This is a genomic window from Pelagibacterium xiamenense (genome assembly GCF_021166475.1).
Lineage (GTDB): Bacteria > Pseudomonadota > Alphaproteobacteria > Rhizobiales > Devosiaceae > Pelagibacterium > Pelagibacterium xiamenense.
On sequence record NZ_JAJOYS010000001.1, the window covers coordinates 672529 to 729894 of the forward strand.

Here is a 57366-nt window from a genome sequence, read left to right on the forward strand (position 1 = left end):
TGCCGCGCCGAAGCACAGGCCGGCCGCCAGGGCAGCGGCAAGCGTTTTGAACCCAACCATTTTCCGTCCCGCAAAGGGCGTTTGCACCAATGTGGAGGTTCGGCCCGCAATGGTTAAGTTTGCGTATAATTAGGTGAAAAAGCGCTAGGTTTCTTCGTGACTTAGCCGGGGTGTGAGGAGGGTTGCGAGGTCGATATCGGCGCGTTCGGTCAAGGAGACATAGGTGAAGGTCATCGTCTCGCGTGCTGTGACCATCGGACCGGGAAAAGGTAGATACATCAATTCCTTGGAGGCAAATGCGGGTGAGGCGGTGCCCAATTGCCAATGGCTTTCGATGCGCGCGTCGACGAGGTGCTGGGTGAGCCCGTCGCCGCCTTCGCGATGAAACGGGATGCCGGCGAGGCGCAGATAGCTCGTCTTGTCCTCGGCGGCGCGAAAGCCATCAAGGAAAGCCGTGCTGAGAACCTTGAGTTCCTCGGCGTTTCCGCCCTCGCCGTGCGGGTGCGAGTGAAGGTGTTCGGCGGCGCCGTGAGGGTGATTATGGCCATGACCGTGATGGCGCAGGGCGACGTCGTCATGGGTGTGGCCACGCTGAGCATCATGACGGCCACGCTGAGCATCGTGGGGGCTATGATGACCACCATGGGCGCCATGATGGTGATGATGAACGCCATCATGCATGGCTCAAACCTCCGGTCCGCGGGGGATCGAGACGGGTTTGTCGATAATCGACTTGTGGCTGCCGAGTTTTCCCGCCGAAACCATCGATCCGAGCACGTCGACGATGACGCGCGTCGCCAATAGCGCTGTTATATCAGAGGTGTCGTAGGGCGGGGATACTTCTACGACTTCAAGCCCGCATATCCCCTCCGCCGCGACGCGCCCCACGAGTTCGAGGGCCTCGCGCGGCAGGAAGCCGCCGGGCTCGGGCCAGCCGGTGCCGGGCACGAAGCCGCAATCGACCGAGTCGATATCGAAGGAGATATAGACCGCGTCCGCATCCTTCCAGGCGAGTTCGAGCGCGCGGGTGGCGGTTTCTTCAAGCCCCAGTTCCTCGACGTCACGCATGGTGAAGATGTTGGAATTACGCTTGCGCGCCTCCTGCACACCCTCGCGCGGAACCTGCCAGCCGCCGATGCCGACCTGGACGAGGTTGACCGCCGGAACGTTGGCGAGGTCGGTTGCGTGGAACCAGGGCGTGGTGTGCATCCGCTCGTCGAGGTCTTTTTCCTGCATGTCGATATGCCGGTCGAAATGGACGATGCCGATGCGTTTGGAGGTGCATTGCGCAATGCCGCGCACGCAGGGGAAGCCGATCGAATGGTCGCCGCCGATCATGATGGGCAGCGCGCCCGACGAGACGACATGGGAAACCGCGCGGGTGATCTGATCGAAGGTCTTTTCGATATTGGCAGGGATGGTGAAGACGTCGCCGACGTCGCACAGCGTCATCTGCTCGCGCAGGTCGATGCCCATCTCGTAATTGTAGGGGGTATAGAGCGCGGAGATTTTCCGCACCCCCTGCGGGCCGAAGCGCGTGCCGGGGCGATAGGTGGTGCCGCCGTCGAAGGGAATGCCGATGACCGCCGCATCGAAATTGCCCACCTGCGTGACGTCTTCGATATAGGGCGCCTTAAGGAAGGTGTTTATCCCCGCGTAGTGCGGAAGCTCGCCGCGCGCGAATGTGGGGATGTTCTTGTCGGTGAGGCTGTCGGAGCCGGTGAGGCCCATACGGAGCGCCCAGGCGCGCTCTTTCCGCCACGCATCCTGCGGGATCTCCCCTTCGGCGAGCGCCGCCTTCCAGCCGCGCATCTGCAGCTTGTCGAAATCCGGGTGGTGGAACGCCTGGCGTGCGGGCGCGTCGAGGGATGGGCGGGTGCCGATGCGGGGCCCGTGCTGACGAGGGGACGAAAAAAGATCACGCATGGGCGGGTATCTCCTCTGAGGTGGCAATGAGCTCGTTTATGGTTTCGGGTGGTTGCACATGCCGCTTTCTCTCGAGCGGCAGGTCGTAGGTGATGGTGGCGCCATAGGCCGAAGGGTCGTGCGGGTCGTGACGGATCTTGTCGAAGACCAGGACGCGGGTCCCGAGCTTGAAGGCTTCGCCGATGTCGTGGGTGACCATGAAGACGGTCATCTTCATCTCGTCCCAGAGCTTCAAAAGCAATTCGTGCATGTCGGCGCGGATGCCGGGGTCGAGGGCGCCGAAGGGCTCGTCGAGCAGCAGCACCTTGGGCTTCATCATAAGCGCCTGCGCGATGGCGAGCCGCTGTTGCATGCCGCCCGAAAGCTGCGCGGGGCAGCGCTTGCGGGCGTGGGCGAGCCCGATCTGTTCGAGAAGGCTATCGACGGTGGCGCGCGCCGCGCGGCGTTTGGCGCCGAAGAATCGGCCCGTCAGCGGCGCGGCGGCGAATTCGGCGCACAGGATGAGATTGTCTTCGACGCTCAGGTGCGGGAACACCGAATAGCGCTGGAAAACGATGCCGCGATCCGGCGTCGGCTCGGGCGGGAGGTTCTCGCCGTCGAGAAGGATTTGTCCCCGCGTGGGGCGCTCCTGGGAAAGGAGCAGCCGCAGGAACGTCGATTTCCCGCAGCCCGAGGCGCCGACGATGGTGCAGAAATCCCCCGGCGCGACCGAAAGGTTCACCCGTTCGAGGATGGGGGTTCCCCCGTAGGCCATGCCGAGGTTGCGGACGTCGAGCGCGCTCACAGGCTGTCTCCTTCCAGGTGGCTCCACCAGAAGGCCGAACGCGACCACCACAGCAGCAGCCGGTCGAGGAGATAGGCGAGGATGGTGATCCAGATGACATAGGAGAGGATGACGTCCATCGCGAGATAGCGCCGGACGAGGAAGATGCGGTAGCCCAGCCCGGAGGTCGAGGCGATCGCTTCCGCGGAGATGAGGAAGATCCAGCCCGGCACGAGGGCGAGGCGCAAAGCCGCGATCAGTTTGGGCATCATCTGGGGGAGGACGACGCGGGTGACGATCTGCCAGGTGGAGGCCCCGAGCGTCTGGACCTTCACCATCTGCTCGCGGGGAATATCGATGACCGCCTGGGCCATGGATCGGATCATGACCGGCGCGGTGCCGAGCGTAATGAGCGCGATCTTGGACGTTTCCCCCAACCCCAGCGCGATGAAGAGGATCGGCAGGATGGTGATCGGCGGAATGAGCGAGACCGCGGCGATGAAGGGCGCAAGGGCGGAGCGGATATGCGGGAGAAAGCCGATGGCGATGCCGAGGACGAGCGCGAAGGCGAGCGCGACGCCGAGGCCAAGTCCGAGGCGGGTGAGGCTGTCGAACGTATCGACCCAGAGCGTGATGTCGCCCGTGCGGACGTCGCGCTCGGTGGCGAGGCGGAAAAAGGCCGCGCCAATGGATTCGAGAGACGGAAGGAGGCGGTCCGACGGGTTATCGAGGCGGCGGACATGGCTTGCAGCGGTGTAGGCGACGACAAGCGCGACGAAGGGCAGCGCGCCGAGGAACACCGCGAGGCGGCGGCTGGGCGCGCGGTTGATGAGACGAAGGGGGTGATGTCGCGGCGGGGGACCGTGTTCCACCCCCGCGACAGGCTTTGCGCCGTTCTCGATCGTGCTCATTTGCCGGCTTCCACGGGCGGGGCGCTAAAGCGCCCCGTCTGCAGCCATCTGCATATATGTCGGGTCGAACCGGAGCTTGACGTAGTTCTCGTCGCCATAGACCGAGCCGTCCGGAAATTGGACGCCGATGAATTCGGGGCTCGGCGCGCCTTCGCCCAGAATGCCGTGGTTGAACAGGAAGGTGGCGACGAACTCCATTGTCGCGGGCAGGTCACCGCTCTCTGTGAAGGCGACGGCGTCGGCGGGGGTGAAGAACATCTCGGTCGAGGCGAGCTGGGCCTCATAGCCGGCAAGGTCGGTGCCCGAGGCGGCGGCCATTGCGCTGAGGGCGTCTTCGTCCCCTGCCGCCATGAGGCTCATGACCTCATACCACGCGCCCACGAGCGCCTTGCCGAAATCGGGATTGGCTTCGAGTACCTCGGTGTTGACCACCATCATGTCGATGATCTCGCCGGGGATGTCGGCGCTGTCGAAAACGAGCGTCGTGCCGTCCATCGCAAGGATTTCGCTCAGGAGCGGGTTCCAGGTGACGAGGGCTGTGACGTCGGAGGTGGCCGCCGCGGCGACCATATCGGCGTCCGAGGTGTTGACCACGGTGATGTCCTGCTCGGAAAGCCCGACCGTTTCGAGCCCGCGCGTGAGGAGGTAGTGGGAGACCGAAAGCTCGACGAGGTTGACCGTTTGCCCGGCGATCTCTTCGAGGCTCGTCCCCTCTTTGAGGATCACGCCGTCATTGCCGTTCGAATAATCCCCGACGATCAGCGCGGTGGTGTCGACGCCACTGCCCGAGGGGATCGAGAGCGCGTCCATATTGGTCATTGAGCAACCGTCGAAGGCGCCGGCGGTGTATTGGTTGATGGATTCGATATAGTCGTTGATCTGCACGATATCGACGGAAATGCCGTACATGTCGGCCCACTTGTCCATGATGCCGCTCTCTTCGAGATAGCCCCATGGCATCCAGCCCACATAGATCGACCAGCAGACGGAGAACTCGGTTTTTTCCTGCGCGAAGGCAGGCGTTGCGGCGAGGGGGAGTGTGGCGGCGGAGGCCAAAGCGAGGCTCGTTAGGAGTCTGGTAACCATGAAGATGCGCCCTTCCTGTGCGTTGGACCGGGATGTCCGGCCGTTTCCAACTCTTTTTCAGAAGGTTCTTGCGCACAGCCCCGGGAGAGGTTTGCGCGCGCAAACCTTGTGCAGGTGTCTCCCGGGATTTTGTCCCGCCGTGTCACCGGCCTTAATCGGGCCGGCTTGCACCTCTCGGACCAGCATCTCCATTAAGGAAACCGGAACCCTAGGCGCGCTCTGCACGGAAAATGACGATGCAATGGGCGTGCCAGATGGGGTGCCGGAGGAGCGGGTAGGGGATTCGTGTTGTTTGGGAAAGGGTTAGCCGTTGAGGGTGACGGCGCCGGTGCGGCGCGAGGGCGGAGGAGGGTTGCCTATGGAATGGGCAATGTCGACGCATATGGGCAAACGTTAGGCGCCTGCCGCGCTGCAGTCGATGCCGACGCCGCGCCCGCCGACGCCTCCCATTATTCACGAGCGCGCGTCTGTCCGCATTGACGGCCCGAAATCGCTATGGTAACGTTCCCAAAATATCAATGGGAGGATGCGGGCGTTCAGGCGTCCGCCGTTTCGATGTCCAAGAGCCGCAACAGGCAGCCGACAATTATCGACATCGCCGAAGCCGCCGGGGTCTCCAAGAGTACCGTCGCGCGGGCCTTGTCCGATTCGCCGCATATCGGGGAGAAGACCCGCGAACGCGTGCTCAGCGCCGTCCGCGCCCTGGGCTATGAACGCAACCACCTGGCCCAATCGCTGCGCTCGGGGCGGACCGGCATGCTCGGTCTGGTCATTCCCGACATTGCGAACCCTTTCTGGGCTGAAGTGGCGCGCGGCGCGCAGGACGAAGCGGCGCGCAGCGGGGCTTCGCTCCTGGTCTTTAGCTCCGACTGGGACCCCGCGCGCGAAGCCTCGCATCTGCGCGCCCTGCGCCAGGCGCGCGTCGATGGCGCCATCGTCAATCCGGTGGCGGACAATGTCGACGGGCTGGGCCGGTTCGGTCTGCCGGTCGTCCTGATCGGCTCGAGCGCGGAGCGGTTTCCCGAGCTTTCGAGCGTGGGCAGCGATATTGCCCAGGGCGTGGCGTTGGGGCTTAACCATCTGGCGATGCTGGGACATCACCGGCCGGCGCTGCTTTTGGGGTCGCCGCGTTTGGCGCGGGTGCGGTTCCTGCGCGTGGTGCACGACCATTGCATCGCGCACGATGTCGACCCTTCGACGCTCTTGATGGAAGAGGGCGAATACACCGTCGAATCCGGGCGCGCCGCGATGCTGCGGCTGCTCGAGCGGGGCGGCGACGCGGTGCGCTGTGTGTTCGCGGCGAACGATCTGATGGCGCTCGGTGCGCTCCTGGCGGTGCGCGAGGCGGGTCTGAAATGTCCCGACGATGTCTCGATCCTCGGGTTCGACGGCATACCGGCCGGCGCGTTCTCCGATCCGGGGCTGACGACCGTGGCCAAGCCCGCGCGCGGGATCGGCGCGGAAGGGATGAAGCTACTGGTCGAGGCGATCGAGGGCGATGTGGAGCACCGCCGTGTGTTGCTGCCCTGCGCGCTCGAAGTGCGCGGGTCGCTGGCGGAGGATGCCGGAGCCGGGCCGGCGCGTCTGGCGGCGGTGGGGAGAGGATAAGCGATGAGCTTGGACGAAAAATCCGTGGCGGCTGTTGCGTCTCGGTTTGGGAACGTTCCCAAAGACGCCCCGGGGGCAGAGTTCGACGAGCGCGCCGTGCGGCGGATGCAGCGCGGCGTAAAGGTCCGCACCTGGTTGCCCTATTACCTCATGCTCGCCCCGGGCGTCCTCTACTTCCTCGTCTTTCACTACTATCCGATCTATCTCGCCAAGCTCGCCTTCGAGGATTTCCGCATCTTCGGCGACAACCTCTGGGTCGGGCTCAAGCATTTCGGCGTGCTCTTCGGGTCGCCCGTCTTCTATCAGGTGCTGGCCAATACGCTGATCATCTCGGGGATGAAGATCCTCTTCGTCTTCCCCGTGCCGATCGTCGTCGCGCTCTTTATCAACGAGGTGCGCAACTCCAACCTGCGGCGGTTCATCCAGTCGGCGATCTACCTGCCGCACTTTCTCTCCTGGGTGGTGATCGCGGGCATCTTTATCGCCGCGCTGTCACCCTCGAGCGGCGTCGTCAACGAGATCACCGGCTGGTTCGGGCTCGCGCCCAAGGGGTTCATGACCGATTCCGGGTCGATCCGCTGGGTCGTCGTCTTTTCCGAGATGTGGCGGTCGGCGGGCTGGGATTCGCTTTTGTATTTCGCCGCCATCATGGCCATCGATCCGCAGCTTTACGACGCGGCGGAAATGGACGGCGCCAATCGCTGGCACAAGATCTGGCACGTGACGCTGCCCGGGATCGCGCCGACGATCGCGACGCTCTTCATCCTCAATGTCGGGCTCTTCATGAACGCCGGGTTCGACCAGATCATCAACCTTTCCAACGACGCCATCCGCGACCAGATCGATATCATCGATACCTACGTCTACCGCATCGGTCTCCAGTCCGGGCAATTCTCGCTCGCGACGGCGGCGGGGCTCTTCAAGGGCGTGATCGGCATGGCGCTGATCGTCGCCGCGCACACGATCTCGAAACGCCTGACCGGCAAGGGGGTTTGGTGATGCGGACCAATACGACACGGTTCGAGCGGATCGAGCAGACGATCATCGTCTCGGCGCTGCTCCTGATGGTGGTGGTGACCGTGCAGCCGGTGCTGCACCTTCTGGCGATTTCGCTCTCCGACCCCGCCGAAGTGCCGGGGATGAGCGGGCTTGCGGTCCTGCCCGACGGGTTCTCGCTGGACGTCTGGCGGCTGCTGATCACGCATCCCAACGTCCTGCGCGGGCTTTTGAATTCGGTCTTCATCACGGTTTCCGGGACGATCCTCAACGTCGTCTTCACCGCGCTGATGGCCTGGGCGCTCTCGCGGCCGCGATTGCCCGGGCGGCGGGTGCTGATCGTCTTCGTTCTGGTGACGATCGTCTTCGAGCCGGGGCTCATTCCCGACTATTTCGTCGTGCGCGAATTGGGGCTCCTCAATTCCTACTGGTCGGTGATCCTCTTTAAAATGGTCAACGCCTGGTACCTGATCATCCTTATCCGCTTCTTCGAGGAGGTGCCCGGCGAGCTTCTGGAGGCCGCCGAGCTCGATGGCGCGAACGCGTTCCAGACGCTCTGGCGCGTGGTGCTGCCGCTGACGCGGCCGGCACTGGCGACGATCACGCTCTTTTACCTCGTCTACCACTGGAACGATTTCCTCCGGCCCATGATCTATCTGAACGATCAGGCCATGCAGCCGCTGCAGGTGGTGCTGCGCCAGTTCGTCGTCGAGGGCGACAAGGCCGGGATGGTCGGGGTGCAGGCAATGAACACCTACGAGGGCGCCAGCCAGATCAACGTCCGCGCGCTCGAGGCGGGGATGATCATGCTCACCATCGCGCCGATCCTCGCGGTCTATCCGCTGATTTTGAGGTTCTTCACCAAGGGCACCATGAGCGGTGCCCTCAAGGGATAATCCAAGCACGAAAACGGAGGAGTTTAACCAAAATGCTTGCGAAAACACTCATGGCGTCGGTCGCCGTGCTCGCGCTGGGCGCGGGTACGGCGCTGGCCCAGCCGGTGACCATCCGCGTGGTCTCCAAGGATCTGGTGACCACCAACCCGGACGACATCGCCCATATCGAACGCATCGAGGAGGCGATGGCGGCGCAGGGGACCGAGATCGACATCGAGATCGTCGATCTGCCGAGCGCGGGGTACCAGGACAAGCTCGCCCTGATGCTGCTTTCGGGAGATATCCCGGACCTCATTTACTTCCAGGGGGGCGACGAGCAGTTTGCCAATCAGGGCCTCTTCGAGGACTGGCGGCCGTGGATCGAGGATACGGAGTACCTCAAGGATGCGCTCTGGCCGCACAATGGCGACCGACTCGATAACTATCCTTACCTGCTCTACGTCTTCCCTGCCCGCACCAAATCTCCGGTGATGCGCGAGGATTGGCTTGCGCAAACCGGGCTCGAACGGCCGCAGACGCTCGAGGAATGGACGGAGATGATGCGGGTGCTCGCGGCGTCCGATTACGACGGCAATGGCGAGGAGGATACCTACGGCATCATCGCGCCCGACAACACCGCAGAACTCGATGCGGTCTTCAACCAGGCCTTCGGCGTTGCAACGACCTGGATGCAGAATGCGGACGGCGAATGGATCCATTCGCGGGTCTCGGACGCCGAGCGCGACAAGCTCGCTTACTACCAGATGCTCTTTGCCGAGGGCCTGCTCGATCCCGAATTCATCACCTCGAACTGGGAAGTGAAGGAAGACAAGTTCTATACCGGCAAGGTCGGCATCGTCATGGGCACGGCCGGCACCGTCGTCGACATCTACCGCACCAAAATGCAGCAGGTGAACGACGGGGCCGAACTCGTGCTGCTCGATCCGCCCGCCGGTGTCGGCCAGGGGCTCGAGGCTGTCGACGTTTCCAAGGAATCGCGCGGCTTTGCGCTTTCGGCGCTTTCGGAGAACAAGGAAGAAGTCGTCGCGCTCATGGACTTCCTCGCCAGCCCCGAGGGGCAGATGTTCGAGCGTATGGGGTTCGAGGGTGAGCACTACACCGACAATGGCGGCACCTACGAGATCACCGAGGCGATGGGCACATGGTATCCGCGCTTCATGATCGCACAGCCGGGCGCCTGGCAGCCGCCGGTGGATCTGCTCTCGCCGGTCGCGCAGGCCTCGCTTGAACAGGGCGCGCATTATTTCACGCCCGACAACGCCTTCGTCTGGCCCGCCGAATACGCCGCCGATGTCGACGCGGCGGAAAATTACTACCGCACCAGCGTCTACCGCTTCGTCTCGGGCGAATGGTCGATGGACCAGTGGGACCAGTACGTCCAGGGCTGGTACGACGCAGGCGGCCAGCGATTGACCGAACACGCAAGGACCGTGCTTCCATGACGACAACGGCAAAATCGGACCCGTCCTTTTCCGGGCGGGTCCGGGGCCTCCTCCATGGCGTCGCTTTCGGCGACGCCATGGGGGCGCCCGTCGAAAAGCTCTCGCCGGGCGAGATCGAGACGCTCTATGGGCGAGTAACCTCGCTCGACAACAAGTGGCATCGCACCAGCCGCGATCCGGCGGCGGGCAAGGGGCGCGTGCGCGGCAACGGGATCGTCACCGACGATACGCTCATGACGCTTTGCCTGATGGCGGTCTACAATGAAACCGGGCGGCATCTCGATGCCTGGGACATGGCCGACGGCATGGTTCGCCAGATCGCATGGGTGCCGCGCTATGTGCCCGAGCTTCAGCGCGAATGTGCGCTGCTCGAGCGGCTGTTCTATCCCGAAAAATGGATTTTCCAACGCCATCAATTGGCCTCCTGCGATCCCCGCCAGGGCGGGATCGGCAACATGGTCAATTGCGGGGCGGCGATGTACATCGCGCCGGTGGGCGTGGTGAACGCCTGCGATCCGCAAGGGGCCTACGACGAGGCCATTGCCTTTGCGGGCGGACACCAGCAGAGCTACGGGCTCGAAGCCGCGGGCGTTCTGGCGGCGGCAATCGCTGCGGCGTTTGTGCCGGGAACGAGTGTGGCACAAATCGTTGCGACCGCGCACGCGCTCGCCAAGGACGGAACGCGCAAGGCGATCGCCGAGATCGCCGAAGCCGCCGAAAAACTGCGCGACAGGGGTGCGGGTTATCCCGAGATCGTCGAGACCTTCCACGCGCGGATTGCCAAATTCTCTCCGCTTGGGGACGATCTCGACCACACCGCGGCAAAGGCGGGCAAGGCGACGCCGAATTACCAGCCCTCCCGGTTCCTCTCGATCGAGGAACTGCCGTTGGCGCTCGGCTTCTGCATCACCGCCGAGGGTGATTTCCGCAAGGCAATCGAGGACGGCATCAATTCCGGACGCGATACCGATTCCATTGGCGTGATGGCCGGGGCGATCCTCGGCGCCATGCATGGAGACGCGGTAGTCGACAAGGCCGAAGCCGAACAGCTCGACAGCGTCAACAAATTCGACCTTGCCGAGGAGGCAAGGCGCTTCGCGCGCACCGCCGAAGCGATTTTCGATGCCGACCGCCGCCGGCGCGGTGCCATCGACAGCCATCGCGCGGCGCTTGCGGGCGCCGGCGTGCCGGCACAATAACCTGGAACATATCGGACCTTTCATGCTCCCCACCTCCGACATTCTCTTCCGCATCTATTCGGGCTTTATCGGCAAGGCCATCGGCGTGCGCCTCGGTGCGCCGGTCGAGCCGACGATCTGGTCCTATGAGCGCATCCGCGACACCTATGGCGAAGTGACGGGCTATCTGCGCGATTTCACGAATTTTGCCGCCGACGACGACACCAACGGCCCGGTCTATTTCATCCGCGCGATGCGGGATTATCAGTTGCGGCCGACCGCGAACGAGGTCGCCAGGACCTGGCTCAACTATGCCGCCGAGGGTCATGGCATGTACTGGTGGGGCGGGTATGGGCGCTCGACCGAGCACACGGCCTATCTCAATCTGCGCGCCGGTATCGAGGCGCCACAGTCGGGATCGATTGCACAGAATGGCGCGGCGGTTGCCGAGCAGATCGGCGGGCAGATCTTCATCGACAGCTGGGGCTGGGTGAACCCCGGCAATCCCCAGCGTGCCGCCGAGATGTCCGCGACCGCGGCGAGCGTGGCGCACGATGGGGAAGGGCTCAACGGCGCGCGGTTCGTCGCGGCGATGATCGCGGCGGCGTTCGAGGCCCGGTCTGTGGACGCGCTGTTCGAGGCCGGGCTTGCGGCCATTCCGGCGAATTCGACCTATGCCGCCGTCGTCAACGCCGTGCGCGCGCAGCGCATGACCACGCCGGAAGATTGGCGCGCGTGCCGCGATATGCTGACGCGCGATTGGGGCTACGACCGCTATCCCGGCGTTTGCCATATCATCCCCAACGCGGGCGTTCTGGCGCTTGCGATCGCCTATGGCGAGGGGGATTTGTGCCGCACCGTCGAAATCGCGACGATGTGCGGGTGGGATACCGACTGCAATGCGGGCAATGCCGGTGCGATCATCGGGACGTTTCAGGGCGTCACCGCTGCCTGGGACAAGTACCGCAAGCCCATCAACGATATGCTGGTGACATCCGGGGTGACCGGCGCGCTCAATATCGTCGACATCCCCACCTTTGCGCGCGAATTGACGACGCTTGCGTTGCAGCTCGATGGCCGCGATGCGCCCGCCGAATGGGTGCTCGACATGACCCGTCGCGGCGTGCGTTTCGACTTCGCACTGCCCGGATCGACGCACGGCTTCAGGACGGCGGGGACCAACCAGCTCGAACTGGGCTGGACCGATATCGAAACGCTGGGGGGGACCAAAGGCGCGCTCGAAATTCTCATAGACCGGTTCGAACGGGGACAGAGCGGCAACGTTTTCTGGAAGCCGTTCTACCGGAAGGCCGATTTCGACGACGAACGCTACCGCCCGATGTTCTCGCCGCTCGTGGCGGCCGGGCAGACCGTGGCGTTCGACCTTTTCCTCGAGCCCTGGGAGGGCGACGGGCATTTGCGGGTCGTGCCCTATGTGCGGCGGACGATGAGCAAAACCATCGAGGAGGTTGGCGCCTGGACGCAACCGGAGGCCGGAAAGTGGACATCGGTATCCTTCACAGTGCCTGAGGCCGATGGCGAGGCGGTCGACGAGATCGGTGTGCGGATCGAATATTTCGGGCGGATGAAATTTCTCGGCAAGCTGCACCTCGCCGATTTCGAGGTGTCCGGCGCCGGGCATACGCGGATCGATCCGGCCAATGAAGTCGAGGAATGGGAGGCGATCTCGCGGTTCACGTGGAACCGGGGATACTGGAAGCTCGAAGACGGCCGGATCACCGGGCTGACGGCGGCCGATGCCGACATCTGGACCGGGCATCTTTACGCCCGGGATTTGACCATGCGGGCCGATATCCGGCCCGAGGCCGGGACCTCGCATCTTGTGACGGTGCGCGCGCAGGGAACGGGCAGATTTTACGCTGTGGGCTTTGAGAACGGCAGGGCGGTGATCCTCAAGGAGGATTTCGGAACGACTGTGCTGGCGGAGGTGGACTTCCCTGTCGAGCGCGGCCGCAGCTACGCGGTTGAAGCCACAGTGCAAGGCGATGCGATCCGCTTTGCGGTCGATGGAAAACCGCTGCTCGACGCACGCGACGACAGCTTCGCCTTCGGCCAGTGCGGCATCCGCATGGGTGCGCCCGGCCGGATTTCGGTTGGCGTTATCGAAATAAACGAGCTCTAGGGAGGAGCACGCCATGTCGCAGATCACGCTCAATGGCGTTTTTAAGCGCTACGGCCAGGTGCCGGTTTTGAACGACATCTCGCTCGAAATCGGAGAGGGCGAATTCATCGTGCTCGTGGGACCCTCGGGCTGCGGGAAATCGACGTTGTTGCGCATGATCGCGGGGCTCGAGGATATCACCGCCGGCGCCGTCGCCATCGGCGGCAAGGTGGTGAACGCCATGCCGGCGAAACAGCGCGATCTCGCTATGGTCTTCCAGTCCTACGCGCTTTATCCGCACATGAAGGTCGCCGACAATATGAGCTTTGCCCTGAAGCTCTCGGGGCAACCCAAGGCGGAGATCGAAAAGCGCGTCAAAGAGGCGGCGACGATCCTGGGGCTCGAAAATCTTCTCGAGAGGTTGCCGCGCGAACTTTCGGGAGGGCAGCGCCAGCGCGTCGCGATGGGGCGCGCCATCGTGCGCAACCCGACGGCGTTCCTGTTTGACGAGCCGCTCTCGAACCTCGATGCGAAACTCCGGGTGAAGATGCGCGGGGAGATCAAAAAGCTCCATCAGCGGTTGGGCAAGACCATGATCTACGTCACCCACGACCAGACCGAGGCCATGACGCTCGCGGACCGGATCGTCGTGCTCAACGATGGCGAAATCGCGCAGCTGGGGACGCCGATGGAGGTTTACGGCAATCCCGCCAACACGTTCGTGGCCGGGTTCATCGGGTCGCCCGAGATCAATCTTTTGCCTGCGACCGTACTGGGGAGCGGTGCGGCTGAAGTGAAGCTCGCGGACGGCACGCGGGTGCCGCTCGGCGCGCCGGCCGGTCTGGTCGAGGGCACGCGGGTGACGTACGGGATCAGGCCGCAGCATTTTGCGCTCGATGAGACCGGCATGCCTGCCGAGATCGTCTTGGTCGAGCCGACCGGCGAGGATCAGGAATTGATGATCCGGCTCGGCACGCAGGAGGTTTCGATGGTGGTGCACAACCACGCGCCGTTCGCGCCGGGCGACAGGATTGCCGTGCGGCCCGAGGCGGACAAGGCGGTGCTGTTCGACGCCGGAACCGGCGCGCGGCTGCATTGATGACGGCCGCCGCGACACCGCGCGCATTCGATCCCGAGGCTCGGGGTCCGCTGTCGGGGGTGAAGGTCATAGACCTCTCACGGCTCGTGGCGGGCAACATGCTTTCGCTGCAGTTGGGGGATTTCGGCGCCGACGTGATCAAGATCGAACCGCCCGCGGGCGATCCCTTGCGGGCGTGGAAGGATGGTGGATCGTCGTTCTACTGGAAGGTCTACGGGCGCAACAAGCGTTCGGTGGTGCTCGACCTGCGACGTCCCCCCGCGATGGAGGCGCTCTGGGCGCTGATCGAGACAGCCGATGTGCTGATCGAGAACTATCGGCCCGGCACGCTCGAAAAGATGGGGCTGGCGCCCGAGGCGCTGCATGCGCGCAATCCGGGGTTGATTGTGGTGCGGGTTTCGGGGTTCGGCCAGACGGGGCCTTATGCGCACCTCCCGGGGTTCGGAACGATCGTCGAGGCGATGAGCGGGTATGCTTACCGTACCGGCTTTCCCGACCGCGAGCCGATCCTGCCGCCCCTGGCACTCGCCGACATGATCGCGGGGATCTATGGCGCATCGGCGACCGCGACGGCGCTTCTGGCGCGCGAGACGGGACGGGCGAACGGGCAGGTGATCGATCTTTCGCTGCTCGAACCGATCTTTTCGGTACTCGGGCCGGAGGCAGCGATTTTCCGGCATACCGGACAGGTCAAGGAGCGGATCGGATCGGCGTCCAATACCTCGTGTCCGCGCAATGTCTATGTGTGCGCCGACGGGAAATATCTCGCGCTCTCGGGCTCGACCCAGAGCGTGGCGGAGCGGATATTCCGGGTGATCGGGCGCCCGGACATGATCGACGATCCGCGCTTTGCGACAAACTCGGACCGGATCAAACATCGCGACCTGGTGGATGCAGCGATTGGCGGGTGGTTCGCCAGCCATGAGAGCGCCGAGGCACTGGAGATCATGCGCGCGGCGGGGGCAACGGTGGGGCCGATCTATTCGATTGCCGACGCATATGAGGACGATCACTTCCGCGGGCGCGAGGTGTTTGTCGATCTCGAGGACGCTCAATTCGGCGCGATGCCGATGCACAATATCGTGCCGCGCCTGTCCCAGACGCCGGGCGGTTTCTATCGGCCTGCGCCGGAGCTCGGAGCGGATGGCGAGGCGGTTCTGGCCGAAGCGGGACTGGGTGCGCAAGCGATTGCCGCTGCGTTGGAGAACAAGCGATGAGGCTGCGATCGCTGCTCTATGTGCCGGCGGACAATGACCGGTTCATCGCCAGGGCGCATGAGCGCGGGGCGGACGCGGTGATCCTGGACCTCGAGGACGCCGTGAAGCCCGAAGCCAAGGACAAGGCGCGGGCGGGGCTCGGCGATGCGGTCGCGCAGGTGGGCCAGGCCGGAGCGCGGGTGTTCGTGCGGATCAACGGCGATCTCGACACCGCGCGGCTGGACGCCGAGGCCGCGCACCGGGCCGGGGCGTTCGGGCTCTACGTCGCCAAGGCGGATGCGGCCAAGCTCGATGCGCTCGATGCGTTTCTGACCGAAATCGGCGGCGAACACGATCCGCTGTGCTTCGTGCCGCTCATCGAGGATCCCGCGGGGCTCCTGAACGCTGCCGGGATCGCGCGGCAGAAACGGGTGATCGCGCTTACGGCGGGCGGCGAGGACATCGCTGCGGCGCTCGGCGCGGAGCCGGACGCCGAAACGCTCAAGCTGCCCAAGCTGCTGATCCACTATGCCGCCAAGGCGCATGGACTGCTCTCGTTCGGGCTGTTCCGCTCGACGGCGGCCTACGGCGATCTCGATGCGCTCGAAGCGGCGGCGCGCGAGGCGCGGCGGCACGGGTTCGACGGGGCGAGCTGCGTGCACCCCTCGGCGGTCGAAATCCTCAACCGTGCCTTCGCGCCGAGTGCCGGTGAGATCGCGTGGGCCAAGCGGGTGCTGGCCGCCGCGGATACGGCCGCGGGCGGCGCTTTCGCGCTCGACGGACAGATGATCGACGCTCCGGTGATCCAGCGGGCGCGGGCGATACTGGAGCAGGGCGGAGAGGCTTAGCGTTTCGGCGCCGGCGCGGTCGATTCGCGCAGCACGAGCTCCACGGGCCAAAGCTCGTTGATGTCCTCAGGCGGCCGGCCGGCGAGAATTTCGAGCGCCAGCTCGGCGATGCGTATGCCAGCGGCGCGCATGGACGAGCGTGTGGTGGAGATCGCCGGGACCATCGCAGAGGCGTTGAGGTAGGGGAACTCGTCGTCATGCGCGATGAGCGACACGTCGCGGCCCAGCTCGAGCCCGTGCGAGCGTACGGCGCGGAAGATACCGAGAGCTGTCATCATCGAGCCCGCGAGGAAGGCGGTCGGCGGGTCGGGCAGATCGAGGAGCGCATTGGCGAAGCGGAAGCCCTGCTCGTCCGAAAAGATGCCGTAGCACATCAGTTCAGGGTCGCATGCGATATCGAAATCGGCGAGAGCCTCACGGTAGCCGGCGTCCCGGTGCGCGACGTAGGATCGTCCCTTGGGGCCGCTGATATTGGCGATACGCCTGTGCCCGAGGCTGAGCAGTTCGGAGGTCGCCTGGCGGAACGCGCTTTCGTTGTCGATGTCGAGCCAGGCGTGCGGCGCGGCACCCTCGGACCGGCCGTGGACGATGAAGGGCATATCCAGATCGTGCAGCAGATCGATACGCGGGTCGTCGGGCGTGGGGGAGTGCAGCACCATCGCATCGACCTTCTGGGAAGCCGCGAGACGCTTGTAGACGCCATCCTCGTCGTGATCGGCTTCGAGCGGGCTCACGACGATATCGACCTCTTCGGGCGCGAGCCTTTGGCCCATGCCGATCAGGAATTCGCTCGCGTGCAGCTCGCCGCTCTTTTCAAGCACGAACCCGATTGCACCCGCGCGGCCGGTGGCCAGCCGCAGGGCGCTGGCGTTGGGGCGGTAGCCCGACCGCAAGGCGGCCTCGACGACCCGCGCGCGGGTTTCCTCGCTGACTTCGGGATAGCCGTTGAGCGCGCGGCTGACTGTGGTTTGCGAGAGGCCGAGCTGCGCTGCAAGGTCTTTGAGTTTTACCATGTGTTTCGCCGGACGGCAGGCCCCGGAATTGCCTGCCAAAGAGTCATTTTTACAATTTTCGCGACTGCCATAGCATTATTTCTTTTCCAGATACACCGGCCCGAAGCCATGTAATCGGTCTCATTTCATACCGGGTGGTGTGAGCGATACCCACGTGTTGCGAAAAACGAACGTGATTTCAGAGGTATACGGGAAAAGATGACGGCGCGCTAATCGGGCTGTCCATCAAGTATAGAGGGGCCGTTCAAGTTGTATTGACAGGCCCTTGGCCTTCTGCCAGTTTCGCTTCAAAGCGCTTTGGAAACCCGTTTGATGAAGCTCGGGGCCGAAAGCCGCTTTGCAAGGGAGGAAATGGCGTCGGCGCATAGTGCGATTCCGGCGAACGGTCTTCCTTTGTATTTGATGATACCTGGGAGGACTTTATGAAAACTTCTGCAATACTTGCCGGGCTGTTGTCGAGCGTCACGCTTTTCGTGGGCGCCGCCAGCGCTGCCAACCTGTCGATGGTCTCCGGCGACACCGGCAACGGGCTGGAATTCCTACGCGGCCAACTCGACCGTTTCGAGGCGGAGACCGGTCATACCGTCACCATCGTGCCGATGCCCTCTTCGACGACGGACCAGTTCGGCCAGTACCGGCTCTGGCTCGCCGCGGGCAATTCCGACATCGACGTCTACCAGACCGACGTGATCTGGGCGCCGCAGCTCGCCGACCAGTTCCTCGATTTGACGGAAGCCGCCGCCGATGTCGTCGACGAGCACTTCCCCGCCATCATCGAATCCCAGACCGTCGACGGGCGCCTCGTCGCGTTGCCGGCCTTTACCGACGCGCCGGCGCTTTACTACCGCACCGACCTTCTCGAGAAATACGGCAAGGAGGTTCCCACGACCTGGGCAGAGCTCGAAGCGACCGCCGCCGAGATCATGGAAGGCGAGCGTGCCGAGGGCAACGAGGACATGTGGGGTTTCGTCTTCCAGGGCAACGCATATGAGGGTTTGACCTGCGACGCGCTCGAATGGGTGATGTCGAATGGCGGCGGGCAGATCGTCGAGCCCGATGGCACGATCTCGATCAATAACCCCCAGGCCGCCGCCGCCATCGACAGGGCTGCCGGCTGGGTCGGTACAATCGCGCCCGACGGCGTGCTGGCCTATATGGAAGAAGAAAGCCGCGGCGTCTGGCAGCTCGGCAACGCGGTCTTCATGCGCAACTGGCCCTACGCCTATGCGCTCGGCAACGGCGCGGATTCCGCGATTGCGGGGAATTTCGATGTGGCCCCTCTCCCCATGGGCGACGGCGAGGGCGCACGCTCGGCGGCGACGCTGGGCGGCTGGAACGTCGCGGTCTCGAAATATTCGCAGAACCCCGACGCCGCAATAGAGCTGGCGCTGTTCCTGTCCTCCGCCGAGGTGCAGAAGGAACGCGCGATCAACCAGTCCAACCTTCCCACTATCCAGGCGCTTTACGACGACTCCGATATTGCCGCGGCCCAGCCGATCATCCCGCGCTGGAAAGAGGTCTTCGAAAACTCGGTTCCCCGGCCTTCGGCGCCGACCAAGACCGACTACAACGAGGTCTCGTCGCTCTTCTGGGGTGCCGTGCACGAAACGCTTTCGGGCAACGGCTCGGCGGCCGAAAATCTCGAAATCCTCGAGATCGACCTCGAGGATCTGCGGGGCGACGGCTGGTAGTTCGCTGAAGGACCGAATGCTTATGTTTCGGCTTGTGCCGAATACCCCCGCCCCCAGCCCCTCCCCACAAAGGGGAGGGGGCGGAAGCGAAACCAGGGCGTTCGGTCCGATCTTGAAATGGTGCCTATCGGTGCGCGCAGGTCGCGCGCGCACCGCTACTCCAAATTGCAGAGGAACCAATCGACATGAGCGTTGACGGCACCGTTGCCGCCCCGGCGGCGACGCCGGCCAGGCCGATCAAGAACGAGCTTCTGGCCCAGCGCGTGCGCTCGGCACGCATCTTTCTCGTCCCGATGATCGTCGCACTGCTGATCGTGGCCGGTTGGCCGCTCTTGCGGTCGATCTATTTTTCCTTCACCGACGCCTCGCTCACCAACCTCTACGACCATGAGTGGGTCGGCTTCGCCAACTATCTCAACTGGCGCACGCTCGAGAGCGGCCGCACGATCTTCCGCGGCACGCTGGTCGACCCCGGCTGGTGGAACGCGGTTTGGAACACTGTGCGGTTCGCGGTGATCTCCGTGTCCCTCGAAGCTGTGTTCGGGATGATCGTTGCGCTGGTTTTGAATGCCGAGTTCAGGGGGCGGGGCATCGTCCGCGCGGCGATCCTGATCCCGTGGGCGATCCCCACCATCGTTTCGGCCCGCATGTGGGGCTGGATGCTCAACGACCAGTTCGGCATTCTGAACGATCTGTTTTTGAGGCTCGGGCTCATCTCCGAAAAGATCGCCTGGACGGCCAATGCCGAGACCGCGATGACGGCGGTGCTGATCGTCGATATCTGGAAGACGACGCCGTTCATGGCGCTGCTGATCCTTGCCGGGTTGCAGATGATCCCCAAGGATATCTACGAGGCCGCCGATATCGACGGCGTGCATCCGGTCAAGCAGTTCTTCCGCATTACGCTGCCGCTGGTCCGCCCGGCGCTGATGGTCGCGATCATCTTCCGGATTCTCGATGCCATGCGGATCTTCGATTTGATCTATGTGCTGACGCCCAATTCGTCGGCGACCGAGACTATGTCGATCGTCAGCCGCGAAAACCTCATCGAATTCGACAATTTCGCATATGGCTCGGCGCAATCGACGCTTCTGTTCCTCATCATCGCTGCCATGACGATCCTTTATATCTGGCTTGGCCGCGTGCGGCTTGACGGAGGAGACCGCTAATGGCGTGGGCAATCGTCAAACGCACGAGCTTTTACGCGCTCGTTGTCGCCATCGTCGTGATCGCGGTGTTCCCGTTCTACTATGCGATCCTGACGAGCTTCAAATCGGGGACCGATCTGTTCCGGATCACCTATTGGCCCACCTCCCTTTCGCTGGGCAACTACACCTCGGTGCTGACGCAGGGCAGCTTCATCCAGAACCTCTGGAATTCGCTTGTCGTCTCGACCCTCGTCGTGTGTCTGGCGCTCCTGATGGCGGTGACCGCGTCCTACGCGCTCTCGCGCGTGCGGTTCCGGGGGAGAGGGCTTTTGCTCCTCACAATTCTTTCGGTCTCAATGTTCCCGCAGATCGCCGTGCTCGCCGGCCTGTTTGAAGTTGTCCGCTTTTTCGGCCTCTTCAACACGATCTGGGCGCTGATCTTTTCCTATACGATCTTCACCTTGCCGTTCACCGTCTGGGTGCTGACGACCTTCATGCGGGATCTCCCCATCGAAATCGAGGAGGCTGCGATCGTCGACGGGGCAACGCCCTGGGTGATCATCACCAAGGTCTTCATGCCCCTGATGTGGCCGGCGCTCGTGACGACGGGACTGCTGGCATTCATTGCAGCGTGGAACGAATTTCTCTTCGCGCTGACATTCACCTCATCGAACGCCACCCGCACCGTCCCGGTCGCCATCGCCCTTTTGTCGGGCGGCAGCCAGTACGAAATCCCGTGGGGCAACATCATGGCGGCCTCGGTCATCGTCACCGTGCCGCTTGTCGTCCTCGTCCTCATCTTCCAGCGCAAGATCATCTCGGGTCTTACCGCTGGCGGCGTCAAAGGTTAGTATCCAATGGCCAATCTCGAACTTAGAAACATCCGCAAATCGTTCGGCGCCGTCGAGGTGATCCGGGGCGTCGACCTCACTGTCAATTCCGGGGAATTCATGGTCTTCGTCGGACCCTCGGGCTGCGGGAAATCGACACTTCTGCGGCTCATTGCCGGGCTTGAAAACATCACCTCGGGCGAATTGCTCTTCGACGGGGAGGTGGTCAACGGGCTGACGCCCTCCAAGCGCGGTATCGCCATGGTATTCCAGTCGTACGCGCTTTATCCGCACATGACGGTCTACGACAACATGGCCTTCGGCATGCAGCTCGCGAAGGGGACGAAAGAGCAGATCCGCGAGCGGGTTCTGAAGGCCGCGCAACTGCTGCAGATCGAGCCCTATCTCGACCGCTTGCCCAAGCAATTGTCGGGCGGCCAGCGCCAGCGTGTGGCGATCGGCCGGGCTATCGTGCGCGACCCCAAAGTGTTCCTGTTCGACGAGCCGCTCTCGAACCTCGACGCCGCGCTGCGTGTCGCGACCCGGCTCGAGATCGCCAAGCTCCACCACGATATGGCAAAGACGACGATGATCTATGTGACCCACGATCAGGTCGAGGCCATGACGCTGGCGGACCGGATTTGCGTGCTGCGCGACGGGGTGATCGAGCAGGTGGGCACGCCCCTCGAGCTTTACGAGAACCCGCAATCGCTCTTCGTTGCAGGGTTCATCGGCAGTCCCAAGATGAACTTCCTCAACGGGGAGTTTGCCGACGCCTTCCGGGCGACGACGCTCGGGGTCAGGTCCGAGCACATCCGGATAACCTCCGATGGGCGCTGGTCGGGCGAGGTGGTGCACACCGAGAATCTGGGGTCGGATTCCTACATCTATGTCGAGATCGGCTCGGACGAGCCGCTGATCGTGCGTCAGGAAGGCACGAGCCGGCATCCGGTGGGGGAGAGGATTTCCGTCTCGCCTGTCGAGAGCCAGATCCACCGGTTCGACCGGGACGGGCGGCCGATGCGGGTGTGACTTCGGCTTACCCCGGCGCGAACTGCCCGAGCACCGCGAGGAAGGCATCGCCGTAGCGGTCGAGCTTGGCCTGCCCGACGCCGGGCAGGTTCATCATCGCGTCGCGCGATTGAGGGCGCTCGACGGCCATCACCTTGAGCGTCGAATCGTGGAAGATGACGTAGGGCGGTACGCCTTGCTCGCGGGCGAGCCGGGTGCGTTCGGAGCGCAGGGCTTCGAAAACGGGCTGGTGTTCCCCCGAGAGATCCACCGGGCCGCGCGAACGCTTGAGGGATTCGGTGGTCTGGCGCGCCGCGTCCTTGCGGAACGTGATCTGACGCTCGTTCCTGAAGACCGCGCGGGCCTCCGCGTCGAGATAAAGCGCGCCGTGTCCGGCATGATCGGTGTGGATCAGTCCCATCGCCATCAACTGGCGCAGCACGGAGTGCCAGGTCCTGGCGTTGATGTCGCGGCCCGCGCCGAAGACGGGCTGCTCGTCATGGCGGAAGCGGGTGACCTTGTTCGTGGTTTTGCCGGTCAACACGTCGACGATGTGCCCGGCGCCGAACCGCTGGCCGGTGCGATAGATGGCGGCGAGAGCCTTGATCGCGGCGTCGGTGCCGTCCCACGTTTCGACCGGAGCAAGGCAGGTATCGCAGTTGCCGCAATTGCCGGCGTGGTCCTCACCGAAATGCGCAAGGATCGCCTTGCGGCGGCAATCGGCGGTTTCGCAGACCCCGAGCAGTGCGTTGAGTTTGCGGCGCTCGATGGTTTTGACCGCGTCGGGCGCGTTGCCCTCCTCGATCATGCGGCGGCGCTGGACGACGTCGGCCATCCCATAGCACATCCACGCATCGGATGGCTGGCCGTCGCGGCCCGCGCGGCCGGTTTCCTGATAATAGGCTTCGATGGTCGCGGGCAGATCGAGATGGGCGACATAGCGCACATCCGGCTTGTCGATCCCCATGCCGAAGGCGACGGTGGCGACGAGGCACAACCCGTCCTCCTTGAGGAACGCATCCTGATTGGCCATGCGGATGTCGGGCGCGAGCCCGGCGTGATAGGGCAACGCGCGGATACCCTGGGCATTGAGCCATTCGGCGGTCGCCTCGACCTTGGCGCGCGAAAGGCAGTAGACAATGCCGCTTGCGCCCTCGTGCCTGGCGAGGAAGCTCTTGAGCTGGGTCTTGGCGTTTGCGCGCTCGACAATGGTGTAGGCGATGTTCGGCCTGTCGAAGCTCGAGATGAACACCTCGGCGTCCGAAAGCCCGAGCCGCTCGATGATGTCGGTGCGCGTCATGGGGTCGGCGGTGGCCGTGAGGGCGACGCGCGGCACGCCGGGGAACTGCGCGGTGAAATCTGCGAGCGCGCGGTATTCTGGGCGGAAATCGTGTCCCCATTGGCTGACGCAATGGGCCTCGTCGATGGCGAACAGGGCGATCTCGGCGCGCTCGAGCAACTGGATGAAGCCCGGCGTCGTCGCGCGCTCCGGGGCGACGTAGAGGAGGTCGAGTTCGCCCGAGAGAAGCTGATCGCGCACCGCGGACGCTTCCGCGCCCGAGAGCGAGGAATTGAGCGCCGCGGCATTGACCCCGGCCTGCCGCAGCGCCTCGACCTGGTCGCGCATGAGCGCTATCAGGGGCGAAATGACGATGCCGACACCCGGCCGCGCAATGGCGGGGATCTGGTAGCACAGCGACTTGCCCGCGCCGGTGGGGAAAAGCACGACGGCGTCGCCGCCTTCCGTAACCTGCCGGACGACGGCTTCCTGCTGCCCCCGGAACGCGTCATAGCCGAAAACGTCGCGCAGAACATGTTTGGGATCGGCTTGCGGTCGCGCGAACAGCTGGTCCAAGATGACGCTCTTAGCTTTTTGGGTGAGTCTCTTTGATCGAGGCTAACACGCTCTTGGTGAGCTGCAACCTCAACCGGCCGCTCCAGCGTTCATTATTTATCCTATTATAATCTTTTTGGGTGGCCTATATTGCCATTGAGGGATCGGGAGGATCCGGAGGGCGAAAGGCCAGTCGGCAAGGTTTGAAAGCGATGAGCGAGACGACGGAAGCGGGAGGCGCAGGCGCCGACCGTAGGGGATCAGGGGGACGCATGCGGCCGCGAAATTTCCACTCCCAGGTGATCTGGGCACTCGGTACCGCGATTGTGCAGGGGGATTATCCCGAAGGGGGGATCTTGCCCGGGGACACGGAGTTGACCGAGCAGTTCGGCGTTTCCCGCACGGTTCTGCGCGAGGCACTCAAGACGCTTTCGGCCAAGGGATTGATCGAGGCGCGCGCCCGTGTCGGCACCCGCGTCTTGCCCCGTGCGCGCTGGAACATGTTCGATCCGGACCTTCTCGCCTGGCATCTGGAAACCGGGCTGGACATCAATTTCGTCCATCACCTTGCCGAAGTGCGCATGGCGGTCGAGCCTGAAGCCGCGGCGCTGGCGGCGGAGCGCAGGAGCGGCGAGCATGTCGAGGCGCTGATGTCCTGGCTCGGCCAGATGGAGCGCACCGGCCAAAGCGCCGAGGAGTTCGCGCAAAACGATCTTGAATTCCACAAGGTCGTTGCCGACGCTTCGGGCAATCCGTTCATGGTGTCCCTGAGCGCCGTGGTCGAGGTGGCGCTCACTGCCGCTTTCAAGGTCAGTTCCCCCGTCGAAGGGGGTGAGGCGTTCGACCGCGCGGTGGGGCTGCATCGCGATATCGCCGAGGCCATCGCTGACCGTCGGCCGGACGATGCGCGTGAGGCCATGCGCCATGCGATTCGATCCGGCGTGGACCGCGCCTCCCAGGCGCTGGGGGTGTCGTAGCGCGCCGGTACGCGCGGGGCCGATAGAATCCTGCTTTACAAATAATCATACTATATGCAAACGTAGCGTCGCGCCGGCATCAGACCGGCGCGGTGTCAGGGGCCGATGGGGACACTTCCGCGGCGCCAATTGTTAGGGAGAGAGACACACATGAAATCACTTATGATGGGCGTTGGCGCCCTGGTGGTCGGCGCTGCGCTGACGGCTGGGCCCGCAGTTGCGCAGGACAAGGGTCTTGTGGGCATCTCGATGCCGACGCAGTCCTCCGCACGTTGGATTTCCGACGGCAACTCGATGGTCGAGCAGTTCGAGGCCGCCGGCTTTTCGACCGACCTGCAGTACGCCGAAGACGATATCCCCAACCAGCTCGCGCAGATCGAAAACATGATCGTGCGCGGTGCCGATGCGCTCGTGATCGCGGCCATCGACGGCACGACGCTGACCGGTGCGCTCGAAACCGCCGCCGCCAGCGGCATTCCGGTTATCGCCTACGATCGCCTGATCCGCGGTTCGGAGAACGTCGACTACTACGCAACGTTCGACAACTTCCAGGTCGGCGTGCAGCAGGGGCAGTCGCTGCTCGACGGTCTCGGCGTGGGCGAGAACGAAGGCCCGTTCAATATCGAACTGTTCGGCGGCTCGCCGGACGATAACAACGCCTACTTCTTCTACGATGGCGCCATGAGCGTCCTGCAGCCCCATATCGACGACGGCACGCTTGTCGTGAAGTCGGGCCAGACGGGCATGGATACCGTCGGCACGCTGCGCTGGGACGGCTCGGTCGCCCAGGCCCGCATGGACAACCTTCTGAGCGCCTACTATTCCGACGATACGGTCGACGCCGTGCTTTCGCCCTATGACGGGCTTTCGATCGGGATCATTTCCTCGCTCAAGGGTGTCGGCTACGGTTCGGACGATCTGCCCATGCCGATCATCTCCGGCCAGGATGCGGAAGTCCCGTCGGTCAAGGCGATCCTCGCCGGCGAGCAGTACTCCACGATCTTCAAGGATACCCGTGAGCTCGCCCGCGTGACCGTGGGCATGGTTTCGGCGGTGCTCGAAGGCGTCGATCCCGAGATCAACGATACCGAAACCTATGACAACGGCGTCAAGGTCGTGCCGTCCTACCTGCTCAACCCGGTGCTGGTCACCGAGGAGAACTGGGAAGACGTGCTGGTCGGCTCCGGATATTATACCCGCGAGCAGATTGTCGAATAACCGGCGTTCCTTGTGAAATGGTGCGGTTCCGGGGCTGCCTCGGAACCGCACGTCCGGTTTTTTCCGTAATGGCTTTTAGAGGCCGACCATGACCGCCATTCTCGAAATGCGGGGCATTACCAAGACGTTTCCCGGCGTCAATGCCCTCGACAATGTGAACCTCACCGTCGAGCAGGGTGAAATCCATGCTCTGGTGGGGGAAAACGGCGCGGGTAAATCCACGCTTATGAAGGTCCTCTCGGGGGTCTATCCTTCGGGAGAATATGAAGGGCAGATCGTCTTCGAAGGCGAAGAGCGGCACTTTCACGGCATCGCCGACAGCGAGCATGCCGGCATTGTCATCATCCACCAGGAACTCGCGCTGGTTCCCCTGCTCTCGATCGCCGAGAACATATTTCTCGGCAACGAACGCGCCGAGCGCGGTATCGTCGACTGGAGCGAGACCTACCGGCGCACCGAAGAGCTCTTGCAGCGCGTCGGCCTCAAGGAATCGCCGCGCACCAAGGTGACCCATTTGGGGCTGGGCAAGCAGCAGCTCGTCGAGATCGCCAAGGCGCTTTCGAAAGAGGTGAAGCTGCTCATTCTCGACGAGCCCACCTCGTCGCTCAACGAGAACGACAGCCAGGCGCTGCTCGAGCTGCTCGTGGACTTGAAGCACAAGGGCGTCTCCTCGATCCTGATTTCCCACAAGCTCAATGAAATCTCGCAGGTTGCCGACCGCATCACCGTTCTGCGCGACGGCGCCACGGTCTCGACCATGGACTGCCATGCCCGCGAGATCAGCGAAGGCGACATCGTGCGCGATATGGTGGGCCGGTCGCTCTCGGACCGCTTCCCCAAGCGCGATCACGAAGTCGGCGAAACGCTGCTCGAAGTCAGGAACTGGACGGCGCATCATCCGATCCACACCGATCGCAAGATCGTTGACGACGTGAGTTTCGAAGTCAAAGCCGGCGAGGTCGTTGGCATCGCGGGGCTCATGGGTGCCGGACGGACCGAACTGGCAATGAGCCTGTTCGGTAAATCCTATGGCGACCGGATTTCGGGCGAGGTCTACCTGCGCGGGCAGAAGGTGGACGTGTCCACCGTCGAAAAGGCGATTGCCAGCGGCATCTGTTACGCCACCGAGGACCGCAAGCAGTATGGGCTGGTGCTCGACCAGACGATCAGGCGCAATATCCCGCTCGCCAATTTGAAGGGCGTCGCCAACGGCGTTGTCGTCGACGACCACAAGGAACGGATCGTCGCCGAGGAATACCGCAAGGCGCTCGCAATCAAGTGCTCGGGGATCGGGCAGAAGACGGTGAACCTTTCGGGCGGCAACCAGCAAAAGGTGGTGCTCTCGAAATGGCTCTATGCCGAGCCCGACATCCTTATTCTCGACGAGCCGACCCGCGGTATCGACGTCGGCGCCAAATACGAAATCTACACAATCATCAACGACCTCGCCCGGCAGGGTAAGGGCATTATCGTCATCTCTTCGGAAATGCCGGAACTGCTCGGGACGTGCGACCGCATCTATGTGATGAACAAGGGGCAGTTCCTGGGGCAATTGCCCATCGCCGAAGCGAGCCAGGAGAAAATCATGAGCATGATTCTGCAAAAGGGAGGGATGGCGGCATGACCGAAGCGACCTCCACCCGGGCGCCGGCGGGCCGGCCGCCGATCCTCGACTATCTCAAGACGCACGTGCGCGAATACGGCATCCTGCTCGCGCTCATCGTCATCATGGCGTTCTTCCAGATATCGACAGGCGGAATTCTGCTCAAGCCGGTGAACCTCACCAACCTCGTGCTGCAGAACTCCTACGTGATCATCATGGCCGTGGGGATGCTGCTCGTCATCGTGTGCGGGCATATCGACCTGTCGGTCGGCTCGGTCATGGGCTTTATCGGCGCGCTCTCGGCGACGCTGATCGTCAACTACAATATCCCGTGGGTCCCCGCGGCGATCATCTGCCTGGCCGTCGGCGCCCTGATCGGGGCGATCCAGGGCTATTGGATCGCCTATTGGAAGATCCCGAGCTTCATCGTGACCCTCGCGGGCATGCTGGTCTTCAAAGGTATGATGATGGCGCTGCTGGCCGGTCAGTCGGTCGGCCCGTTCCCGGACGGGTTCCGCATGATCTCGACGGGGTTCATCCCCGACCTCTTCGGAGGCGATGGCCTGCACCTCTTCTCGCTGTTCCTCGGCGTTGCGGTGGCGGCGATCCTCGTGTGGCTCTCGGTGCGCTCGCGCGCCAAGGAGCAGAAGCACGGCACGCCTGACGAGCCATTCGCATTCTTCGTCGCCCGCAACATTATCGTGGCCGGTGCGATTGTCTGGCTCGTCTATTTGTTGGCCACCTCGCGCGGCCTGCCCAATGTTTTCATCATCATGGCGGTGCTGATCGCGGGTTACAGCTTCATCGCTCGGCAGACCACCATCGGGCGGCGGATCTATGCCGTCGGCGGCAACCAGAAGGCGGCCAAGCTTTCGGGTATCAACTCCGAACGGCTGACCTTCCTGGTGTTTGCCAATATGGGCATGCTCGCCGCGCTGGCGGGGCTTGTCTTCGCGGCCCGGCTCAACATGGCGACGCCCAAGGCGGGCGAGACGTTCGAGCTCGATGTGATCGCGGCTGTCTTCATCGGCGGTGCGTCGATGGCCGGTGGCGTGGGGACGATCGTGGGTGCGGTGATTGGCGCGTTCATCATGGGTGTGATGAACAACGGCATGTCGATCATGGGCATCGGCATCGACTGGCAACAGATGATCAAGGGCCTCGTGCTGCTCGCGGCCGTGATCTTCGACGTCTACAACAAGACCAAGGCCGCCTAGGGCGGCATCCGGCGCGGGCCATCTTGCCCGCGCCGTTCTATCAATTCATGAGGTGTTGCGGTGCTGATTTCTCAAGTGCTCGGAGCTGACGGGCAGGTGCGTGTTGTCGCGCGCGAAGGCGATACTGCGCGGGTCGTCAACGGTGCGCAGAGCGTTCTCGCGCTTGCAAGCGATGCGATCGCCAACGGCCAGACGCTTGGCGCGCGGATTGCCGCGCTGGGGCTGGGCGATGAGGTCGATCTTGGCGCAGCCTATGCCGAGGGGCGGATGCTTTCCCCCATCACGCACCCCGATCCGGCGCATTTGCATCTGACGGGCACCGGCCTCACGCACCTGGGTTCGGCCCAGACTCGCGACAAGATGCACGCCGCCGACAAGCCCGAGACGGAACTGACCGAGTCCATGAAGATGTTCAGGATGGGCGTCGAAAAGGGCAAGTCGGCGAATGGCAAATGCGGCGTGCAGCCCGAATGGTTCTATAAGGGCAATGGCCACGCGCTCGTCGCGCCCGGCAAGGCGATCCCTTCGCCGTGTTTTGCGCTCGATGCGGGCGAAGAACCGGAAATCGCCGGGATATATGTGATTGCCCCGGATGGAACGCCGACCCGGATCGGGTTTGCGCTCGCCAACGAATTTTCCGACCACGTGACCGAGCGGCAGAATTATCTCTTCCTCGCGCACTCGAAATTGCGCCACGCGTCGATCGGTCCGGAAATCCTTGTCGGCGACCTGCCGCGCGATATCCGGGGGATATCGAAGATTTCGCGTGAGGGAGAAACGCTTTGGGAAAAGCCGTTCCTTTCCGGTGAGGACAACATGTCCCACACCATCGACAATCTCGAGCACCATCACTTCAAATACGACATCTTCCGCGTGCCGGGCGATGTGCATGTACATATGTTCGGCACAGCGACGCTTTCCTTCGCCGACGGCATTTCCACGCGTGCCGGCGATATTTTTGAGATTTCCGCGCCCGATTTCGGGCTCGCGCTCAAGAACCCCATCGCGGTGGACGAAGCGACCGATCCCGATACGCTCGTCACCGTGGCCACGCTCTAGGGAATTACACTATGACGTTTCAGAAAGCCCCCTGGCCGCGCAAGCTGCGCTCCCAGGAATGGTATGGCGGCGACACCCGCGACAACATCTATCACCGCTCCTGGATGAAGAACCAGGGGCTTCCAGCCGACCTTTTCGATGGTCGCCCGGTGATCGGCATCTGCAACACCTGGTCGGAACTGACCCCGTGCAACGCGCATCTGCGTGATCTCGCCCAGCGCGTGAAGAACGGCGTCTATGAAGCCGGCGGGCTGCCTGTGGAGTTCCCCGTTTTTTCAACGGGGGAAAGCTCCCTGCGGCCATCGGCGATGATGTACCGCAACCTCGCCGCGATGGATGTCGAGGAGGCGCTGCGCGCCAATCCGGTCGACGGCGTCGTGCTGATGGTGGGCTGCGACAAAACCACCCCGGCGCTGCTGATGGGCGCGTCGAGCGTCGATATTCCGGCCATCGTCGTGACCGGCGGACCGATGCTCAACGGCTGGTTCCGGGGCGAACGCGTCGGGTCGGGCACGGCGCTCTGGCAGATGAGCGAGGCGATCAAGGCCGGCGAGATGACCCGCGAGGATTTCCTCGAAGCCGAGCAGGCGATGTCGCGCTCGCCGGGGTCGTGCAACACCATGGGAACGGCCTCGACCATGGCATCGATGGCCGAAGCGCTCGGCATGGCGCTGTCGGGCAACGCGGCTATCCCCGCCGTCGACAGCAGGCGCCGGGTGATGGCGCAGCTCACGGGGCGGCGCATCGTCGATATGGTGAAGGACGATCTGAAACCATCCGATATCCTGACGCGTCAGGCGTTCGAAAATGCAATCCGCACAAACGGCGCCATCGGCGGCTCGACCAACGCGGTGATTCACCTTCTCGCACTTGCCGGCCGCGTGGGCATCGATCTTACGCTCGACGACTGGGATGCGCTTGGCCGTGACGTTGCCACCATTGTTGATCTGATGCCTTCGGGCCGGTTCCTGATGGAGGAGTTCTTCTATGCGGGCGGCCTGCCGGTGGTGCTCAAGTCGCTGCTCGACGGCGGCAAGCTCCATGGCGATGCACTGACGGTTTCGGGCAAGACGATGGCCGAGGAGGTTTCCGAGGTCAAAAACTGGAACGAAGAGGTGATCCGCCCGGTCGACAAGGCGCTGACCGCCCATGGCGGCATCGCGGTTCTGAAGGGCAACCTCGCGCCGAACGGCGCCGTTCTGAAGCCCTCGGCAGCAAGCCCGCATCTGATGCAGCACCGGGGCCGTGCCGTGGTTTTCGAGGATATCGACGACTACAAGGCGCGGATCAACGACGAGGATCTCGACATCGACGAGAACTGCATCATGGTCATGAAGAACTGCGGGCCCAAGGGGTATCCGGGCATGGCCGAGGTCGGCAATATGGGCCTTCCGCCCAAGGTATTGCGCAAGGGGATCAAGGATATGATCCGCATTTCCGATGCGCGCATGTCGGGCACCGCCTATGGCACGGTGATCCTGCACACCTCCCCCGAGGCCGCGGTGGGTGGCCCGCTGGCGGTGGTGCGGACGGGCGACATGATCGAGGTGGACGTGGAGAACCGGCGGCTGCATCTCGACGTCTCTGACGAAGAAATCGCGCGCCGGCTCACCGAATGGAAGCCGCTGCCCGACCAGCCGGAATCCGGTTATGCGAGGCTCTTCCTCGATCACGTGCAGCAGGCCCATACGGGCGCCGACTTCGACTTCCTCAAAGGCAAGCGCGGCAAGGCCGTGCCCAAGGATTCGCACTGATGGCCCACAAGATCGCTATCGCCGGCTTCGGCAAGATCGCACGCGACCAGCACGTGCCGTCTATCGCGGAGAACCCGGATTTCGAGCTCGCCGCGGCCGTGAGCCGGAACGCGCGCGCCGAGGGTGTCGACAATTTCGCGACGCTCGAAGAGCTGTTCGAGAACCGGCCCGATATCGGTGTCGTCGCGCTGTGCACTCCGCCGCAGGTGCGGTTCGAGTATGCGCAAAAGGCCATTGCCGCAGGCAAGCACGTGCTCCTGGAAAAGCCACCGGGCGCGACGCTTTCCGAGGTCGCGGCGCTCGAGGCGATGGCGCGCGAGAAGGGCGTCGTGCTGTTCGCGACATGGCATTCGCGCTATGCGCCGGCCGTGGCGCCGGCGCGCGAATGGCTCAGGGACAAGACGCTGACCGCGGTAGAAATCGTCTGGCGCGAGGACGTCAAACACTGGCATCCGGGGCAGAAATGGATCTGGGAAGCCGGCGGGCTCGGGGTCTTCGATCCCGGCATCAACGGGCTCTCGATCCTGACGGCAATCCTGCCCGAGCCGATCCATGTGACCCGCGCCAATCTCGAATTTCCCGCCAATTGCCAGACGCCGATTGCGGCGCAGGTGGATTTCGTCACCGCAGGCGGGATTGCGGTGAAGGGCGATTTCGACTGGCGTCAGGAAGGGCCCCAGAGCTGGGACATCACCGTGGAGACCGACAAGGGCACGCTGGCGCTGTCCGAGGGCGGCGCGAAGATGGCGGTTGACGGCGAGAGCGTGGTTGACGGTGAGGATCGGGAATATCCCGGGATTTACGCACATTTCGCGCAGCTTCTGGCGCTGGGCGAAAGCGACGTCGACGTCACCCCGCTCCGGCAGGTCGCCGATGCGATGATGCTTGGGCGCCGCGAGACGGTCGCGGCATTCCACGAATAGGCGTCAATCCCATTCTGGCGCCCATTCCGGATCGACGGTGCGGTGGTTGCGGTCCATCGTCTCGATGCGGGCGATGTCCGCATCCGAGAGCTTGAGGTTGACCGCGGCGTAATTGGACCTGATGTGCTGGGGATTGCCCGAGGTCGGGATGGCGCAATAGCCCTTGGCGAGTTCAAAGGCGAGGCTGACCTGTTCGGTTGTGGCGCTGTGGGCTTCGGCGATATCGGCGAGGATGTTCTCGCTCGAAAGCGCGCCGCGGGCGATGGGGCGATAGCAGGTGACCAGAACACCGGCATTCATGCAGTAGTCCGCGAGTGTCTTGTTCTGCATCACCGGGTTGAGCTCGATCTGATTGGTCGCGATCCGGCCCGCGCCGAGGATTTTCGCGGACTCTTCGAGAAGCGCGATGGTGAAGTTCGAAACGCCCATGAGCCGGGTGAGCCCCTTGTCCTGCGCCTCGGCGAGCTGCGTGAGATAGACCTCTAGCGGCACTTCGCCATGCGGTGAGGGCCAGTGGATGAGGACCAGGTCGAACTGCTCGAGCTTTGTCGTCTCAAGGCTCTTTTCGAGCGAAGGGATGAGGGCGCCCGGGCCGAAATTGCGCGGTGCGATCTTGGTCGTGACGAACACCTCCGAGCGCGGCAGACCCGATTGCGCGACCGCGGCGCCGACCTCGCCCTCGGTCTGATAGTCCTGAGCGGTGTCGATGTGCCGGTATCCGGTTTCGAGCGCATGAACGATGGCGCGGATACCGTCCGAGCCCTTGCGGACATTGGTGCCGAACCCGAGGCGGGGAATTGTGGTGTCGAGCGCAGGCATCGCAGGTCCTCCCGTTTGGTTTGCCATGGGCCAACGCGCGGGGCGCCCGATGGTTCTACCTCAGCGAGAGCGTCTCGGCGACCCTCATGAGGAGTTCCAGCGTTTCCTCAATGGTGGCGTGATCGTCCTGGTCGAGCCGCTCGAGATAAGGGCAGGTGAGCACGGCGATGCCGTAGCCCTCGGGGGAGAGAACGGGAACGGTGATATCGTTGACCCCGCGGATTTGCTGGCTCTCGCCGATGCGGTAGCCGGTCATGCGGATCGCCGATAACGTATCCTCAAGGGCCGCAAGTTCGGCGATGCGCTCCGAACCTTCCCACCGCACCTCGAGGGCTTCGCGCGCGTGCTCGTCCTGATAGGCGAGAAGCGTCAGCCCCGATCCGGTATGCAGCAGGTCGATCTCGGCGCCCACGCGCACGCCGAACTCCCAATTGGCCGGGCAGTGCGCCTGTCCCACGACGAGCGCATGGCCCCGGTCCTCGACAACGAGATGCAGGGACTGCCGGGAATCGCGGGAAAACGCGTCCATCAGCGGCAGCGCGCGCGTGACGAGACGGCGGACCGGCGGGTGCCGGTGGGCAAGCACGAATAGCTTGAGCGAAAGCGAGTACCGGTCGCCTTCGGGTGAGCGCGACACATATTCGCGTGCCACCAGCCGCTCGAGCATGCGGTAGATTTCCGAGGGACTGCGGTCCATCGCCTTGACGATTTCCCCCCGCGTCATTCCGCCCGACTGGGTAGACAGCAGTTCGAGAATGTCGAGCCCCTTGTCGAGCGCCGGGGCGCGGTAGCGCTCCTCGCTGCCCCCGCGCGCGCTTTTGACCGTCTCCGCCTCTCCCATCGCGGTTTTCCTCTTGCGGTGCGTGTTCATTTATGAATAGTATGTTCATATAAGAAACGCAACGGCGATTGAAGGGAGGCAATCACCGCGATGCGACTGGCGGGAAAATCCATATTCGTTTCTGCGGCTGCGCAGGGCATTGGCCGCGCAAGCGCCATCGCGTTTGCCAAGGAAGGCGCACGTGTGTTTGCGACCGACATCAACGCGGGCGGCCTGCGCGAGCTGAGCGAAGAGCACACGAAGATCGAGAGCCACCCGCTCGATGTGCTCGATACCGCGGCGGTCAACGCGCTGGCCGCCGAGCTTCCCGATCTCGACGGGATCTTCAACTGCGCGGGCTTCGTTCATAACGGCACGATCGAAGCGGTGACCGAGCCCGAGTGGGATTTCAGCTTCGACCTCAACATCAAGGCCATGTACCGGACAGTCAAAGCCTTCCTGCCGGGCCTCCTGCGCCGGGCCGAGGCCGTCGGGACGGCCTCGATCCTCAACATGTCCTCGATGGCGTCCTCCACCAAGGGATTTCCCAACCGGCTGGTCTACGGCACGACCAAGGCAGCGGTGATCGGGTTCACGAAAGCGATGGCGGCGGACTACGTGACCAAGGGGCTGCGCTGCAACGCGCTGTGCCCCGGCACGGTCGACACGCCGTCGCTGCGCGACAGGATCGCGGCATTCCCTGACCCTGTCGCCGCCGAGCAGGCCTTCATCGCCCGGCAACCCATGGGGCGGTTGGCGACGGTCGACGACATCACGCCGATGGCGGTCTATCTGCTCTCGGATGAATCGCAGTTCGTTTCGGGGCAGGCGCTGCTGGTCGATGGCGGGGTGACGATATGACCGGCGGTCGCATCGACGCGCATTGCCATTACTGGACACTCGCCCGGGAAGATTATGACTGGTTGACGCCGGACCTTGAGCCGATCTACCGCGATTTCGGCGCCGCAGATCACGATGCGGCGTCTGTGGGGCTCGGCGTCGCGCAGCGCGTGCTGGTGCAGGCTGCGCCGACGGTGGCGGAAACGGAGTTCCTGCTGGATTGCGCCACGGCTGACGTAAGGGCGACGGGCGTTGTCGGATGGGTGGACCTGTCGTCACCTGACGCCGCGAGCGATCTTGAACGGCTTGCGGCCGACCCCCTTTTCAAGGGCGTGCGGCCGATGCTTCAGGATATTGCCGAGCCCGACTGGATCGTGACGCGTCCGGGGCGCGAGGCGGTGGCAAAACTGACCGAACTGGGCCTGCGCTTCGATGCGCTCGCCAAGCCGGCCCAGATCGATGCGGTACTCGCTTTCGCGCGGGCAAATCCCGACCTGCCGGTCGTCATCGATCACGCGGCCAAGCCCGATCTTTCGCTTCCCGACGACGCGCCCGAGCGCGCGCAATGGGCGCGCGCAATGGCGGAGTTGGCCGCGTTGCCGCGGGTTTGCTGCAAGCTTTCCGGCCTGCTCAACGAAATGCCACCAGAGAATGTGACAACGCCTGCGGCCACGGCGCGTTTTCTGGCGCCGGTTCTTGATCAGCTCCTTGGCTGGTTCGGTGCGAACCGGATCGCGTGGGGATCGGACTGGCCTGTTGTCAATCTCGCTGCCGATTACGGTTTCTGGGCCAAGGTGACCGACGCGTTGATTTCGCCCCTTTCGGACGCGGAGCGCGCTGACATTCTTTCGGGAACGGCCACGCGTTTTTATGGATTGGAGCCGACCCGATGAGCGCGGCGATGGAAACCGTCCAGGCGGCACCGCTGATTTCGATGAAAGGGATCGACAAGTCGTTCCCCGGCGTCCATGCGCTCAAATCGGTGAACTTCGAGGTGCGATCAGGCGAAGTTCACGCGCTTATGGGCGAAAACGGGGCGGGCAAATCGACGCTCATGAAGGTGCTTTCGGGCATCTATGCCGCCGACGCGGGAACCATCGAACATGACGGCAGGCCCGTGGAGATCGCTTCGCCGCGCCAGGCGCAGGAAATGGGCATCGGCATCATTCATCAGGAACTGTCGCTGATGCGCGATCTCAACGCCGCGCAGAACATTTTCATCGGGCGCGAGCCGCGTACTGCCGGCGGGCTCCTGATCGACGAGAAGAAGCTCAACGCCGAAGCGGCGGCGCTCTTTGAGCAGATCCATCTGAAACTCGATCCGCGCACGCCGGTCTCGCAGCTCACGATCGCCAAGCAGCAGATGATCGAGATCGCCAAGGCACTTTCCCACAAGAGCCGCGTACTGATCATGGACGAGCCGACCGCGGCGCTCAACGACGCGGAGATCAACGAGCTTTTCCGCATCATCCGCAAGCTCAAGGCGGAAGGCGTCGGGATTATCTACATCTCTCACAAGATGGATGAGCTCAAGCGCATCGCCGACCGGGTGACCGTGATGCGAGACGGCGAATATGTAGGCACCGTCCCCGCCGCCGATACGCCGGTGGAAAAGATCATCTCGATGATGGTTGGCCGCGAAATTTCCGACGAACCGCCGGCGATCCCCGACCTCGCTGATGCAGAGACCGTTCTGGAGGTCAGGAACCTCAATCGCGGGCGCGAAGTGCAGGATGTGAGCTTCTCGGTAAAAAAGGGTGAAATTCTCGGCTTTGCGGGGCTCATGGGCGCCGGGCGGACGGAAGTTGCGCGGGTCATCTTCGGCGCCGATCCGCTCGCGTCGGGCGAGATTTTCGTTCACGGCCGGAAGATCACGATCAAACAGCCGCAGGACGCGGTGCGCGCGGGCATTGGATATCTTTCGGAAGACCGCAAACATTTCGGGCTCGCGACCGGCATGGACGTTGCGACCAACGTGGTGATGGCGAGCCTTGAACGGTTTGCCGGTGCCGGGGGCGTGCTCAAGGACCCCGAAATCCGCGCGATTGCACGCAGATATATCGACCAGCTTTCGATCAAAACGCCGTCCGAGCGCCAGGAGGCGCGGCTTCTTTCGGGCGGCAATCAGCAGAAGGTCGTTGTCGCCAAATGGCTCTTGCGCGACTGCGACGTGCTGATCTTCGACGAACCCACGCGCGGCATCGATGTGGGGGCGAAAAGCGAAATCTACAGGCTCCTGAGCCAACTCGCGGCGCAGGGCCGGGCGATTATCGTCATCTCCTCCGAGCTGCCTGAAATCCTTCGGCTCTCGCACCGTATCGCGGTGATGTGTGAGGGCCGGCTGACAGGATTTTTGCCCGGTGGAGCACCGCAGGAGGAGATTATGCGGCTCGCCACACAGCGGAACGAGAACAGGGCGCCCGCCGGAGAGCTTTCGGAGGATGCCAAAATGGGAGAGAAGGCATGAGCGCGATTTCGTCGAAACCGGGACCGGGTAACCTTCTGCGCACTCAGGGTGCACAAAAGTTGCTCGCCTTTGCCGGGCTGATCGCATTGGTCGCCGGGTTCTCGCTCGCGTCGCCCAATTTCATGCAGACACCCAATATCATCGCCATCCTGCAGGCCGCGTCGGTGAACGGCGTTCTTGCGGTCGCTGCGACGCTGATCATCATCACCGGCGGCATCGATCTTTCGGTCGGAACCGGCATGACGTTCTGCGCGGTGATCGCGGGCGTGGTTCTGACATATCTCGGCATGCCCATGCCGGTCGGCATCGCTGCGGCAATCCTGGCAGGCACGTGCTCGGGCCTGCTTTCGGGCACGTTCGTCGCCAAACTCAAGGTGCCGCCGTTCATCGCAACGCTCGGCATGATGCTGATCCTCAAGGGTCTCTCGCTGGTCATCTCGGGCACGCGCCCGATCTACTTCAACGACACGCCCGGATTTACCGATATCGCGACAGGTTCGATCGTGGGGATGATCGTCCCCGCCGTGCCGCTGCCCAATGGGGTCGTGATCCTGTTCGCTGTGGCCGGTATCGCCTCCTACATCCTCGGGCGCACCATTCTTGGCCGCTATGCCTTCGCCCTGGGCTCGAACGAGGAAGCGCTGCGGCTTTCGGGTGTGAACGCCGACCGCTGGAAGATCGCGATCTACGCGCTCGGCGGATCGATCGTTGGCGTTGCGGGTATCCTCATAGGATCGCGGCTGAATTCCGCTCAACCCGCGCTGGGCCTCGGCTACGAACTCGACGCGATCGCCGCCGTCGTGATCGGCGGAACCTCGCTGCGCGGCGGGCAGGGAACGATACTTGGCACGGTGATCGGCGCGCTCATCATGGCCGTGCTCGCCAACGGGCTGCGCATACTTTCGGTCGCTCAGGAATGGCAGACCGTCGTGACCGGTTCGATCATCATTCTCGCAGTCTATGCCGACATGCTGCGGCGCCAGCGCGCTGCGGCTGCGGGCTAGGAGGCGATGTGACCCCGCGCCGGCTGCGCCCGGCGCCAAGACAGAGAAGGGCGGAAGAAGCCGCTCCGGATAACCACAATTGGACAACCATACATTCCATCGGAGGAGAACATGTTCAATCGACGTACATTGCTGGCCGCGGCCAGTGCCATGGCGATACTGGGGATGGCGCCCGCGGCGTCTGCCCAGGACACGCTCGATATCGCGCTGATTTCCAAGGGCTTCCAGCATCAGTTCTGGCAGGCCGTCAACCAGGGCGCCGAGCAGGCCGCCGAGGAACTGGGGGTCAATGTGACCTTCGAGGGACCGGACAACGAATCCCAGGTCGACCGGCAGATCGACATGCTGGCCGCCGCGCTCGCCCGTGAGCCGGACGCCATCGGGTTCGCCGCTCTCGACAGCCAGGCCGCAACGCCGCTGCTCCAGCAGGCGCAGGAGGCCGGCATTCCGGTGGTTGCCTTCGACTCGGGTGTCGAAAGCGACATTCCGGTGGCGACCGCAGCGACCAACAACATGGCCGCCGCCGCGCTGGCGGCCGACCATATGGCCGAACTGATCGGCGGGGAAGGCCAGATCGCGCTGGTGGTGCACGACCAGACCTCGCGCACCGGCATCGAGCGCCGCGACGGCTTCGTCAACCAGATCGAGGCGAGTTATCCCGACATCGAAATCGTCTCAATTCAGTATGGCGGCGGCGACCACCTGCAATCGACCGAAATCACCAAGTCGATCCTTTTGGCAAACCCGGACCTCAAGGGCGTTTTCGGCGCCAATGAAGGGTCTGCGATCGGTGTGGTCAACGGCGTGACGGAACTCGGCAGAGACGACATCGTCGTGATCGGCTTCGATTCCGGGGCGGCCCAGATCGGGGCTATCCGTTCGGGCACGATGGCCGGCGCCATTACACAGAACCCCATCGGCATCGGGTACGAAACCGTCGCGGCAGCAGTCGCCGCGATCAACGGCGAAGAGGTGCCCGAAACCATCGATACCGGGTTCTACTGGTACGATGCGTCCAATATCGACGACCCGGAGATCCAGGCCGTCCTTTACGAGTAATCGTTTCTCCAAACGCGCCAGGGGCGGCACGCCGCCTCTGGCCTTACGATGTTTCATCCGAGCACTGGCGAGAATAGCCCCGACATGACGATCATCACCGACATCCAGGTCATCGACCTGCGCTTCCCGACCTCCCAGCATCTCGATGGCTCGGATGCCATGAACCCCGACCCGGACTATTCGGCGGCCTATGTGATCCTCAAGACCGACGGTTCGCTCGAGGGGCACGGGCTCACGTTCACAATTGGGCGGGGCAACGAGATCTGTTGTGCGGCGATAGAAGCGATGCGCCATCTCGTCGTCGGGCTCGACATGGCCGACGTCACTGCCGACATGGGCAAGTTCTGGCGCCACGTGACCTCGGACAGCCAACTGCGCTGGATCGGGCCGGATAAGGGCGCCATTCACCTGGCGACCGGCGCCGTGGTCAACGCGGTTTGGGATCTTTACGCCAAGATCGAGGGCAAACCGCTCTGGCGCCTCATTGCGGATATGAGCCCCGAGGAGTTGGTGCGCTGCATCGACTTCCGCTACATCACAGACTGCATCACGCCCCAAGAGGCGCTTGAGATGCTCCGGGCACAAGAGGCGGGCAAGGCCGGGCGGATCGCGGATCTCGAGGCCAACGGCTACCCCTGCTATACCACCTCCGCTGGCTGGCTCGGCTATCCCGACGACAAGCTGCGCCGCCTCTGCCAAGAGGCGGTCGACGAGGGCTTCAACCATGTGAAGATGAAGGTCGGGCGCGACCTCGAGGACGATATCCGGCGGCTGACGATCGCCCGCGAAGTGATCGGGCCGGACCGCAATCTCATGATCGATGCCAATCAGGTCTGGGAGGTCGATGAAGCCATCGACTGGGTCAACAAGCTCGCCTTCGCCAAGCCCTGGTTCATCGAGGAGCCCACGAGCCCCGATGACGTCGAGGGACACCGGAAAATCCGCGAGGGGATAGGCGAGGTCAAGGTCGCCACTGGCGAGATGTGCCAGAACCGCATCATGTTCAAGCAGTTCATCATGCGCGGCGCCATCGACGTGGTGCAGATCGACAGTTGCCGGCTGGGCGGCGTCAATGAAATCCTGGCGGTGATGCTGATGGCGGCCAAATACGGTCTGCCTGTTTGCCCGCACGCGGGCGGCGTGGGGCTGTGTGAATACGTCCAGCACCTTTCCATGATCGATTACGTCTCGATCGCGGGGACCCATGAGGGTCGCGTGGTCGAATATGTGGACCATCTGCACGAGCATTTCGAAGACCCGTGCGTGGTCAGGAACGCGGCCTATATGCCGCCCGAGAAACCGGGCTTCTCCATCGAGATCAAGCCAGCCTCGCGCGAGGAATACCGGTTCAGGGGCCAAGGCATATAGGCCGCTCCCCGGCGACCGGGTGCGATGGAAGGAGAGCCCAATGGACCTCAATCTCAAAGGCAAGGTTGTCATCGTCACCGGCGGCGGGGCGGGCATCGGCGGGGCGATTTCGCTTGGGCTCGCACGCGAGGGAGCGGTTCCGGCGATTGTCGGGCGGTCGCCGCTCAAGCCGGAGTTCGAGACGGAACTGAAGGCGCTGGCGCCGGACGCGCTTTTCGTCCAGGCAGACCTGGCGGACGACGAACAGTGCGTCCGGGCGGTCGATCGGATCCTTGAAGCCTTCGGCCGGATCGACGGGCTGGTCAACAATGCCGGCGTCAACGATGGCATCGGGCTCGAGGCGGGGCCGGCGGCGTTCCGCGCCTCGCTCGAAAAAAACCTCATCCACTATTATACGATGGCGCATCTATGCGTGCCGGCGCTACGGGAAACCAAGGGCGCGATCGTCAACATCTCGTCCAAGACCGCCGTGACCGGCCAGGGCGGCACGAGCGCCTATACTGCCGCCAAGGGCGCTCAGCTTTCGCTGACGCGGGAATGGGCGACGTCGCTGCGCAAGGATGGGATCAGGGTCAATGCCGTGATCCCCGCAGAGGTGATGACGCCGCTTTACGAAAAATGGATTGCGACCTTCGAGAACGCGGAAGAAAAACTCGCCGAGATCACCCGGCGCATCCCGCTCGGCCAGCGCATGACCGAGGATCGGGAGATCGCCGACACGGTGGTGTTCCTCCTCTCCGAGCGCGCAAGTCACACCACCGGGCAATGGCTGTTCGTCGACGGCGGATATACCCACCTCGACCGCGCGCTGGACTGAAAAGAAAAGCCCCGGCCTTTGGCACAAGGTCGGGGCAGTCAGGGAACATCAAGGGGTTAGACGTTTATCGAACGCTGCTCGGGCGGGAAATGTTCCCGGCGATCTATGCGGCTTCGAGGGCGGCGGCGATGCCCTGTCCGACACCGATGCACATGGTGGCAAGAGCGGTCTTTTTGCCTGTGAGGGACAGTTCGAGCGCAGCGGTGCCCGCAATCCGCGCGCCGCTCATCCCCAGCGGATGCCCGAGCGCGATAGCGCCCCCATTGGGATTGACGTGTGCAGCGTCTTCGGGGATGCCGAGGCCGCGCAATACGGCGATGGACTGGCTGGCGAAGGCCTCGTTGAGTTCGATCAGGTCGAAGCTGTCGGCACGGATGCCCAGCCGCGCGCAGAGCTTTTGTGTCGCCGGGAGCGGCCCCATGCCCATGATCCGCGGCGGCACGCCGGCGGTCGCGCCGCCCAGAATGCGGGCGAGCGGGGTGAGGCCGTGCTTTTTGATAGCGGCTTCCGAGGCGACAATGAGCGCAGCGGCGCCATCATTGACTCCCGAGGCGTTTCCGGCGGTGACCGAGCCGCCCTCGCGGAAGGGAGTCGGCAGCTTGGCGAGCTTTTCGAGACTGGTTTCGCGCGGGTGCTCGTCTTTATCGACGACGATGGGGTCGCCCCTGCGCTGCGGGATGGTGACGGGGACGATCTCTTTGGTCAGCCGGCCGTTCGCCTGCGCGGTTGCGGCGTTGTGCTGGCTCCTCAGCGCAAATGCATCCTGATCCTGGCGGCTTATCTTGTAGTCTTCGGCAACGTTTTCGCCGGTCTCGGGCATGGAATCGACGCCGTATTTCTGCTTCATCGCGGGATTGACGAAGCGCCAGCCGATGGTGGTGTCGTAGATTTCCGCGTTGCGCGAGAAGGCCGTCTCGGCCTTTGGCATGACGAACGGCGCGCGGCTCATGGATTCCGTGCCGCCGGCTATGAGAAGGTCGGCCTCGCCGGACTTGATCGCGCGGGCGGCGGTGAGAACGGCGTCGAGGCCGGACCCGCACAGCCGGTTGATGGTTGTGCCCGTCACGGTTTCTGGCATACCGGCGAGCAGGAGCGACATCCGTGCGACGTTGCGGTTGTCTTCGCCCGCCTGGTTGGCATTGCCGAAGATGACGTCGTCGACCGCTTCCCAATCGACGGAGGCGTGCCGCTCCATCAGGGTTTTGATGACCAGTGCGCCCATATCGTCGGGCCGCACGGAGGAAAGGGCGCCGCCGAACCGTCCGATGGGGGTGCGCACATAGGCGCAGATATAGGCCTCGGCCATCTTATGCCGCCTTTCCGTGGTGGGCGCGCTGGGTGCGCTCGTTGAGGTCGCGGAGCGTCTTGAGTTCGTCCGCCGTGGGGGCAGGCGTTTCCTTGAGGTCGTCGGCGAATTTGACGGTCCAGCCGCAGGTTTCCTGCACCATGTCGCGAGTGACGCCGGGATGAAGCGAGACCACGGTGAACTCCTTGGTCACCGGATCGGGCTCCCAGAGCGCCAGATCGGTGATGAGCTTTGTCGGGCCCTTGGTCTTGATCCCGAGGCGCTCGCGGTGGTCGCCGCCCTCGCCATGACCGAAGGAGGTGAAAAAGTCGATCTTCTCGACCATCGACCGCTTGGCCTGCTTGAGAGTGATATAGATCTCCCCGCAGGAGGTCGCGATCTCCGGTGCACCGCCGCCGCCCGGCAGGCGGACCTTGGGGTTATGGTAATCGCCGATGACGGTGGTGTTGATATTGCCGAACCGGTCGATCTGCGCCGCACCCAGGAAGCCGACGGTGATCCGCCCACCCTGGAGCCAGTAGCGGAACATTTCGGGCACCGCGACTGTGGTGACGGCGGTTTCGCACAACTCGCCATCGCCGATCGAAAGCGGCAAAACGTCGGGGGCCGTGCCGATCGTGCCCGACTCGTAGATCAAAGTGATGTCCGGCGCGTGCGTGAGCCGCGCAACGTTGCACGCCGCCGATGGCGCACCGATGCCGACAAAGCACACGTCCTTTGAAGTGAGCGCGCGCGAAGCGGCGATGGTCATCATTTCGTTGGGGGTGAAATCGGTCATGCCTGGAGCCCCTTGATCCGTTCGGCGAAGATGTCCGGTGTTGCTTCGAGCACGTTGGTTCGCATCCATTGGGTGAACAGCTCACGGTCCGCGGAGACCTTGTCCCATTCAAGATACGCCGCATTGTCGCGATCATAATAGCCGTGTGTGTAGGAAGGATGCGCGCCGCCTTTGACAATCGAGATGGCTGTAATCGTCCAGTTGGGCAGGATTGTAAGGTTGGGATGCAGGCCCTCGAAATCCTCGACGATCTCTTCGACCGTCACAACGACGCGTTTGGCTGCAAGCGCCGCTTCCTTCTGGACACCGACGATGCCCTCGATCAGAACATCGCCCTTCTTGTTGGCTTTCTGGGCGTGGATGAAGGTCACATCGGGCCGGTGGGCCGGGACGGCGGCAAGCTCCTCGCCCGAGAACGGGCACGTGACGAACCTGATCTCCGGATTGACCTTGGGCAGATCGGCCCCCTTGTAGCCGCGGAAGAACGCGCTCGGCATACCCGCCGCGCCCGCCTCGTAGGCGTTGGCCATGGCGGCGTGGGAGTGCTCGACGGTTTCGATTTCGCGCGGATAGCCGTTTTCGATGGCGTCGCGCATGCGGCGCAGGAGGCCGACGCCCGGGTTGCCGGCGTAGGAAAAGATCACCTTTTTGGCGAGCCCCATGCCGATCATCTGGTCGTAAACGATATCCGGCGTCATGCGGATCAGGGTGAGGTCCTTCTTGCCCTGCCGGATCGCCTCATGCGCAGCCGCGTGAGGAATGAGGTGGGTGAACCCCTCAAATGCGACGGTATCCCCGTCATTGAGATTGTCCCGCACCGCTTGGGCGAGCGGAATGACCTTGCTCATCATCCGTCCTGTTGCTGATAGATAACCGAATTGCACTCAATACCAAGACAGCGCGCGCGTAAAATGATATCTGTGCGCTAATATATATTCAGGAGGAATATATGGTCGCCAGTCTCATCGATCCCCGCGTCAAGCTGCGGCACGTCGCGTGCTTTCTCGAGATCAATCGGCAGGGCGGTGTCGTGGGCGCTGGCGAAGCGCTGGGCCTGAGCCAACCTGCGGTTTCCAAGGCCGTGGCCGAACTTGAGAACATCCTCGGCGTCGCCCTCTTCGACCGATCGCGGCGCAAGCTTGCGCTGACGGGCTTCGGGGAGATGTTTCTGCGCTATGCGACGACGTCAGTGGCCGCGCTGCGAGAGGGGATCGAAAGCGTCGCCAACGCGCAGACGGAGGCTGCGGTCGTCCGGCTCGGTGCATTGCCGACGGTGGAACTCGAAGTCGTGCCGCGCGCCGTTCTGCGGTTCTCGCGCGGACCGCTCGCCTGCCGGGTGCAGGTGGAAAGCGGGCCCAGCCCGCATTTGCTGAACCTGCTGCGCACGGGCGCCATCGATTTCTTCGTGGGGCGCATGCCGCATACCGATGTCATGACGGGACTGACGTTCGAACACCTTTATTCCGAGGACCTCGTGCTTGCCGTGCGCCCGGAGCATCCGCTTGCCGGAAGGGAGGCGCTGAGCCTGGGGGCGATCGAGCGCTTTGCGGTGTTGATGCCGCCGCCGGGCGCGATCATCCGGCCGACCGTGGACGAGCTGCTTGTTGCCAACTCGGTCGGGCGCCCCGCCCAGGACATCGAGACGGTCTCCAATAGCTTCGGGCGAGCCTATGTACTGATGAGCGATGCGGTATGGTTCATCTCGCGCTCGGTGGTGGCTGCGGACCTGCAGCGCGGTGACCTCACCGCACTCGACGTGGATATGGCGGCTTCGCACGGGCCTGTGGGCATCACGACGCGAGCAGGGGCGGAACTGGCGGTGCCGGCGCTCGCCATGATCGATGCGGTGCGCGCGGAGGTGAGCGCGCGGGGGTAGCTATCCCGTCCGCGGCTTGGCGCGGTTGGTTGCCTGCGCCGAAAGCGGGTCGTCGGGCCAATAGTGCTTGGGATACCGCCCCTTGAGGTCCTTGGCGACGTCCGCCCAACTTCCGCGCCAGAAGCCGGGAAGATCGCGCGTGGTCTGGATCGGGCGGTGGGCCGGAGAGAGGAGTGAAAGCAGCAGCTTGACCTTGCCGTCCGCAACCGCGGGGTGACGGTCGAGCCCGAAAAGTTCCTGGACACGGATCGCGAGTACCGGACCGTTCTCGGCTTCGTAATCGATAGGCAAACGGCTGCCCGAGGGCGCGTCGAAATGGCTCGGAAGCATGGCGTCGATCCGGTTGCGCAGTTCCCAGGGGAGCAGGTCGTAAAGCGCTGCGGAGAGGTGCTCGGCCGTGATCTCGGACAGGCGCGTGAGGCCGGAGATGTGCGGGACCAGCCAGGGCGCTCCGTCCTGTGCCAGAGCCTTGTCCGAGAGGTCCGGCCATGGATCGCCGACGGCGTCATGCAGAAATGTCGCGCGGCTCCGCAGCGCCTTCTGATCCCGGTTCCAGGGAAGCGCGCCGATGCCGGTGCTTGCGATGCCTTGTGCAAGAAGCGGTGCGGCGGCGTCCAGATCGGGAATCGCGGATGGGGCATCGTCGAGTTTCAAGGCACCCAGGCGCGTGACCTTGCGCGCGCGAACCGCCCTGGCCGGCCGATCGAAGGCGAGGGCGATTGCCGTGTCGATGCGGTCGGCGAAAACTGCTTCGATATCGCTCCGCTCGATCGCGGCGGCGCAGCGGATTGTTGCGCTGGCGGCCGCGCCGCTGAGATCGGCGACAACGAGGTAAGGCGCTCTTGCCAGCGGATCGGAAGGGTCGAGGCGCGCGCCGCGCCCGTTGGCGAGCCGGAAGCGCCCCGGCTCTCCCGCCGCCTGCGCCACGCGGTCCGGATAGGCGCGGGCGAGATGTCGTCCTATGTCGGCAGAGGGACCAGTACGCGCGTCGCCGCCAGCGAGTTGGGCCCAGCGCACAGCAAGCGCGCGTGCATCGTTCGCGCGGCGCGAGCGCTCTTGGCGCAGGTCTTCGTACCGGTGCGCAAGATTGGTGGAGTGGCCGCCGAGGCCGGGCTCGGCAAGGATCGCGGCGACCAGCGCGGCTTCGCCCGCCTCGCCTTCGCCGGCGGCGCTGGCGATCATGTGTCCGAGGCGCGGATGGAGCGGCAGCCTTTCAAGAAGCGCGCCATGCGGCGTGATCCGTCCGGTCGCATCGAGTGCATCGAGCGCCTTGAGGAGCGCGACCGCTTCGGTCCATGCCGGGCCGGGCAGCGGGTCGAGGAATGCGAGGGCACCTGGATCGGTGACGCCCCAGCCGGCAAGATCGAGAACGAGGTTGGAAAGATCCGCCTGCGTGATCTCGGGCATGTCGAAGGGCTGCAGGCTCGCGGTCTGGCCTTCGTGCCAGAGGCGGTAGCAGATGCCCGGCTCGGTGCGCCCGGCGCGGCCCCGGCGCTGATCGGCGGCGGCACGGGAAACGCGGCGCGTTTCGAGTCGGGTGAGCCCGGTATCGGGCTCATAAACCGGCACGCGGGCGAGCCCTGAATCAATGACGATGCGCACGCCTTCGATCGTGAGCGAGGTCTGCGCGATGGTGGTGGCGAGCACGATCTTGCGCCGGCCCCTGGGCGCCGGCTGGATCGCCCGGTCCTGCTCGGCACCGCTCAATTGTCCGTAAAGGGGGGCGATATCGGTATCCGGCGGCACAATTGCCGCGAGGCGATCGGCGATGCGGCGGATTTCGGCCTGGCCGGGCAGGAAGACGAGGATCGAACCGCTTTCCTCGCGCAACGCGCGCGCAACCGCGGCGGTGACACTGTCATCGAGACGCGCCTCGGGCGGGGCCGGGATGTGGATCGTTTCGACCGCCTGGGCGCGGCCCTCGCTTTCGATGACCGGCACATCCCCGAGAAGCTCCGCGACGCGGGCACCGTCGATGGTCGCGGACATGACGAGCAAACGCAGATCCTCACGCAGGGCCGTCGCGTCGAGCGCAAGGGCAAGGCCGAGATCGGCGTCGAGACTGCGTTCGTGAAATTCGTCGAAAAGAACGGCCGTTATGCCGGTGAGTTCGGGGTCATCGAGGATCATGCGCGTGAACACGCCTTCGGTGACGACCTCGATCGCAGTTTTCGCACTCACCTTGGTGTCGAGCCGCACGCGATAACCGACAGTCTCACCGACGGGTTCCCCGAGCGTATGGGCCATGCGGCGCGCGGCGGCCCTGGCGGCGAGCCGCCGCGGTTCGAGTACGACGATCTTGCCGCCTTTCCGCCAGGGCGCATCGAGCAACGCAAGTGGCACGCGCGTGGTCTTGCCCGCACCCGGCGGAGCAACGAGCACGGCACGCGTGCCCGCCTCGAGCGCTTCTCCAAGCGGCGCAAGGACGGCATCGATCGGCAGGGTCGTATCGAAAGCAGTCATGCCCGTTCTCTCGCCGGTTTGCGCGGCCAGCGCAAGCCACGCGCGGCGGCGGACGCCGGGATTATTTCAAGCTGGCGATCGCGTGCTTGAGGTTCTTTACGATCTCGGCGGAGGTTACTCTGCGGCCTGGGGTTTCAAAACCGAGCTTTTGCGCCGGGCTCCCGGGGGCCTTGACCTCCATCGAGCACGAGGCGTGGATTTCCGAGATCCCTTCGATGCCGAGCACCTCCCCGACATTGGCGGCATTGATCCCCGCGCCGGGCATGATGGCGATACGGTCGCCGGCGTAGGCCGTGATCGCATGCAAAGCAGCCAGTCCCTTGGGCGCAGCCGGCGCGCCGCCGGAGGTCAATATGCGCTCGAATCCCAATTCGACAGCGAGGTTGACCGCCTTGTCGAACTCCGGAACGAGATCGAACGCGCGGTGAAGTGTACGTCCCAACCCTTGCGCGCGAGCCGAAAGCGCCGCCAGTACCCCGGCGTCGAGCCGCCCGTCGGGCAGGCTTGCGCCGAAAACCACTCCGTCGAGCCCATGATGCCGGATGTAGTCGATATCATTCATCATGGTTCCCACCGCCGCATCCGAATAGACGAAATCGCCGGGACGGGGGCGGATCATCGCGTAAACGGGCACGGGGCAGTCCACGGCCTGCTTGACAAGCCCGGGCGAGGGGGTGAGCCCGCCCAATGCCAACGCGGAACAGAGCTCGATGCGGTCGGCACCGCCTTCCACCGCGGCGTCAAGGCCGTCGGCGTCATCAACGCATACTTCCAGAATCACTTTGTTACTCAAACTGCCGTAGACCTAATAAACATGCTCCGAGAAAACCCGGCTCGGTCCGGCATTGCGCCGGCACCACGAGCGGGCGGTCCATCCGCCGCAGAATGCGGCTGCGGACGGCCCCGTCGAGCGCGGCAACCAACGCAAAATCCTTCGAGAGCCCGCCGCCTACCGGCACGACGTCGGCACCGGTCACGTTGACCGCGAGCGCGAGCGGTGCCGAGACGAGCTCGATATAGACGCCGAGTGTTTCTTTTGCAGCGGCGTCTTCAGCGGCCCATGCCGCGAGAATGGCTTCGCTCGATAGCGACTGGCCGCTCAGATGCGCGTGGAGCCGCTCAAGCCCCCGCGCGCCGCCGACGGTGTCGACACACCCCTTGCGGCCACATCCGCACGCAAAATGCGGGATATCGCGCGGCGGGTCGCCGGCCCGAGTGGCGAGGATGGTGCCGTGCCCCCATTCGCCCGCATAGCCACCGCCCCGGTTCACCAGCGCGCCGTCGACGACGAGCCCGCCGCCGACGCCCGTGCCCAGGATGGCGCCGAAAACGATCGGGCGCCCGCGTCCGGCGCCGAGTTCGGCTTCGGCAAGCGCGAAGCAGTCGGCGTCATTGGCGACGATCACGGGAGCGCCGAGGCGGTCGGCAAGGCGTTCCTCGAGCTTGAGCCCGTCGATCGCTGGAATATTGGCGCAGATCGTACGGCCGGTTTCAGGGTCGACTACCCCCGTGATCGATATCGCCACGCCCTTGGGGCGCTGCGGCGCTTGCGCAATCAGCGCCTCCAGCGCCTCGACAAAGGCATCGAAATCCCGCGCTGGCGTGGACACCCGGACCGGATCGCCAATACCATTGGCATCAAAGGCAAAATTGCCCTTGATCGTTGTGCCCCCGATGTCGAACCCATAGATCATGGGCGCGCACGCTAAGCTGAATTCAGCGCAATACAAGTTCAGTTTATGTTAAATGCCATCAATAGTTTTGCGATCGCGGAAACCTTATTCCGCCGCCGCCGGGACATCGCCTGCTGCCGGGCCATTCGGGTCGCCCGGACCGGTTTCACATCCCAGATCGGGAAAGGCGGCGATGCGGTTTCCCGAATAGTCCTCGCGCAGCACGATGAGGTCCCGCTCTTCGAAATGCGCGAGCACGCGCCGCGCGCGGCCGGTCGAGTGACTGCCATAGGCACGTGCCAGCGTAGCGTCCGATGGACAGGGGTGGCCGGCAACGGCCGCACGGGCGAGAACGAGAAAGACGCCCTGAAGATCGTCGCTCAGCGTCTGGGCAAGCGCCATCGCCTGCTGCCAGACCTCGCTCTGTTCGGTCCCGGTATCCACCCCAGCCCGGGCCACGGCAAAGCGGCGCTTGAAATCGGCAAGATCGGGCGGCGCACCAGGCACACGGCGAATGCGGCATCTGACGAGAAAATCCTGATAGAGAACGGCGACGGACCGGTAGCTCGCATCCGGGTCCTCAAGGATTTCCGCAAGAACTGCGGCGATGGCGTCTTCCCGTTCTTTTTCGTCGATCTCGGGGAAAAGCCCCGCATCCGGCGGCTCGGGCGGCGGTGCGCTCAATTGCGCCAGAATATCAGCCGTCGGGCGCGGCGCTGGCTGTGGCGTCCGGCGGACGGGCTGACGAATATCTTCGTCCGCACCGGGGGTGAAGATCAGCTCCGCCGCATCTTCGCCACGTGCCTCGGGCAACGGCATGAGCCTTGGGCTTGTCGAGCGCGCCTGGGTCTCGACAGCGCCGATCGCGATATTGAGTGGACGCCGCGCCAGCGCCGGCCCGAGCGCGATGAAATGCCCGCGCTCGAGGTCGCGGAACATCTCGGTCGAGCGCTTGTCCATCCCCAGAAGGTCGCCCGCCCGCGCCATGTCGATATCGAGAAAGGTCCGGCCCATCAGGAAGTTCGACGCCTCAGCGGCGACGTTCTTGGCGAGTTTTGCAAGCCGCTGGGTCGCGATCACACCCGCAAGTCCGCGCTTGCGGCCGCGACACATGAGGTTGGTCATGGCGCCGAGCGAGAGCTTGCGCGCTTCATCGGACACTTCGCCGGCCGCCGCCGGGGCGAAAAGCTGCGCTTCGTCTACGACCACCAGCATGGGATACCAGTAGTCCCGCTCGGCATCGAAGAGCCCACCAAGAAACGCGGCGGCACACCGCATCTGGGCGTCCGCCTCGAGGCCCTCGAGATTGAGGACTACGGAAACCCTGTGCTGCCGGATGCGTCCGGCGATGCGGGTCAATTCATGCTCGGAGCGGTCGGCTTCAACGACGACGTGACCGAACTTTTCCGCCAGCGTCACGAAGTCGCCTTCGGGGTCGACGACGCATTGCTGCACCCAGCTGGCGCTCTGCTCGAGCAGCCGGCGCAACAGATGCGACTTGCCCGAGCCCGAATTGCCCTGCACCAGAAGGCGCGTGGCGAGCAATTCTTCGAGATCGAGTCGGGCGGGGCTGCCGGTATTGCTAGTGCCCATGTCGATCGCCACAGTCATTGCTGCTTTCGTCTCCGGTCAGTCTGCAGATGCTCGGGTGATTCTTTGGCGGCGGCGCGAACACGCCTATGGCAAATCTAGCATCGGGGGCCGCACGTCCGGCAACCCTTGCAATGGCTTTACGCACAACCCTATGGCAGCGTAGTCGTGCGAATCAGGCACAATCACAATAGCGCAACCAAGGATAACTTTTTTCATGCTCGATCGCGTGGTCGCCATGTTCAGCCGTTTGAAGACCAGCAGGCCAGAGCCCGGTGGTCCGCAGTTCGGTGCATTGCCCTATACCTTCGTGGACGGGCAAATCGTTGTGCTGCTTGTGACCTCGCGTGGCCGGGGGAAGTGGATCTTCCCCAAGGGCCGGCAGATCGAAGGTATGACGCCCTGGGAAACCGCAGCGCATGAAGCCTATGAAGAGGCGGGCGTCGAAGGCGAGATCGAACAAACGCCGATAGGATCCTACTTTCTGCCTGTTACCGATGAACGCCCGGCGCCAGTCGAGGTCAAGGTGTTCCCGCTCAAAGTGACCCGCCAGCGCGACGACTGGAAGGAGATGGGACAGCGATACCGGCACTGGGCCGTTCTCCGTGAAGCCAAGCGTCTGATCACCCACGACGGGCTCGCCGACCTTGCGGTCGCTCTGGCGAGCCGCGAGCAGTCGAGGGCCAGGGACGAAGAAACGCGCTAGAAGCCGAAGAGCGCCGACATCGCAAAATACAGCGCTGCTGACAGCAGGGCAGACGCCGGAACCGTGATGACCCACGCGGCGCCGATTGAAAAGGCGTGCTGGCGCCGCACAAGATAGCGGCGCTGGCGCTTCTGAAAATTCGACACGGCTTCCTCGGGCGTCTTGTTGAGGTGACTGGTTTTCAAGAAGACGCCTTCCGGGCTCACGGCCTTGTTCCGGATACCGCGGTTGGAAAAGCCCTCGCGCAAAAAACCCACGCCGAAGACGGCGCCGATTGCGATGTGGGTTGAAGACACGGGCAGCCCGAGCGCCGAAGCGATCAGGACGGTGATGGCCGCCGCAAGGGCAACGCAATAGCCCCGGATTTCGTTGAGCTTGGTGATCTGTTCGCCGACGGTCCGGATAAGCCGCGGGCCAAACAGGGCCAGTCCGAGCGCAATACCGAGCGCACCGATGGCCAGCACCCAGATGGGAAGGGTTACGGCACCGTCCGAAATGGCGGCGCCATTTCCGACCGCAGCGACAATCGCCGCGAGGGGGCCAACGGCATTGGCCACGTCGTTGGCACCATGGGCGAAGCTCAACAGCGCCGTAGCGAATATCAGCGGGACCCGGAAGAGCGTACCCACCTGTTTGTTGGTGTTCTCCATCCTGCCGGTACGACCCCGCACCCACGGGATTGTCAGGGCCCAACCCACCCCCGCGAGAACCAGCCCCAGGAAAAGCACTTCGTGGGGCTCGAACGACCAAACCCGTTTCAAGCCCTTCATCGCCATGTACATGGCGAAAACCCCGCTCATGAGGGCGACGAGCACCGGAACCCAAATTCGGGCAGCGTCAACCTTGTTGGGCTTGAAAAGGATGGTGGCGTTGACCAGAGCGAGCAGGGCCGCCGCCATCACGCCGCCCAAGACGGGCGAAATCACCCAGCTCGCGGCGATCTTGCCCATGGTTGGCCAGATAATCGCACCGAAACCGGCCGCCGCAATGCCGCTGCCGACCACGCCGCCGACCACCGAATGGGTCGTGGAAACCGGCGCGCCGAGCAGTGTCGCAAGGTTGACCCAAAGCGCCGATGACAATAGCGCGGCCATCATGATCATGATGAAAGCGGTGGTCCCCAGCGTGGTCTCCGGCGTTATGATGCTGCGCGAAATCGTTGAAACCACGTCACCGCCGGCAAGCAGCGCGCCACCAGCTTCGCAAATCGCAGCGATCGCCAGTGCCCCGCCCATGGTCAAGGCTCTCGCCCCGACTGCCGGTCCCATATTATTCGCAACGTCATTGGCGCCGATATTGAGGGCCATATAGGCGGCGATGACCGTCGCAATCATCACCAGGTAGCTCAACGGACTGCCCGACGCGGTGAAAATCGCCCAGGTCAGGGTCGCGAGCAGAAAGATCAGAGCCAGCCCCGGTGCTGCCATGGCACGGGAACTGTCCCGGGTCGCGGCTTTCAACTGGTCGACCCGCTTGAGGTCCTTATCGATTGCACTTTTGGCCATGAATCTTTCGTGTCGCGATTGCGCTGGGTACCTTCGGGCCGCCTCTATAGCAGAGGGGTGTCGTTTGCCACTCTATTGTGATGACATCGTCATAAATCATCCGTTTCCTGTGAGGGCATTTTCTGCGATCTGTGGGCCCAAATCTCTGGAAACAGCTCCCCTCGGGGTTTAGTTTACATGAAGGAACGTTTCCAGCCCCCGGAGAGAAAGCCTTTATGTCCACCCCCAGCGGCCCGCGCAAAAAATCGGTAAACGAGCGGGTCCGGGACATGATCTGGCCCCGCATGGGGTTACGCCGCTATCTCACATACCTGCAGAAAAAGGTGTTGCGGCTGAGCGCCAGCCCGCATGCGATCGGCGCGGGCGTTGCCTCGGGTGCGGCCGTTTCGGTTTTTCCGCTTGTCGGGCTGCATTTCTTTTTGGGGTTCGTCCTGGCTTTCGTAACGCGCGGGAATATGCTCGCAGCGGCCATCGGCACAGCCTGGGGCAATCCGGTCACGTTTCCGTTGTTCTTCTCGCTGAGTTACCAGTTCGGCAGCGCCATCCTTGGCCTGTTCAAGACGCCTGGCACGCAGGCGGTACGGATGAGTGCTGAAAACACCGAAGCCCTCTCGGGAGGTCTGTTTGCACTCGATCTAGGCCAGATCCTGCCGCTCTTTCAGACCATGATGGTCGGTGCGCTGCCGCTGGCCCTTTTTACCTGGGCGTTTTTCTATATCCTGGTGCGCGGGGTCGTCACCAGCTTCCAGATCGCGCGCCGTGCCAGGCTGGCCGCGCGGCGCGGCAACAGCAAGGCCCCGCCGGGTGCCGCCAACGGACATTCGGGGCGATAGGGATCAGCCGGTTTTCCGCCAGCGGTTCGACCGGACAAAGCCGGCAATGTCTTCTCCGCTCATCGGGCGCGCAAAAACGTAGCCTTGCAGGATGTTGCACCCCATCTCCTTGAGGATATGGGCGTGTTCGAGCGTTTCGACGCCCTCGGCAACGACCTCGACACCGAGCGAGGCACCGATGTCGATGATCGAACTCACCAGTCCCCGCTGCGCTTGGGACGCCGTGATGGGCATGATCAGCTGCCGGTCGATCTTGAGCCGGTTGGGCTGAAGCTGCAAAAGGCTGACGATCGAGGCGTAGCCCGTGCCGAAATCGTCGATTTCGATGTCGATGCCGAGTTCGCGGATCTGGTCGATGGTCCAGGAGACCAGTGTGTCGCTCTCGTCGAGGTAGATCGATTCCACCAGTTCGAATGAGACGGTGCCCGGCGCGATATTGAGCGCCTTGAGCGTATCGACGAGCGTTTCGTCCGCCAGCCGCCGTGCCGAAACGTTGACCGAAATGCGGGGAACGGCGATTCCCATGCGGGCCCATTCGGCGCGCTGGGCCATGGCCTGCTCGAGGATCAGCTTGTCGAGCACGGCGACGACGTTGAGCTCCTCGGCGATGTCCAGGAAATGGTCGGGCCCGAGCAAACCCTCGGTGGGATGCTGCCAGCGCGCGAGCGCTTCGAACCCGACGATGTCGAGCGTCCTTGCGTCGAATTGAGGCTGGTAGTGGGCGATGAAGGCGTTGGTTTCGAGGCCATTGAGAATCTCGTCCGCCGTGCGCTTGGTGTTGACGATCTCGGCCTGCAACTCTTCGGAGAAAAACTCGTACCGGCTGCGCCCCCGCCGCTTGGCGCGGTAAAGCGCGATGTCCGCGTTGATCAGCAACTGCTTGGGCGAGATGGCTTCGCAGTTCCCGCTCGCAATGCCGATCGAAACGCCGAACCGGCACTCGTGTCCCTGATAGGTGACGGGCTGACGCATGGCGCCGATGATGCGCTCGGAGAGTTGCCGCAGATCGCTGGACGATTTGCGGCCTACGCACATGATGACGAATTCGTCGCCGCCGATCCGCGCCACAAAATCGTCAGGGCGGACAGCCGACTTGAGGATTTCGGCGGCGTGGACGAGCATCGCGTCCCCAGCCGCGTGCCCCAGCGTGTCGTTGATCTGCTTGAAGCGATCAAGGTCTATATGGAGAATTGAAACTTCGGTGTGCTGGTTTTCTGCGTGGTGCGCGTGGGATTCCAGCGCCTCGTCGAGATAGCGGCGGTTGGGCAAGCCCGTCAGGGGGTCGTGAAGAGCATTGTGCTCGATCCGCGCCTTGGCGGTTTCGAGCTCGAGATTCTTGGCTTCGGCCTGCGTCTTGGCGCGCATGAGCGCTTCGGAAAGCTTTGCATCCGCCGTGACGTCCCAGTTGACGCCCACAATGCGCGGACTGGTGCCCGGATCCTGATAGACAGCGCCAATGGCCCGGATGTGCCGGATCTCCCCCGAGCGTGCGATGACCCTATAGTTGGATATATAGCGCGAGCCCGACCGGATTGCTTCGTTGAAGTCGCGCTCGGCGCGCTCGAAATCGTCCGGGTGCAGCGCATTGCGCCAATGGGAGTAGTCGCGCGGCCCGCCATCGACCGGCAGGCCATAAATCTCGTTCATCCTGTCGTCCCATGAGAGGTCGCCGGTGACGATGTTCATCTCCCAGACCCCGACCTGTGAGGTCGCCAGCGCCAGCTCGAGGCGGCGCGAAAGCCGCGAGAGTTCGAGTTCGCGCCGTCGCTGCTCGATCACCCGGCGGCGGCGCTCTTCGCTCAGGCGTCCCGCGAGCAGGATGGGGATCAACACCAGCGCCGCGCAGATCGCCATGATAAGCCGCAACTGCCAGGTATTGGGCGGCATCGAACGCCAGCCACCGGTCGGGTGGGCCGAAAGGAGCCAGCTTCCCGTGGGCAGTTCCACCGTCGCGGTCACGGGATTGTCGCGCAGGATGGCCGGATCACCCCAGAAGACGGGACCGTCCGCGCCCGTCCCGTCGGGTCCGGATATCGCGACTTCAAAGGGGCTCTCACGATCGTCGAGACCGGCCTGGGCATAGAGCGCGTCGGCGTCGATGACCGCCGCAACAATACCCCAGAAATGCGATTGGCCGAGCGCATCCCTGTAAGATACGGGGAACCGGGCGATGAAGCCGGTTCCGCCCTGGACGAGATTAACGGGGCCCGCAAGGATCATCCGGCCGGTGTCCCGGGCGCGCAGCGCCGTATCGCGCTGGTCGGGATGGGCGTTGTAGTCCAGCCCGAGCGCCGATGCGTTGCCCGCGAGCGGGTAGACCATGCGCACGACGAGATCCGGGGCGGCGGCGACGTTGCGTAACTGATTGTTCTGTTCGAACACGTGGGACGCCAGCCGCGCAAAGCGCTCCTGACTCATGTCCGGCTCGACGGTGATGGTCCCCACCAGTCCATGCACGAGGTGAATGTTGGCGTTGATCTTGCCCTCAAGCCGCGCGCGCACCAGCGACAGGTGGTCGAGTACCGCGCTGCGTTGGCTCTGTTCGAAATAGGCGCGGTTCTGATACTCGGCAAAGAAGGCGGCAATGAGCGTGACGGCAAGCGCAATGATCGCCGGAATGTTGTTCGCGCGGAACAGAGCGCGCAAGCCTCTAGGCACCATTCTGCGCCTGCCCGTCGGTCTCGTTGTTGCCGCCACTGTCCCGTGCCTTTTCTCGCGTGTCGGCATTGTGTAGGCGACAGGACTTAATACAGCCTTTAAGCCGCACCGCGATCCGGCGGCATTAGGCCGGATCGCGGGCATTTGCGGGGCCTGGCTGGCCGGCGTGCAATCCCGTCTGGAAATCACGCGCCAATATGTTTATGCTGAAGGTCTTCGCGAGAGCGCGAAGGGCAAGAGCAACCTCCGGCGGCAATATGGAAGTCCGCTTCCATATTCCGCCGTCTTTTTTGCGTTGCGCCGTTGAGCCTTAGAGGCGTCCCGTTTCCTGACGCATGATGTAAAGCGAACCCAGCACGATCATCGCCGCGCCCGGCCAGAACGCCGCGTTCGGTGCCGCGCCGAAGACGAGCCATGCGAGGATGATATTGAACG

General features: G+C 63.7%; 50 protein-coding genes and 1 riboswitch (2 of these 51 cut by a window edge). Of the genes, 30 read left to right on the forward strand and 20 right to left on the reverse strand.

What is annotated here, in order from left to right:
- From amt to LSG43_RS03385, 6 genes are all read right to left on the reverse strand, one after another.
- A protein-coding gene (gene amt, locus LSG43_RS03360) for an ammonium transporter (RefSeq protein WP_231801263.1) crosses the window boundary here: on the reverse strand, positions 1-60 show its start. 3180 nt of this gene lie to the left of the window's left edge; 60 of the gene's 3240 nt are visible here — the first part of the coding sequence; the start codon lies at positions 58-60; its stop codon lies beyond the left edge, outside the window.
- 84 nt (positions 61-144) lie between these two features.
- Positions 145-681 (reverse strand): hypothetical protein, encoded by a 537-nt coding sequence (locus tag LSG43_RS03365; RefSeq protein WP_231801264.1) that lies wholly within the window; start codon positions 679-681, stop codon positions 145-147.
- A 3-nt stretch (positions 682-684) separates the two neighbouring features.
- Complete coding sequence (locus tag LSG43_RS03370) at positions 685-1926, reverse strand: agmatinase family protein (RefSeq protein WP_231801266.1); 1242 nt, start codon at positions 1924-1926, stop codon at positions 685-687.
- Positions 1919-2710, reverse strand: a complete 792-nt coding sequence (locus LSG43_RS03375) for an ABC transporter ATP-binding protein (RefSeq protein ID WP_231801268.1) — start codon at positions 2708-2710, stop codon at positions 1919-1921. Before LSG43_RS03375 ends, LSG43_RS03370 begins: the two co-directional genes overlap by 8 nt.
- Positions 2707-3600, reverse strand: coding sequence for an ABC transporter permease (locus tag LSG43_RS03380; protein WP_231801270.1), 894 nt, complete (start codon positions 3598-3600; stop codon positions 2707-2709). Before LSG43_RS03380 ends, LSG43_RS03375 begins: the two co-directional genes overlap by 4 nt.
- 24 nt (positions 3601-3624) lie before the next feature.
- Positions 3625-4686 (reverse strand): putative urea ABC transporter substrate-binding protein, encoded by a 1062-nt coding sequence (locus tag LSG43_RS03385; RefSeq protein ID WP_231801272.1) that lies wholly within the window; start codon positions 4684-4686, stop codon positions 3625-3627.
- Positions 4687-4802: 116 nt separating this feature from the next.
- Positions 4803-4909, reverse strand: a riboswitch (guanidine-I (ykkC/yxkD leader).
- A 332-nt stretch (positions 4910-5241) separates the two neighbouring features.
- Here LSG43_RS03385 and LSG43_RS03390 point away from each other — a divergent pair.
- The 9 genes from LSG43_RS03390 to LSG43_RS03430 are packed head-to-tail and all read left to right on the forward strand — an operon-like array spanning position 5242 to position 16071.
- Positions 5242-6294: a LacI family DNA-binding transcriptional regulator gene (locus tag LSG43_RS03390; protein WP_231801274.1), complete on the forward strand. Its 1053-nt coding sequence runs from the start codon at positions 5242-5244 to the stop codon at positions 6292-6294.
- 3 nt (positions 6295-6297) lie between these two features.
- Entirely contained in the window at positions 6298-7293 is a 996-nt protein-coding gene (locus LSG43_RS03395; RefSeq protein ID WP_231801276.1) for an ABC transporter permease, read from the forward strand.
- A complete protein-coding gene (locus LSG43_RS03400) occupies positions 7293-8186 on the forward strand; it encodes a carbohydrate ABC transporter permease (RefSeq protein WP_231801278.1) in 894 nt (297 codons plus the stop codon). Before LSG43_RS03395 ends, LSG43_RS03400 begins: the two co-directional genes overlap by 1 nt.
- 32 nt (positions 8187-8218) lie before the next feature.
- On the forward strand, positions 8219-9628 hold the full coding sequence (locus LSG43_RS03405; RefSeq protein WP_231801280.1) for an extracellular solute-binding protein: 1410 nt from the start codon (positions 8219-8221) through the stop codon (positions 9626-9628).
- A complete protein-coding gene (locus LSG43_RS03410) occupies positions 9625-10827 on the forward strand; it encodes an ADP-ribosylglycohydrolase family protein (protein ID WP_231801284.1) in 1203 nt (400 codons plus the stop codon). Before LSG43_RS03405 ends, LSG43_RS03410 begins: the two co-directional genes overlap by 4 nt.
- A gap of 22 nt (positions 10828-10849) precedes the next feature.
- Positions 10850-12949 (forward strand): ADP-ribosylglycohydrolase family protein, encoded by a 2100-nt coding sequence (locus LSG43_RS03415; protein ID WP_231801286.1) that lies wholly within the window; start codon positions 10850-10852, stop codon positions 12947-12949.
- Positions 12950-12962: 13 nt separating this feature from the next.
- Complete coding sequence (locus LSG43_RS03420; RefSeq protein WP_231801288.1) at positions 12963-14027, forward strand: ABC transporter ATP-binding protein; 1065 nt, start codon at positions 12963-12965, stop codon at positions 14025-14027.
- Positions 14027-15244: a CaiB/BaiF CoA transferase family protein gene (locus LSG43_RS03425; protein ID WP_231801290.1), complete on the forward strand. Its 1218-nt coding sequence runs from the start codon at positions 14027-14029 to the stop codon at positions 15242-15244. Before LSG43_RS03420 ends, LSG43_RS03425 begins: the two co-directional genes overlap by 1 nt.
- On the forward strand, positions 15241-16071 hold the full coding sequence (locus LSG43_RS03430; protein ID WP_231801292.1) for an HpcH/HpaI aldolase/citrate lyase family protein: 831 nt from the start codon (positions 15241-15243) through the stop codon (positions 16069-16071). The genes LSG43_RS03425 and LSG43_RS03430 overlap by 4 nt, the downstream gene beginning before the upstream one ends.
- Here the strand turns inward: LSG43_RS03430 and LSG43_RS03435 are convergent.
- Positions 16068-17084 (reverse strand): substrate-binding domain-containing protein, encoded by a 1017-nt coding sequence (locus LSG43_RS03435; RefSeq protein ID WP_231801294.1) that lies wholly within the window; start codon positions 17082-17084, stop codon positions 16068-16070. The two genes, LSG43_RS03430 and LSG43_RS03435, sit on opposite strands and share 4 nt — an antisense overlap.
- 422 nt (positions 17085-17506) lie before the next feature.
- Here LSG43_RS03435 and LSG43_RS03440 point away from each other — a divergent pair, with 422 nt between their 5' ends.
- From LSG43_RS03440 to LSG43_RS03455, 4 genes are all read left to right on the forward strand, one after another.
- Positions 17507-18775 carry an ABC transporter substrate-binding protein gene (locus LSG43_RS03440; protein ID WP_231801296.1) on the forward strand — a complete coding sequence of 423 codons (1269 nt, stop codon included), beginning with the start codon at positions 17507-17509 and terminating at the stop codon, positions 18773-18775.
- Between the two features lie 185 nt (positions 18776-18960).
- Entirely contained in the window at positions 18961-19944 is a 984-nt protein-coding gene (locus LSG43_RS03445) for a carbohydrate ABC transporter permease (RefSeq protein ID WP_231801297.1), read from the forward strand.
- Entirely contained in the window at positions 19944-20774 is an 831-nt protein-coding gene (locus LSG43_RS03450; RefSeq protein ID WP_231801298.1) for a carbohydrate ABC transporter permease, read from the forward strand. The genes LSG43_RS03445 and LSG43_RS03450 overlap by 1 nt, the downstream gene beginning before the upstream one ends.
- Before the next feature lie 6 nt (positions 20775-20780).
- Entirely contained in the window at positions 20781-21785 is a 1005-nt protein-coding gene (locus LSG43_RS03455) for an ABC transporter ATP-binding protein (RefSeq protein ID WP_231801300.1), read from the forward strand.
- Between the two features lie 7 nt (positions 21786-21792).
- Here LSG43_RS03455 and recQ read toward each other — a convergent pair whose 3' ends face one another.
- Positions 21793-23619 carry a DNA helicase RecQ gene (gene recQ / locus LSG43_RS03460; RefSeq protein ID WP_231801307.1) on the reverse strand — a complete coding sequence of 609 codons (1827 nt, stop codon included), beginning with the start codon at positions 23617-23619 and terminating at the stop codon, positions 21793-21795.
- A 251-nt stretch (positions 23620-23870) separates the two neighbouring features.
- On the opposite strand from recQ, the gene LSG43_RS03465 reads away from it, so the two are divergent.
- The 7 genes from LSG43_RS03465 (at position 23871) to LSG43_RS03495 (ending at position 32349) form a co-directional block, all read left to right on the forward strand.
- Positions 23871-24575, forward strand: a complete 705-nt coding sequence (locus LSG43_RS03465) for a FadR/GntR family transcriptional regulator (RefSeq protein WP_231801308.1) — start codon at positions 23871-23873, stop codon at positions 24573-24575.
- A 150-nt stretch (positions 24576-24725) separates the two neighbouring features.
- Positions 24726-25793, forward strand: coding sequence for a multiple monosaccharide ABC transporter substrate-binding protein (gene chvE, locus LSG43_RS03470; RefSeq protein ID WP_231801309.1), 1068 nt, complete (start codon positions 24726-24728; stop codon positions 25791-25793).
- Between the two features lie 88 nt (positions 25794-25881).
- Positions 25882-27417, forward strand: a complete 1536-nt coding sequence (gene mmsA, locus LSG43_RS03475; protein WP_231801310.1) for a multiple monosaccharide ABC transporter ATP-binding protein — start codon at positions 25882-25884, stop codon at positions 27415-27417.
- Positions 27414-28613: a multiple monosaccharide ABC transporter permease gene (mmsB, locus tag LSG43_RS03480; RefSeq protein WP_231801311.1), complete on the forward strand. Its 1200-nt coding sequence runs from the start codon at positions 27414-27416 to the stop codon at positions 28611-28613. Before mmsA ends, mmsB begins: the two co-directional genes overlap by 4 nt.
- Before the next feature lie 60 nt (positions 28614-28673).
- A complete protein-coding gene (gene araD1 / locus LSG43_RS03485; RefSeq protein ID WP_231801313.1) occupies positions 28674-29672 on the forward strand; it encodes an AraD1 family protein in 999 nt (332 codons plus the stop codon).
- A gap of 11 nt (positions 29673-29683) precedes the next feature.
- Positions 29684-31426 (forward strand): L-arabinonate dehydratase, encoded by a 1743-nt coding sequence (araD, locus tag LSG43_RS03490; protein WP_231801315.1) that lies wholly within the window; start codon positions 29684-29686, stop codon positions 31424-31426.
- Positions 31426-32349 carry a Gfo/Idh/MocA family protein gene (locus LSG43_RS03495; RefSeq protein ID WP_231801316.1) on the forward strand — a complete coding sequence of 308 codons (924 nt, stop codon included), beginning with the start codon at positions 31426-31428 and terminating at the stop codon, positions 32347-32349. The genes araD and LSG43_RS03495 overlap by 1 nt, the downstream gene beginning before the upstream one ends.
- A gap of 3 nt (positions 32350-32352) precedes the next feature.
- Here LSG43_RS03495 and LSG43_RS03500 read toward each other — a convergent pair whose 3' ends face one another.
- Positions 32353-33168: an aldo/keto reductase gene (locus LSG43_RS03500; protein ID WP_231801320.1), complete on the reverse strand. Its 816-nt coding sequence runs from the start codon at positions 33166-33168 to the stop codon at positions 32353-32355.
- Between the two features lie 55 nt (positions 33169-33223).
- The gene (locus tag LSG43_RS03505; protein ID WP_231801322.1) at positions 33224-34009 is read right to left on the reverse strand and encodes an IclR family transcriptional regulator; all 786 of its coding nucleotides are present in this window, start codon (positions 34007-34009) and stop codon (positions 33224-33226) included.
- A gap of 90 nt (positions 34010-34099) precedes the next feature.
- Here LSG43_RS03505 and LSG43_RS03510 point away from each other — a divergent pair, with 90 nt between their 5' ends.
- The 7 genes from LSG43_RS03510 (at position 34100) to LSG43_RS03540 (ending at position 41543) form a co-directional block, all read left to right on the forward strand.
- The gene (locus LSG43_RS03510) at positions 34100-34849 is read left to right on the forward strand and encodes an SDR family oxidoreductase (protein ID WP_231801323.1); all 750 of its coding nucleotides are present in this window, start codon (positions 34100-34102) and stop codon (positions 34847-34849) included.
- The gene (locus LSG43_RS03515; protein ID WP_231801325.1) at positions 34846-35721 is read left to right on the forward strand and encodes an amidohydrolase family protein; all 876 of its coding nucleotides are present in this window, start codon (positions 34846-34848) and stop codon (positions 35719-35721) included. The genes LSG43_RS03510 and LSG43_RS03515 overlap by 4 nt, the downstream gene beginning before the upstream one ends.
- Positions 35718-37295, forward strand: coding sequence for a sugar ABC transporter ATP-binding protein (locus LSG43_RS03520; protein WP_231801326.1), 1578 nt, complete (start codon positions 35718-35720; stop codon positions 37293-37295). Before LSG43_RS03515 ends, LSG43_RS03520 begins: the two co-directional genes overlap by 4 nt.
- Positions 37292-38299, forward strand: coding sequence for an ABC transporter permease (locus tag LSG43_RS03525; RefSeq protein ID WP_231801327.1), 1008 nt, complete (start codon positions 37292-37294; stop codon positions 38297-38299). Before LSG43_RS03520 ends, LSG43_RS03525 begins: the two co-directional genes overlap by 4 nt.
- A gap of 111 nt (positions 38300-38410) precedes the next feature.
- Positions 38411-39358, forward strand: a complete 948-nt coding sequence (locus LSG43_RS03530) for an ABC transporter substrate-binding protein (protein WP_231801328.1) — start codon at positions 38411-38413, stop codon at positions 39356-39358.
- An 84-nt stretch (positions 39359-39442) separates the two neighbouring features.
- Positions 39443-40726, forward strand: a complete 1284-nt coding sequence (locus LSG43_RS03535) for an L-fuconate dehydratase (protein WP_231801329.1) — start codon at positions 39443-39445, stop codon at positions 40724-40726.
- A 40-nt stretch (positions 40727-40766) separates the two neighbouring features.
- The gene (locus LSG43_RS03540) at positions 40767-41543 is read left to right on the forward strand and encodes an L-fucose dehydrogenase (RefSeq protein WP_231801330.1); all 777 of its coding nucleotides are present in this window, start codon (positions 40767-40769) and stop codon (positions 41541-41543) included.
- A gap of 103 nt (positions 41544-41646) precedes the next feature.
- Here LSG43_RS03540 and pcaF read toward each other — a convergent pair whose 3' ends face one another.
- From pcaF to LSG43_RS03555, 3 genes are read right to left on the reverse strand one after another with little or no spacing between them, the layout of a single operon-like run.
- On the reverse strand, positions 41647-42849 hold the full coding sequence (pcaF, locus tag LSG43_RS03545) for a 3-oxoadipyl-CoA thiolase (RefSeq protein ID WP_231801331.1): 1203 nt from the start codon (positions 42847-42849) through the stop codon (positions 41647-41649).
- Position 42850: 1 nt separating this feature from the next.
- Entirely contained in the window at positions 42851-43627 is a 777-nt protein-coding gene (locus tag LSG43_RS03550; RefSeq protein ID WP_231801332.1) for a CoA-transferase subunit beta, read from the reverse strand.
- On the reverse strand, positions 43624-44475 hold the full coding sequence (locus tag LSG43_RS03555; RefSeq protein ID WP_231801333.1) for a CoA transferase subunit A: 852 nt from the start codon (positions 44473-44475) through the stop codon (positions 43624-43626). Before LSG43_RS03555 ends, LSG43_RS03550 begins: the two co-directional genes overlap by 4 nt.
- Positions 44476-44576: 101 nt before the next feature.
- Between LSG43_RS03555 and pcaQ the strand changes: the two genes are divergently transcribed.
- The gene (gene pcaQ, locus LSG43_RS03560; protein WP_231801334.1) at positions 44577-45503 is read left to right on the forward strand and encodes a pca operon transcription factor PcaQ; all 927 of its coding nucleotides are present in this window, start codon (positions 44577-44579) and stop codon (positions 45501-45503) included.
- Here the strand turns inward: pcaQ and hrpB are convergent, their stop codons facing one another.
- From hrpB to LSG43_RS03580, 4 genes are all read right to left on the reverse strand, one after another.
- Complete coding sequence (gene hrpB, locus LSG43_RS03565) at positions 45504-47966, reverse strand: ATP-dependent helicase HrpB (RefSeq protein WP_231801336.1); 2463 nt, start codon at positions 47964-47966, stop codon at positions 45504-45506.
- Between the two features lie 61 nt (positions 47967-48027).
- Positions 48028-48747: a copper homeostasis protein CutC gene (locus LSG43_RS03570; RefSeq protein WP_231801338.1), complete on the reverse strand. Its 720-nt coding sequence runs from the start codon at positions 48745-48747 to the stop codon at positions 48028-48030.
- A gap of 4 nt (positions 48748-48751) precedes the next feature.
- On the reverse strand, positions 48752-49660 hold the full coding sequence (locus LSG43_RS03575; protein WP_231801340.1) for an ROK family protein: 909 nt from the start codon (positions 49658-49660) through the stop codon (positions 48752-48754).
- An 84-nt stretch (positions 49661-49744) separates the two neighbouring features.
- Positions 49745-51250, reverse strand: a complete 1506-nt coding sequence (locus tag LSG43_RS03580) for a helicase HerA domain-containing protein (protein WP_231801342.1) — start codon at positions 51248-51250, stop codon at positions 49745-49747.
- Positions 51251-51446: 196 nt separating this feature from the next.
- Between LSG43_RS03580 and LSG43_RS03585 the strand changes: the two genes are divergently transcribed.
- On the forward strand, positions 51447-51935 hold the full coding sequence (locus LSG43_RS03585; RefSeq protein WP_231801344.1) for an NUDIX hydrolase: 489 nt from the start codon (positions 51447-51449) through the stop codon (positions 51933-51935).
- Here LSG43_RS03585 and LSG43_RS03590 read toward each other — a convergent pair.
- A complete protein-coding gene (locus tag LSG43_RS03590) occupies positions 51932-53440 on the reverse strand; it encodes an inorganic phosphate transporter (RefSeq protein WP_231801345.1) in 1509 nt (502 codons plus the stop codon). The genes LSG43_RS03585 and LSG43_RS03590 overlap by 4 nt on opposite strands.
- A gap of 215 nt (positions 53441-53655) precedes the next feature.
- Here LSG43_RS03590 and LSG43_RS03595 point away from each other — a divergent pair, with 215 nt between their 5' ends.
- A complete protein-coding gene (locus LSG43_RS03595) occupies positions 53656-54273 on the forward strand; it encodes a DUF2062 domain-containing protein (RefSeq protein ID WP_231801346.1) in 618 nt (205 codons plus the stop codon).
- 3 nt (positions 54274-54276) lie between these two features.
- Here LSG43_RS03595 and LSG43_RS03600 read toward each other — a convergent pair whose 3' ends face one another.
- Together LSG43_RS03600 and LSG43_RS03605 are read right to left on the reverse strand one after the other, a co-directional pair.
- The gene (locus LSG43_RS03600; protein ID WP_369412439.1) at positions 54277-56919 is read right to left on the reverse strand and encodes a bifunctional diguanylate cyclase/phosphodiesterase; all 2643 of its coding nucleotides are present in this window, start codon (positions 56917-56919) and stop codon (positions 54277-54279) included.
- Positions 56920-57241: 322 nt separating this feature from the next.
- A protein-coding gene (locus LSG43_RS03605) for a DMT family transporter (protein ID WP_231801348.1) crosses the window boundary here: on the reverse strand, positions 57242-57366 show its 3' end. Its footprint extends 763 nt past the window's final position; 125 of the gene's 888 nt are visible here — the last part of the coding sequence; the start codon falls outside the window, past its right edge; the stop codon is at positions 57242-57244.

What these genes read in the sequence shown, in the direction of transcription:
- LSG43_RS03555 (WP_231801333.1), bottom strand. Translation starts at nt 44,475, where the DNA reads ATGAGCAAGGTCATTCCGCTCGCCCAAGCGGTGCGGGACAATCTCAAT.
- LSG43_RS03505 (WP_231801322.1), bottom strand. Translation starts at nt 34,009, where the DNA reads ATGGGAGAGGCGGAGACGGTCAAAAGCGCGCGCGGGGGCAGCGAGGAG.
- LSG43_RS03510 (WP_231801323.1), top strand. Translation starts at nt 34,100, where the DNA reads ATGCGACTGGCGGGAAAATCCATATTCGTTTCTGCGGCTGCGCAGGGC.
- LSG43_RS03595 (WP_231801346.1), top strand. Translation starts at nt 53,656, where the DNA reads ATGTCCACCCCCAGCGGCCCGCGCAAAAAATCGGTAAACGAGCGGGTC.
- araD (WP_231801315.1), top strand. Translation starts at nt 29,684, where the DNA reads ATGACGTTTCAGAAAGCCCCCTGGCCGCGCAAGCTGCGCTCCCAGGAA.
- LSG43_RS03590 (WP_231801345.1), bottom strand. Translation starts at nt 53,440, where the DNA reads ATGGCCAAAAGTGCAATCGATAAGGACCTCAAGCGGGTCGACCAGTTG.
- LSG43_RS03445 (WP_231801297.1), top strand. Translation starts at nt 18,961, where the DNA reads ATGAGCGTTGACGGCACCGTTGCCGCCCCGGCGGCGACGCCGGCCAGG.
- LSG43_RS03520 (WP_231801326.1), top strand. Translation starts at nt 35,718, where the DNA reads ATGAGCGCGGCGATGGAAACCGTCCAGGCGGCACCGCTGATTTCGATG.
- LSG43_RS03575 (WP_231801340.1), bottom strand. Translation starts at nt 49,660, where the DNA reads ATGATCTATGGGTTCGACATCGGGGGCACAACGATCAAGGGCAATTTT.
- LSG43_RS03415 (WP_231801286.1), top strand. Translation starts at nt 10,850, where the DNA reads ATGCTCCCCACCTCCGACATTCTCTTCCGCATCTATTCGGGCTTTATC.
- LSG43_RS03455 (WP_231801300.1), top strand. Translation starts at nt 20,781, where the DNA reads ATGGCCAATCTCGAACTTAGAAACATCCGCAAATCGTTCGGCGCCGTC.
- LSG43_RS03500 (WP_231801320.1), bottom strand. Translation starts at nt 33,168, where the DNA reads ATGCCTGCGCTCGACACCACAATTCCCCGCCTCGGGTTCGGCACCAAT.
- LSG43_RS03585 (WP_231801344.1), top strand. Translation starts at nt 51,447, where the DNA reads ATGCTCGATCGCGTGGTCGCCATGTTCAGCCGTTTGAAGACCAGCAGG.
- LSG43_RS03535 (WP_231801329.1), top strand. Translation starts at nt 39,443, where the DNA reads ATGACGATCATCACCGACATCCAGGTCATCGACCTGCGCTTCCCGACC.
- LSG43_RS03395 (WP_231801276.1), top strand. Translation starts at nt 6,298, where the DNA reads ATGAGCTTGGACGAAAAATCCGTGGCGGCTGTTGCGTCTCGGTTTGGG.
- pcaQ (WP_231801334.1), top strand. Translation starts at nt 44,577, where the DNA reads ATGGTCGCCAGTCTCATCGATCCCCGCGTCAAGCTGCGGCACGTCGCG.
- LSG43_RS03435 (WP_231801294.1), bottom strand. Translation starts at nt 17,084, where the DNA reads ATGGTAAAACTCAAAGACCTTGCAGCGCAGCTCGGCCTCTCGCAAACC.
- LSG43_RS03405 (WP_231801280.1), top strand. Translation starts at nt 8,219, where the DNA reads ATGCTTGCGAAAACACTCATGGCGTCGGTCGCCGTGCTCGCGCTGGGC.
- LSG43_RS03390 (WP_231801274.1), top strand. Translation starts at nt 5,242, where the DNA reads ATGTCCAAGAGCCGCAACAGGCAGCCGACAATTATCGACATCGCCGAA.
- LSG43_RS03425 (WP_231801290.1), top strand. Translation starts at nt 14,027, where the DNA reads ATGACGGCCGCCGCGACACCGCGCGCATTCGATCCCGAGGCTCGGGGT.
- LSG43_RS03420 (WP_231801288.1), top strand. Translation starts at nt 12,963, where the DNA reads ATGTCGCAGATCACGCTCAATGGCGTTTTTAAGCGCTACGGCCAGGTG.
- LSG43_RS03530 (WP_231801328.1), top strand. Translation starts at nt 38,411, where the DNA reads ATGTTCAATCGACGTACATTGCTGGCCGCGGCCAGTGCCATGGCGATA.
- mmsA (WP_231801310.1), top strand. Translation starts at nt 25,882, where the DNA reads ATGACCGCCATTCTCGAAATGCGGGGCATTACCAAGACGTTTCCCGGC.
- LSG43_RS03580 (WP_231801342.1), bottom strand. Translation starts at nt 51,250, where the DNA reads ATGACTGTGGCGATCGACATGGGCACTAGCAATACCGGCAGCCCCGCC.
- LSG43_RS03495 (WP_231801316.1), top strand. Translation starts at nt 31,426, where the DNA reads ATGGCCCACAAGATCGCTATCGCCGGCTTCGGCAAGATCGCACGCGAC.
- hrpB (WP_231801336.1), bottom strand. Translation starts at nt 47,966, where the DNA reads ATGACTGCTTTCGATACGACCCTGCCGATCGATGCCGTCCTTGCGCCG.
- pcaF (WP_231801331.1), bottom strand. Translation starts at nt 42,849, where the DNA reads ATGGCCGAGGCCTATATCTGCGCCTATGTGCGCACCCCCATCGGACGG.
- LSG43_RS03410 (WP_231801284.1), top strand. Translation starts at nt 9,625, where the DNA reads ATGACGACAACGGCAAAATCGGACCCGTCCTTTTCCGGGCGGGTCCGG.
- chvE (WP_231801309.1), top strand. Translation starts at nt 24,726, where the DNA reads ATGAAATCACTTATGATGGGCGTTGGCGCCCTGGTGGTCGGCGCTGCG.
- LSG43_RS03400 (WP_231801278.1), top strand. Translation starts at nt 7,293, where the DNA reads ATGCGGACCAATACGACACGGTTCGAGCGGATCGAGCAGACGATCATC.
- LSG43_RS03465 (WP_231801308.1), top strand. Translation starts at nt 23,871, where the DNA reads ATGCGGCCGCGAAATTTCCACTCCCAGGTGATCTGGGCACTCGGTACC.
- LSG43_RS03550 (WP_231801332.1), bottom strand. Translation starts at nt 43,627, where the DNA reads ATGACCGATTTCACCCCCAACGAAATGATGACCATCGCCGCTTCGCGC.
- mmsB (WP_231801311.1), top strand. Translation starts at nt 27,414, where the DNA reads ATGACCGAAGCGACCTCCACCCGGGCGCCGGCGGGCCGGCCGCCGATC.
- LSG43_RS03515 (WP_231801325.1), top strand. Translation starts at nt 34,846, where the DNA reads ATGACCGGCGGTCGCATCGACGCGCATTGCCATTACTGGACACTCGCC.
- LSG43_RS03370 (WP_231801266.1), bottom strand. Translation starts at nt 1,926, where the DNA reads ATGCGTGATCTTTTTTCGTCCCCTCGTCAGCACGGGCCCCGCATCGGC.
- LSG43_RS03450 (WP_231801298.1), top strand. Translation starts at nt 19,944, where the DNA reads ATGGCGTGGGCAATCGTCAAACGCACGAGCTTTTACGCGCTCGTTGTC.
- LSG43_RS03380 (WP_231801270.1), bottom strand. Translation starts at nt 3,600, where the DNA reads ATGAGCACGATCGAGAACGGCGCAAAGCCTGTCGCGGGGGTGGAACAC.
- LSG43_RS03365 (WP_231801264.1), bottom strand. Translation starts at nt 681, where the DNA reads ATGCATGATGGCGTTCATCATCACCATCATGGCGCCCATGGTGGTCAT.
- LSG43_RS03385 (WP_231801272.1), bottom strand. Translation starts at nt 4,686, where the DNA reads ATGGTTACCAGACTCCTAACGAGCCTCGCTTTGGCCTCCGCCGCCACA.
- LSG43_RS03430 (WP_231801292.1), top strand. Translation starts at nt 15,241, where the DNA reads ATGAGGCTGCGATCGCTGCTCTATGTGCCGGCGGACAATGACCGGTTC.
- LSG43_RS03440 (WP_231801296.1), top strand. Translation starts at nt 17,507, where the DNA reads ATGAAAACTTCTGCAATACTTGCCGGGCTGTTGTCGAGCGTCACGCTT.
- LSG43_RS03540 (WP_231801330.1), top strand. Translation starts at nt 40,767, where the DNA reads ATGGACCTCAATCTCAAAGGCAAGGTTGTCATCGTCACCGGCGGCGGG.
- LSG43_RS03525 (WP_231801327.1), top strand. Translation starts at nt 37,292, where the DNA reads ATGAGCGCGATTTCGTCGAAACCGGGACCGGGTAACCTTCTGCGCACT.